44 protein-coding genes and 5 pseudogenes are annotated in these 57,671 nt (G+C 36.3%); 20 read left to right on the top strand and 29 right to left on the bottom strand.

From position 1 onward, the window contains the following. Positions 1-165: 165 nt before the first annotated feature. From F6K18_RS24625 to F6K18_RS24615, 3 genes are all read right to left on the bottom strand, one after another. On the bottom strand, positions 166-1,122 hold the full coding sequence (locus F6K18_RS24625) for an NAD(P)-dependent oxidoreductase (RefSeq protein ID WP_287524957.1): 957 nt from the start codon (positions 1,120-1,122) through the stop codon (positions 166-168). Positions 1,123-2,760: 1,638 nt separating this feature from the next. After that, positions 2,761-3,825, bottom strand: a complete 1,065-nt coding sequence (gene hemE / locus F6K18_RS24620) for a uroporphyrinogen decarboxylase (RefSeq protein WP_287524956.1) — start codon at positions 3,823-3,825, stop codon at positions 2,761-2,763. Between the two features lie 1,759 nt (positions 3,826-5,584). Continuing rightward, positions 5,585-6,058: a hypothetical protein gene (locus F6K18_RS24615; RefSeq protein ID WP_287524955.1), complete on the bottom strand. Its 474-nt coding sequence runs from the start codon at positions 6,056-6,058 to the stop codon at positions 5,585-5,587. A gap of 297 nt (positions 6,059-6,355) precedes the next feature. Between F6K18_RS24615 and F6K18_RS24610 the strand changes: the two genes are divergently transcribed. Both F6K18_RS24610 and F6K18_RS24605 read left to right on the top strand, forming a co-directional pair. After that, the gene (locus F6K18_RS24610) at positions 6,356-6,925 is read left to right on the top strand and encodes a DUF6232 family protein (protein WP_287524954.1); all 570 of its coding nucleotides are present in this window, start codon (positions 6,356-6,358) and stop codon (positions 6,923-6,925) included. 81 nt (positions 6,926-7,006) lie between these two features. Then, positions 7,007-7,405, top strand: coding sequence for a hypothetical protein (locus F6K18_RS24605; RefSeq protein ID WP_287276239.1), 399 nt, complete (start codon positions 7,007-7,009; stop codon positions 7,403-7,405). 552 nt (positions 7,406-7,957) lie between these two features. Here F6K18_RS24605 and F6K18_RS24600 read toward each other — a convergent pair. From F6K18_RS24600 to F6K18_RS24580, 5 genes are all read right to left on the bottom strand, one after another. After that, entirely contained in the window at positions 7,958-8,503 is a 546-nt protein-coding gene (locus F6K18_RS24600; protein WP_287524953.1) for a hypothetical protein, read from the bottom strand. Between the two features lie 15 nt (positions 8,504-8,518). Next, entirely contained in the window at positions 8,519-9,250 is a 732-nt protein-coding gene (locus F6K18_RS24595) for a DUF429 domain-containing protein (RefSeq protein WP_287524952.1), read from the bottom strand. 723 nt (positions 9,251-9,973) lie between these two features. Next, positions 9,974-11,356 carry a guanitoxin biosynthesis MATE family efflux transporter GntT gene (gene gntT, locus F6K18_RS24590; RefSeq protein ID WP_287524951.1) on the bottom strand — a complete coding sequence of 461 codons (1,383 nt, stop codon included), beginning with the start codon at positions 11,354-11,356 and terminating at the stop codon, positions 9,974-9,976. Between the two features lie 542 nt (positions 11,357-11,898). Beyond that, positions 11,899-12,903 carry a serine/threonine-protein kinase gene (locus tag F6K18_RS24585; RefSeq protein WP_287524950.1) on the bottom strand — a complete coding sequence of 335 codons (1,005 nt, stop codon included), beginning with the start codon at positions 12,901-12,903 and terminating at the stop codon, positions 11,899-11,901. Between the two features lie 199 nt (positions 12,904-13,102). Beyond that, positions 13,103-14,944, bottom strand: a complete 1,842-nt coding sequence (locus F6K18_RS24580; RefSeq protein WP_287524949.1) for a serine/threonine-protein kinase — start codon at positions 14,942-14,944, stop codon at positions 13,103-13,105. Positions 14,945-15,322: 378 nt separating this feature from the next. Here F6K18_RS24580 and leuS point away from each other — a divergent pair, with 378 nt between their 5' ends. Beyond that, complete coding sequence (gene leuS, locus F6K18_RS24575) at positions 15,323-18,115, top strand: leucine--tRNA ligase (protein ID WP_287524948.1); 2,793 nt, start codon at positions 15,323-15,325, stop codon at positions 18,113-18,115. Positions 18,116-19,061: 946 nt separating this feature from the next. Here the strand turns inward: leuS and F6K18_RS24570 are convergent. The 3 genes and pseudogenes from F6K18_RS24570 to F6K18_RS24560 all read right to left on the bottom strand — a co-directional run. Next, positions 19,062-19,313 (bottom strand): annotated as a pseudogene (locus F6K18_RS24570) (element excision factor XisI family protein); the annotation flags it as partial. Positions 19,314-19,586: 273 nt separating this feature from the next. Then, positions 19,587-19,883, bottom strand: a complete 297-nt coding sequence (locus F6K18_RS24565; RefSeq protein ID WP_287524947.1) for a hypothetical protein — start codon at positions 19,881-19,883, stop codon at positions 19,587-19,589. Between the two features lie 686 nt (positions 19,884-20,569). Further along, positions 20,570-20,902, bottom strand: a complete 333-nt coding sequence (locus F6K18_RS24560; RefSeq protein ID WP_287325395.1) for a putative quinol monooxygenase — start codon at positions 20,900-20,902, stop codon at positions 20,570-20,572. Positions 20,903-21,716: 814 nt separating this feature from the next. Here F6K18_RS24560 and F6K18_RS24555 point away from each other — a divergent pair. The 3 genes from F6K18_RS24555 to F6K18_RS24545 all read left to right on the top strand — a co-directional run bounded on the left by F6K18_RS24555 (position 21,717) and on the right by F6K18_RS24545 (position 24,027). Further along, complete coding sequence (locus F6K18_RS24555; protein WP_287524946.1) at positions 21,717-22,064, top strand: carboxymuconolactone decarboxylase family protein; 348 nt, start codon at positions 21,717-21,719, stop codon at positions 22,062-22,064. A 271-nt stretch (positions 22,065-22,335) separates the two neighbouring features. Next, complete coding sequence (locus F6K18_RS24550) at positions 22,336-22,902, top strand: hypothetical protein (RefSeq protein ID WP_287524945.1); 567 nt, start codon at positions 22,336-22,338, stop codon at positions 22,900-22,902. A gap of 519 nt (positions 22,903-23,421) precedes the next feature. Next, complete coding sequence (locus tag F6K18_RS24545) at positions 23,422-24,027, top strand: DJ-1/PfpI family protein (RefSeq protein ID WP_124144746.1); 606 nt, start codon at positions 23,422-23,424, stop codon at positions 24,025-24,027. Between the two features lie 230 nt (positions 24,028-24,257). Here F6K18_RS24545 and F6K18_RS24540 read toward each other — a convergent pair whose 3' ends face one another. Next, entirely contained in the window at positions 24,258-24,422 is a 165-nt protein-coding gene (locus F6K18_RS24540; protein WP_287524944.1) for a hypothetical protein, read from the bottom strand. Between the two features lie 408 nt (positions 24,423-24,830). On the opposite strand from F6K18_RS24540, the gene F6K18_RS24535 reads away from it, so the two are divergent. The 4 genes from F6K18_RS24535 (at position 24,831) to F6K18_RS24520 (ending at position 28,074) form a co-directional block, all read left to right on the top strand. Further along, positions 24,831-26,651 carry an AGE family epimerase/isomerase gene (locus F6K18_RS24535; protein ID WP_287524943.1) on the top strand — a complete coding sequence of 607 codons (1,821 nt, stop codon included), beginning with the start codon at positions 24,831-24,833 and terminating at the stop codon, positions 26,649-26,651. A 51-nt stretch (positions 26,652-26,702) separates the two neighbouring features. Then, complete coding sequence (locus tag F6K18_RS24530; RefSeq protein WP_287524942.1) at positions 26,703-26,864, top strand: hypothetical protein; 162 nt, start codon at positions 26,703-26,705, stop codon at positions 26,862-26,864. Positions 26,865-27,466: 602 nt separating this feature from the next. Continuing rightward, on the top strand, positions 27,467-27,667 hold the full coding sequence (locus F6K18_RS24525; RefSeq protein ID WP_124144744.1) for a hypothetical protein: 201 nt from the start codon (positions 27,467-27,469) through the stop codon (positions 27,665-27,667). A 68-nt stretch (positions 27,668-27,735) separates the two neighbouring features. After that, positions 27,736-28,074, top strand: coding sequence for an anti-sigma factor antagonist (locus F6K18_RS24520; protein WP_287524941.1), 339 nt, complete (start codon positions 27,736-27,738; stop codon positions 28,072-28,074). Between the two features lie 562 nt (positions 28,075-28,636). Here F6K18_RS24520 and F6K18_RS24515 read toward each other — a convergent pair. Next, a pseudogene (locus F6K18_RS24515) lies at positions 28,637-28,786 on the bottom strand (4-Cys prefix domain-containing protein); the annotation flags it as partial. A gap of 122 nt (positions 28,787-28,908) precedes the next feature. Continuing rightward, positions 28,909-30,435 carry a GUN4 domain-containing protein gene (locus F6K18_RS24510; protein ID WP_287524940.1) on the bottom strand — a complete coding sequence of 509 codons (1,527 nt, stop codon included), beginning with the start codon at positions 30,433-30,435 and terminating at the stop codon, positions 28,909-28,911. A 746-nt stretch (positions 30,436-31,181) separates the two neighbouring features. On the opposite strand from F6K18_RS24510, the gene F6K18_RS24505 reads away from it, so the two are divergent. Both F6K18_RS24505 and F6K18_RS24500 read left to right on the top strand, forming a co-directional pair. Beyond that, complete coding sequence (locus tag F6K18_RS24505; protein ID WP_287524939.1) at positions 31,182-31,319, top strand: hypothetical protein; 138 nt, start codon at positions 31,182-31,184, stop codon at positions 31,317-31,319. Between the two features lie 253 nt (positions 31,320-31,572). Then, complete coding sequence (locus F6K18_RS24500) at positions 31,573-33,177, top strand: B12-binding domain-containing radical SAM protein (protein ID WP_287524938.1); 1,605 nt, start codon at positions 31,573-31,575, stop codon at positions 33,175-33,177. 580 nt (positions 33,178-33,757) lie between these two features. Here F6K18_RS24500 and F6K18_RS24495 read toward each other — a convergent pair. Next, entirely contained in the window at positions 33,758-33,922 is a 165-nt protein-coding gene (locus F6K18_RS24495) for a hypothetical protein (protein WP_287524937.1), read from the bottom strand. A gap of 115 nt (positions 33,923-34,037) precedes the next feature. Then, entirely contained in the window at positions 34,038-34,373 is a 336-nt protein-coding gene (locus F6K18_RS24490; protein WP_287524936.1) for a hypothetical protein, read from the bottom strand. Positions 34,374-35,060: 687 nt separating this feature from the next. On the opposite strand from F6K18_RS24490, the gene F6K18_RS24485 reads away from it, so the two are divergent. From F6K18_RS24485 to F6K18_RS24465, 5 genes are all read left to right on the top strand, one after another. Then, positions 35,061-35,846 carry an HMA2 domain-containing protein gene (locus F6K18_RS24485; protein WP_287524935.1) on the top strand — a complete coding sequence of 262 codons (786 nt, stop codon included), beginning with the start codon at positions 35,061-35,063 and terminating at the stop codon, positions 35,844-35,846. Positions 35,847-35,919: 73 nt separating this feature from the next. Continuing rightward, positions 35,920-36,189 carry a DUF5132 domain-containing protein gene (locus F6K18_RS24480; RefSeq protein ID WP_287524934.1) on the top strand — a complete coding sequence of 90 codons (270 nt, stop codon included), beginning with the start codon at positions 35,920-35,922 and terminating at the stop codon, positions 36,187-36,189. Between the two features lie 470 nt (positions 36,190-36,659). Continuing rightward, complete coding sequence (locus F6K18_RS24475) at positions 36,660-36,818, top strand: hypothetical protein (RefSeq protein WP_287524933.1); 159 nt, start codon at positions 36,660-36,662, stop codon at positions 36,816-36,818. Positions 36,819-37,412: 594 nt separating this feature from the next. Beyond that, positions 37,413-38,453: a J domain-containing protein gene (locus tag F6K18_RS24470; RefSeq protein ID WP_287524932.1), complete on the top strand. Its 1,041-nt coding sequence runs from the start codon at positions 37,413-37,415 to the stop codon at positions 38,451-38,453. 814 nt (positions 38,454-39,267) lie between these two features. Next, entirely contained in the window at positions 39,268-41,124 is a 1,857-nt protein-coding gene (locus F6K18_RS24465) for a tetratricopeptide repeat protein (protein ID WP_287524931.1), read from the top strand. Positions 41,125-41,132: 8 nt separating this feature from the next. Here the strand turns inward: F6K18_RS24465 and F6K18_RS24460 are convergent, their stop codons facing one another. Both F6K18_RS24460 and F6K18_RS24455 read right to left on the bottom strand, forming a co-directional pair. Next, positions 41,133-41,432, bottom strand: a complete 300-nt coding sequence (locus tag F6K18_RS24460; protein ID WP_287524930.1) for an energy-coupling factor ABC transporter permease — start codon at positions 41,430-41,432, stop codon at positions 41,133-41,135. A gap of 181 nt (positions 41,433-41,613) precedes the next feature. After that, positions 41,614-41,920, bottom strand: a pseudogene (locus F6K18_RS24455) (energy-coupling factor ABC transporter permease); the annotation flags it as partial. A 16-nt stretch (positions 41,921-41,936) separates the two neighbouring features. Here F6K18_RS24455 and F6K18_RS24450 point away from each other — a divergent pair. The 3 genes from F6K18_RS24450 (at position 41,937) to F6K18_RS24440 (ending at position 44,570) form a co-directional block, all read left to right on the top strand. Further along, positions 41,937-42,632, top strand: coding sequence for a metal ABC transporter ATP-binding protein (locus F6K18_RS24450; protein WP_353735155.1), 696 nt, complete (start codon positions 41,937-41,939; stop codon positions 42,630-42,632). A gap of 41 nt (positions 42,633-42,673) precedes the next feature. Next, complete coding sequence (locus F6K18_RS24445) at positions 42,674-43,528, top strand: metal ABC transporter permease (RefSeq protein ID WP_287524928.1); 855 nt, start codon at positions 42,674-42,676, stop codon at positions 43,526-43,528. 862 nt (positions 43,529-44,390) lie between these two features. After that, positions 44,391-44,570 carry a hypothetical protein gene (locus F6K18_RS24440; protein WP_287524927.1) on the top strand — a complete coding sequence of 60 codons (180 nt, stop codon included), beginning with the start codon at positions 44,391-44,393 and terminating at the stop codon, positions 44,568-44,570. Positions 44,571-45,186: 616 nt separating this feature from the next. Here F6K18_RS24440 and F6K18_RS24435 read toward each other — a convergent pair. The 11 genes and pseudogenes from F6K18_RS24435 to F6K18_RS24385 form a co-directional block, all read right to left on the bottom strand. Beyond that, the gene (locus F6K18_RS24435) at positions 45,187-46,050 is read right to left on the bottom strand and encodes an iron uptake porin (RefSeq protein ID WP_287524926.1); all 864 of its coding nucleotides are present in this window, start codon (positions 46,048-46,050) and stop codon (positions 45,187-45,189) included. 19 nt (positions 46,051-46,069) lie between these two features. Continuing rightward, a complete protein-coding gene (locus F6K18_RS24430; protein ID WP_287524925.1) occupies positions 46,070-47,179 on the bottom strand; it encodes an RNA-guided endonuclease TnpB family protein in 1,110 nt (369 codons plus the stop codon). A gap of 77 nt (positions 47,180-47,256) precedes the next feature. Beyond that, positions 47,257-48,123, bottom strand: a pseudogene (locus tag F6K18_RS24425) (iron uptake porin); the annotation flags it as partial. A 185-nt stretch (positions 48,124-48,308) separates the two neighbouring features. Then, positions 48,309-48,917, bottom strand: coding sequence for a hypothetical protein (locus F6K18_RS24420; protein WP_287524924.1), 609 nt, complete (start codon positions 48,915-48,917; stop codon positions 48,309-48,311). Positions 48,918-49,366: 449 nt separating this feature from the next. Beyond that, on the bottom strand, positions 49,367-50,251 hold the full coding sequence (locus F6K18_RS24415) for a (2Fe-2S) ferredoxin domain-containing protein (RefSeq protein ID WP_287524923.1): 885 nt from the start codon (positions 50,249-50,251) through the stop codon (positions 49,367-49,369). Positions 50,252-50,771: 520 nt separating this feature from the next. Then, entirely contained in the window at positions 50,772-51,476 is a 705-nt protein-coding gene (locus F6K18_RS24410) for a CADD family putative folate metabolism protein (protein ID WP_287524922.1), read from the bottom strand. Positions 51,477-51,861: 385 nt separating this feature from the next. Continuing rightward, positions 51,862-52,320: a hypothetical protein gene (locus tag F6K18_RS24405; protein WP_287524921.1), complete on the bottom strand. Its 459-nt coding sequence runs from the start codon at positions 52,318-52,320 to the stop codon at positions 51,862-51,864. A gap of 593 nt (positions 52,321-52,913) precedes the next feature. After that, positions 52,914-53,948 (bottom strand): annotated as a pseudogene (metE, locus tag F6K18_RS24400) (5-methyltetrahydropteroyltriglutamate--homocysteine S-methyltransferase); the annotation flags it as partial. Between the two features lie 15 nt (positions 53,949-53,963). After that, entirely contained in the window at positions 53,964-55,148 is a 1,185-nt protein-coding gene (locus tag F6K18_RS24395; protein WP_287524920.1) for a hypothetical protein, read from the bottom strand. A 494-nt stretch (positions 55,149-55,642) separates the two neighbouring features. Next, entirely contained in the window at positions 55,643-56,986 is a 1,344-nt protein-coding gene (locus F6K18_RS24390; RefSeq protein ID WP_287524919.1) for a hypothetical protein, read from the bottom strand. Between the two features lie 486 nt (positions 56,987-57,472). Continuing rightward, positions 57,473-57,671, bottom strand: a 199-nt coding sequence (locus F6K18_RS24385) for a hypothetical protein (protein WP_287523630.1), incomplete at its 5' end; no start/stop codon positions are given.

The following is a 57,671-nucleotide window of genomic DNA, read 5'->3' as shown; positions in this document are numbered from 1 at the left end:
CGTTGAATAAAAAGTCATGCATATAGGCGAGCTTACCCTTATAGTTTTATACTACCACAGTTTTTTGTTTATTGTCTGGGGAATTTCCTCTATATTTTTTTTGAGCTTCAGAAAATGAAACGAACAAATTTTTCTGACTTTAGCAGTTGAGAACTTTCTAGTTTTTCAGTTATGGAAAATATTTCTAGTTCTCAAAACATCAGCAAGAGTAGGACAAGAAGTTGGTAGTTCAAAAGTAGCTGGATTAACTGGATTTTGATATGTAAAATGACGATATTCTAAACAAAATCTATCCCAAGCAGCTATTTGAATTTGAAATACTACAATTATTAGTTCTATCAACCAAGGAGACAAATTAAACTGGAAATATATTCGCTTCTTCAGATATGCACAAATTTCCGTAATTGCCTGATTAACTGTAACTGGTGTATTTCCCAAAACTAATTTCTGGAGTTCCTGAGACTGGGGTGGGTTTTCTACTAGATAAGTAACGACTCTAGCAATATCCTCAGCATGAATAAAATGGAAACTACCATCAGCTTTTAACCACCGAATTAAACCAATATATCTAATTATTTCTGGCAAACCAGAGGAAAGATGAGAATAAGGTTTTTTGTCATCTCCACCTAAAACTAAAGTAGGAAAAAGACAAGTTAGAGGAGGTACATTTTTGAGTCGAGATAACTGATACATACAGTCATATTTAGAGCGTATATAATCAGTGCCAATTTCACCAGCTTTTTTAAGTAATTTATTTTGACTATCAAGAATACTAGCTGTAGAAAAATAGATAATATTTTCACATACTTCTGGATTAAGTAATTTGACTAATTTAATTGTTTTGACAACATTTATATCAAATACTTCCTGTAAGTTTCCCCAAGCAGTAGCAACGAGAATAGCTACATTAATTTCTGAAAGTAAGTCTGAAAATCCTTCAATTTCTCGGAGATTTGCTGTTAAAAGGTTGACACCAGAACGAGCTTTATAATCAATTTTTAGCTTTTCCGGGTTTCGCACTAATAAGAAAAGTTCGTGCTGAGTATTTTGAATTAATGACTCAACAATATAGTGACCGATACACCCACTAGCACCCGTTACAAAAATCCGTTTATGGCTCATAAAAAAATATTTTAAGTTTTAGATGATAGGTAAAATTCCGGTTATAAGTAATTTTTGACTCTTGATACTATCTTCTAAGACTATAGCAAATAAATTTTATGTATCCACAGAGGTGTACCCTCTTTTTTAGCTATTTTAGGTCAAAAATTTGGATTTTAGCTAAGGGGAAAAATCGGAATGTGTAATACCATTTATCAAAAACTTTTCTACTTTTTTTGAGTAGGGGGGTAGGGGAGTAGGATAGCAGTAAAAATAAGAATGATTAACATTGAATTGGCTCAAATTACCAAAAAAGTGATAAAGCCAGTATTAAGTAGTTAATAACTGAAGTGTTACATAAGTATAGAATTAATCCATGGGAATTGGCATAATACTAATTTCATCGAATAATATTATAAATAATAGGAGTAATTGCCGGAATTTCTTTTTGATGTCCGTCAGAGTGCAAGGCAAAATACCCTGCCTAAATCAAGTTTCACATTTGTTACCAAGAAACTAAATGATGAGATAAATAAGGCAATAGCAAAAAATCAATTATCCAATTCTTAGACTATCTTTACTCCCTACTCCCTGCCCCTCTAAGTTCAGTGCAATGAGATTTTTTTTACTTGGAAGTCCCTAATAAGTTGAATAATATAGCAGTTGTCATTATTGTATTTGACAGATCAAAAGCTTACCGAATAATTAAGTTTTAAAGTCTCTCCTTTAAAGGAGAAAAAAAGCGGTCGATCTTCGGAACTTCCCGAAGGGTTGGATGGCGATCTTCGGAGCGGGTCTGCAAGAACGGGTCTCCTCCGCATATCCAATCGACCAAGAGAAAAAAATTTTCCCTATCGCGTCAATCCTCTTCTTTTCAAGGAGAGGTAATTATTAATTGTTGAAAGTGCTTTTCATTTAAGTAGACCACAAAATTAATTATTTTTGGGTAGGGAGTAGGTAGTAGAAAAATGCAGCGTTGCTGAATAAATGTATGATTTCAGAGAAGGACTGAGTCAGGAGTCAGTAGGTAGAAAGGAGTTTTTCGGTGACTAAATAGAAAGAAATAGGTATAGTTTGTACTATTGTTTTGGCTGAAAACTTACTCAAAGTTGACTTTAATTCCTTACTTCAGTAACGCCAAAAATGCTTTTGGGTTGCCCGTACTAAATGTAGTCTATCTATCTGAAAAGCGCTATAAAACTCAGACAACACAATATTTTTCTTTCTTCCTTCTTCCTTCTTCCTTCTTCCTTCTTCCTTCTTCCTTCTTACTTCTTACTTCTTACTTCTTACTTCTTACTTCTTACTTCTTACTTCTTACTTCTTACTTCTTACTTCTTACTTCTTACTTCTTACTTCTTACTTCTTACTTCTTACTTCTTACCGAAAAATTAATAATTAATAATTATTAATGAAATAATTCAGATTGATTAGCTTTCCCCTTGAAAGGGGAAAAAAGTGCTAGGATATTTCCTTACATTCAATCAAGAACGGTTTTAACCAGAGGTAATTATCCATTATCCATTATCCATTATCCATTATCCATTATCCATTAATGAATTCTTCCTTCTTCCTTCTGCTATTAATATAGGGGCGAGTATAAACCCACCCCTAGACAAAACAAAAATTAATGGAAATCTTACATAAGGTTGAATTTAATTAAGCAGTTACTGCTAGTAAATTGCTGACCTCTTTGGCAGTTTTAAAGAAGAACTCTACATTTTCTTCAGGAGTCTTTTGCAAAACACCATGTCCTAAATTCAGAATATGACCTTGGTTGCCTGCTTTGCGGATAGTTTCCAAAATGCGAGACTTGATAAACTCTTTAGAACCAAAAAGTACGCCGGGGTCTATATTTCCCTGTATGCCAATATTTTTACCTAGTCGCTGTCTTGCTTCGCCGATGTCTACTGTCCAATCTAAACTAACTATATCAACACCAGTTTGGGGCATTCTCTCTAACAATCCAGCACTGCCATTAATATAAAGAATAAAAGGTGTGTTTGGATGAGTTGCTTTAACCTGTTGTACTACTCGTTTTTGATAAGGCAAGGCAAAAGTTTCATAGTCTTGAGGGCTAAGTTGGCCTGCCCAAGAATCAAACATTTGGATAACTTGTGCTCCACTATTTATCTGGTAACGAGCATAAACGGCGATCGCGTCTGCTAGTTTGCCAAGAAATTGATGCAACATTTCTGGTTCGCAAAAGGCCATTCTCTTGATAAAAGTATAATCTTTAGAACTTTTACCTTCTATGGCATAAGCTGCTAATGTCCAAGGTGCCCCAATAAAACCTAAAATTGCTGCTTCGTTCTTAACTTCTCTTTTGAGAATTTGTAAAATTTCTCTAATAAAGGGTAGAGACTCTTCTGGTTCGATGGGATGAAGTTGGTCAATTTGAGATTGAGTGCGAATAGGAGGGTCAATTATTGGTCCTTTACTTTCGACAATATCAAAGTCAATGCCTATTGCTGGAAGTGGGGTTAAGATATCTGAGAATAAAATTACTCCATCTGGTTTAAATGCGTGGAAAGGTTGCAGAGATATTTCCACAGCAATATCTACGTTTTCGGAACGCTCGCGAAATGAGGGGTATTTCTCTCGTAAATCTCGATAAGATTTCATGTAACGTCCTGCTTGTCTCATCATCCATACAGGTGGACGGTCTAAGACTTCACCCTTGGTTGCTCGTAATAAATATGGTAGTTGGCTTGATTCGGCCATCTTTATTTTACCTTCTACTTCTCAAATTTTTTATCTAAATAGCAAGCAAAGCATAAGGTTGGGATATAACAAAAGTCTCAAACTCAAATTTTCAAGATAGCCTTTCCCTTTTGCCTTCTGCTATATAAGTATCAGTAGGTCAATATGATTGTCCTGATTAGTTAAGTTTACAAGGACGTGACATCTGTGGAAATAGTAGACTTTGGATTGTAACGAAAGTTTACTATTAAGAAAGGGAATAGGGAGTAGGGAATAGGGGACAGGCAAAAAATATTTATTCGGAGTTGTGTCACATTAATCACTGAACTTGCTGTAAGTTATAAGAATTCGTCACTAAAATGATTAAAAAAAATGGTAGTTCGTCATAGTAATGGTATCTGAGTTAATCTTGATATTTACCTAAATTTTGATTCCTCTAAATATCCAAGAGTATTTTGATAATGAGTTGCGAAAAAATTATTTTCCCTTAGCTTCTACCATTACTTTTCACCAGTACCAAAAAAATTACTTAATCTGGCTTTTTACCAAATATCTGAAGTTTCGAGAAAGTTTAGTATTTTTGTTGGGAATTGGTATCAGACTAATTTTTATATAAATATGGATTGGTATATTTTGTGTATCTACAAATTATCAGGAACCTCTAGTTTAAATTGCCAAATTTTTAATCAATTCTGGTCTTAAAGAACAAAGTTTAATTACTATAGCAATTCCCAAGAAGCGTGAGGTACAGAATTCGTTGATTTTAGGGAGTAGGGAGTAGATCCTAGTAATTGGGGAAACTGGGAACAGACAAGAAGAAAAACAACTGTTATTGCTCGGGAGTAGGGAGTAGTTGCATGCAACGTCCGTACAGAGTAGTAATTGGGGAAACTGGGAATAGAAAAGAAGAAAAATAATTGTACTTCAGTAACTTGATAAACGCTATATATTTGGTATATCTAAAAATTATCAGGAAGCTCAAATTAAAATTGCCGTCTTCAAGAAGAAAGTTTAATTACTATTGCTATTTAATTGTCTGTATTGTTTGTGTAAAGTACTTATAGTTTAGTTTTGCATCTGTTATTGCTCGGGAGTAGGGAGTAGTTGCATACAACGTCCGTACAGAGTAGTAATTGGGGAAACTGGGAATAGAAAAGAAGAAAAATAATTGTACTTCAGTAACTTGATAAACGCTATATATTTGGGATATCTAAAAATTATCAGGAAGCTCAAATTAAAATTGCCGTCTTCAAGAAGAAAGTTTAATTACTATTGCTATTTAATTGTCTGTATTGTTTGTGTAAAGCACTTATAGTTTAGTTTTGCATCTGAAAGTTTTTAATATATTCTTTGAATAAGGAAGGTAGGCTAAATAAGCTATTGTTAGTTTTTATTTGATGTAATAAGTATCGTCTTTTCAGGGATTGTAATCCATTGATAATATCTATAGAGGACAATGAGCAGGATTTTTTTAAGTCTTCTATTGAAACATTTTCATCGCATTTACTTATTGTTAAAACTATTTGTTTTTCTACGTCTGACATTCTCTGATATGAGGTGTCGAAAAGTAGTTTCATTTCTTCTGTGATAATTAAGTTCCCTTCAGCTATCAATTGAGATACTAGGTCTTGAAAGATATCTTTGATTAAAGTACATATATATTGTAAGTATAAGGGATTGCCTATATACATATTGTTTAAATTCAACCAATTTTCTCGGTCTTGTAGTTTATATTCTTTGATTATTTCTATTCCTGCTGAATTATCTAAGCCTCCTAATTCTAGACATGGAAGATATAGTTGGAGAGAATTTCTAGTTCTTTAGTACGTCCGTAAAAGTAAGCAGGATTAATTGTAGGGGCAATACTTAAATCTTGAAAAGTTGTTTTAGTTGTATCTTTGATTTGAGAATCTTGAGAATATTTTTGATATTGATATAGAGTTTGTAACCCGAAGTTAAAATTACAATTAGTTCTACAAACAGACGATTTTTCCTGTATATGTAATCTTTCAATACTAGAGCGAAAATTAGATTTATTAATATCTTCTCCTAAACTCTCGGAAAAAGTTTTCCATAGTTGATAACCTACATCTCGAACTCGACTTTCACTACGGTTGCATTCTTGTGCAATATTTTCATAAGTTTTACCTTGCCAAACACCTTTAATAACTGTTTCTTGAATATCATCTAAATGTTTTCCTCTATGAGCAAAAACTAGGCGATCGGCAAATTGTAAAATTTCCGTAATAGTCATTTAGTTTAGTTCTAATAATAGTTTCAACCATTTTAACTCATCTCCATAGGACGTTTCACGATATTTTCCTATATTCACTTGATTTTTATTTACAAAGATCGCGATTTAATCAAACAATTTACTATAGTCAAAACTAGATTTAACTCTTACACTATGTCTTAAGGGTATGATTAGAAATCTTCTGACTCAATATTATGAGTAGTTAATATTTTTAGTCTATCTAAACTAAGTTGTAAAGCTTGAAAAAAGCTGACTGCTAAGTCCTAGTACAAGAATAATTTTGAAGTCAATTGAAGGGTGGATGATAATTTACCAAAATCTTATCCTGAACCAGAAGAAGTAGAACCATCAGTTCTAAAAGTTAGAGGAAAAACTCTAATCTACGAAAATACTATTTATCAAATTAACAACATTACCAGTATTAGTTTGATTGAAGTTAAAAACACTAAAAAAAGAACTAGAAATTATTCAATTATGCGACTTATAGGTGCTATATTACTTATTTCTATAGCTGTTATATTACTTCAATCTCCAAACAAAAATTTCCAAATATTTGGCTTACTATTGATAATTGTTGATATTTTGCTATTGTGTCATTACCGACCTAATAAAACTTCTCAACAGTATGGTCTAGTTATTGAAGGAAATTCTGGCTATAAAAACATTATAGTTAGCTCAAGTAAACGATGGATTCAAAGAATAATTATTGAATTATGGTTTGTTATGAATGCTGGAACAGACAAATTAAAACCCTCAACCTTTAACTTTAATGATTATTCCATAAATGGAAGCAATATTAATTCTCCTACCCTACTTGACAATACTATTCAGGGAAATTTAGATGTAAATGTAGTAGATATAGTGTGATAATTCCGTAAATTTTCTAGTTAAAAGGTATGGGATTGTTTTTAAAGTAATAAATTTTTCATAATTAAGTAAATTTCAAATATGGAAGACAAATCTACCAGAATTACAAATCAAAATTCTCCTACAGTTACAGGTAATAAAGTGCAGGGCAATCTTAGTGTTACTGTTACTACTTCTATCAATAAATTACCAGATTCTTCCGAACCAAACAAACCAGGAATTAAAGAATCTTTGACTCAACTTCAAGCAGCAATTGAAGCAGAATCAAATTTGAGTCAAAAGTATAAAGAAAAAGCTTTAAAGCAATTACAAAGTCTGGCAGAAGCAGGGAAAAATCCCCAGGGAAATCAAGAAATAGCAGAAAAAGCAATTATATTTTTAAAAGGATTATTTACAGGAATACCTAAGACAGCAAAATTAATCGAACAGTGGGAAAAATTATTACCAGCGATCGCTAGTTTCTTTGGATTTGAAAATTAGGATATATCAGCAAATCTTCAGATGACGAAAAGACAATTAAATTGGTGAGGAATTAAAACTTAATCCCAACTTTGACACATGAGAAAATTCCGACAAAAAACTTACCACTTGTAAGTTGGGTTGAGGAACGTTAACAGAGCTTATCCGTAGAATAAACCCAACAAAAATAGAGGTGTATTTCGACTTTTTTCATCTTTCTTTTGCTATATATGTTGGGTTGCACTGTCACTTAACCCAACCTACGGTATTCCCGATTTTTACAGGTCATAAAATTAGACAAAAAATTTACTATTTGTAGGTTGGGTTGATAAAAAAACTCAATAAAAATAGAGGCATATTTCGATTTTTTTCATCTTTCTTTTGCTATATATGTTGGGTTGCGCTGTCGCTTAACCCAACCTACGTTATTCCCGACTTTTACAGGTCATAAAATTAGACAGAAAATTTACTATTTGTAGGTTGGTTTGACAAAGGAAACTCAACAAAAATAGAGATGTATCTCAATCTTTTTTCCTCTTCCCTTTTACTGATAACTAATAACTGAAATTACCCTCACTCTATTTCTTTATTTCCAAGTTCAAACCCATTGTCTTTAACATAAACATAAGGAATAGTTGTGGCCTTAAAATCAACTATATTAGCTGCATTTTGTACCCACTCACAATAAAGTGGGTTTAATTGTTGATAAATTTGTTTGAGATTTTGTATTTCTGCTTCAAGTTGATTAGCTTTTTCGTTGACTTTTTTCACTTGCTCCTGTAATTGTTTTCCCCCTTGATAAACTTTTTCTTGTAGTTCATGCCATTCTAGTCGAGATTTTTTTGGTGCTAATGTAGTTTTTTTCTGATTAAGTTGTGCTTCTAATATTTTGAGAGATTGATTAATTTCTTGTAATTCTTCTTGCCACTTTGCAGCTTCTTCAGCATTTTTTTTGTGAAATTCTGCTAGTGTTTCAGGAGTATTATTTGGAGGAAAACTCACATCTATTCGGAAAGAAGAACGTTGATGACGAAGAGTATCTACTTCGGTCTGTAAAGTTTCTATTTCTGCTTGTAAAGTTTCTACTTCTGATTTGAGTTCTGCTATATTTTCTTTCATATATTTGAACAGGATTTAATCTAGTCGTTCAGGAACTACTATATATCCGGTGGTGCCATCGCCCAAAACTAAATTTTTTGCTTGGCCCCAATACCACCAGTATGCACCAATATAAGCACAGATTAAACTATCTAATTTATCTTCTGTAATTTTAAGGGTAGCTACACTATTGATATTTTCAGTATCTAGGAAATTTTCGGAAATTTCTAGAGTTGGTTCCAGGGTAGTTAAGATATTTATTATGTATTGGTGCAGTTTCAAAAGTTCTAATTTACGGTCTGCTAATTTTCCTTTTTTGTATTTCAAAATTTTTTCTAAACAAAATAAATTAACTATAGCTGGATGAGGATAAACTTCGATTTGAAAACGTCCTAGTTGTTGGGGTTCAATTATTGGTGCATGAATAAATCCTTTAGCTGTCAAACTCATGCCAAAATTCACAGTTTTCTGAGCAAAAGGACGGTTAAGATTTGCCGGATAACATCCTGCATGATAACGACCAAAATATTTATGAGTAAGTTTATCTGGTAGTCTAGTTCCTGTTTGATTGGGAATTATTGTTGGAGCATCTACGGCAATTAGAGCGGGAGTTGGTAAGGGAGTTAAATTATTGATCCAATGGAGAATCTCTTCAATTTCTAGTATGCAGTCTAAGTCTAATATTTTTAACTTTTGGTCTAAGTATTGTAGACAGCATAAACCACTTTTTCCCGAACGCCAACCGAGGTCTATTCCAATAAATTTCATAGTGTTGTTTTGGTAAATAGGGTTTGCTGAAAAAGTCTTTTGTAAGGATAGGAGTAATTTCAGTTATCAGTTATCAGTACTTATGCAACAAGGAGGCTTTCAAGTAAGCATTTCCTCCGGAATGCTGCGCAAACAGCCGTCAGCTCTCAGCTATCAGCTAATATCTACTATTTGTCAATGACTAGAATTACTTGGGTATTTGTACTTGTTCAAAATTTGTTTTTTTTGAGGCTATACCTCTCGGCTGAAAATTGGCATATTTGAGGTGTTATTAACGTAAATACTAGCTTGTAGCCTTGTATTGAAGAGTCTATTCTTAGGTGTAGGCACAACATTGGCACAATATCTTATGTACAAACTATGTACCAAATCGCTGAAACAACGCAAGTTCGTGAAATATTTTGTAATAATTTGGGGAAAATTAGACTACTTTGATTTAGATAAATAATATTAAAAGCTGATTTGATTAGTCAAAAAGGCCATCTGGGAGTAAATCCCGGAAGGCAGGTGCTATGTTAGCGCAGCTCCTCTGTCAAGAGGCAGCAGAAAGCCCCTAACAGTGATGTTAGGGAATCCCGCGCTGTCTCGTAGAGCAGCGTCGGGAGGATGTCAATCAGTGTTATACCAATGCAAAAAATAATGCAAGACCTTGCTCAAGGCTTAATTTATTAAGTAATAAGTAAGTAAGAGCAATGTTTTTAGTGTGTATTATTCTTCTGTTTACTACTCCCCTACTCTCCTACTCCCTAACACCAAATTTTTTTCATTATTGTCTTTGATAAGTTCTATTGAGGGAGAAAATTGTTCAACGATTATATTAGGAATAGCTTTACCTAAAGTAATCGCCCTAGCTGCCATAAACATTGCTAAAGCTAACCATAATATATGATTACTTTTTAACAACCAACCCAGTATAGCAAATGGTAAAAATCCTACTAAACTAGCAATTAATGTAGAATTTCGTAATAAATTTCCTTGAGTTAAACCAAGAAAATATCCATCTAATATATAAGCCATCCCTCCAAACCCCAAAACAGGTATTAGCCAAAAAACATAACTATTAATATTGTGAATAATTTCAGTATGATTAGTCAACAAACTAAATAAAGAAGTAGGGAATAAACAGAATACTAGAGCAAAAGTTAATCCTAGACTCACACTAATTATTCCTGATAATTTTACTAATACCTTTAATTGTTCTTGATTTCCTTCACCATAACTTTTACCTGCTAAACTTTCTGTGGCAAAAGCTAAACCGTCAATAAAATAAGCAGCTAATGTCACTACCTGTAATAACAGAGTATCAGTTGCTAAAATTAAAGTATTTATGTATGAACTTAAATTAGTAAATATCGCAAAAGTAGAAATTAGGGCAAAAGTGCGAATCAAAATATCTAGATTGAGAATCAAAGTTTCTCTAATTACTTGAGGTTGCCAAATATTTTTGATTAACTGAGGAATTTCTGTCAAAGATATTAAGTTAAAAACACAAATTATGCCTACGACTAAAGTCATATATTGACTTATTGCTGTAGCAGTACCCGCACCGCTACTTTCCCATCCCCAACGGACTATAAAAATATAATCTAAGATAATATTTGTGCCTTTATTAACTACTGATAATAGTAAAACTTTTCCTCCTTGTTCGAGTCCTAAAAACCAACCTATTAATACAAAGTTTAATAAGGTAGCAGGGGCACCCCAAATTAAACTTTGATAGTAACTAATACCACTAGCTTTTACTTCTGGAGTGGCGCTAAGTAAACTAAAGCCAATTTCTCGTAAAGGATATTGAAAAATTAGAATAATTGTGCCAATAGCTAGAGCAATTAAGCAATTGCGTAGGCAAATTTGTTTTACTTCCTGATGGTTTTCACTTCCTCTAGCTTGAGCAGTTGTACCAGTAGTACCCATGCGTAAAAAGCCGAAAGTCCAGTAAATATAGTTAAATAAAACTGTGGCTAGGGAAACTCCTGCTAAGTGACTAATTTCATCTAAATAACCTAGAAAAGCTAAATCTACTAGACTTGCTAAAGGCACCATTAAATTAGATAAAATGTTGACGAAAGCTAATCGGAGAAAGCCATTGTTAATAACAGATTTCATATTTTAAAAATAAGGGTTAGTTACCAGTTATCAGTTATAATAGCAATCTCCTTTTATTTGTGTCTAAAATCTTACGGCTTTTTGGGAATAGGGAATAAGCAATGAGCAATAGTTTCGGAGTTTATTTCTCGTTTTTGAATTGTTACAATATATTTAGGATTATTATAGTACCTCGGTTGATTTTTCTCTTCGTCTTCAAAGAGGAAGGTTGAGACCTGATTTTTTTGTCAGAAAATGATATTACTATTTTACTGTAATTCATTGAAAATTAGATACTGATTAAATCGGAAATTTTAGAGCTTTTCAAGATATTTTTTTTGACTACTGATAATAGGGTTGATAAACTTTTCAAAGTCACTACTGTCAGAAGTTTGTTGAGAAATAACTTATTTAACGTCGAGAAAATAAAAGTCTACTTATAGTATTTTGTTGAAATAGTAAAGTACAGTTTCTCTGAGAATATTTCCCTGGTGAAGTACACACCGAAGCGGGCAAGATACCCGCACTGGGAACATTCAATATCAGCTAAAAAACTGCTGTAATTATTTTCGATGATTGAGGCATTTCCTTTTGTTTTGAGCTTGAAATGAATCTTCTATTTTCGTGGATACAAGGGGTTCATTTAGTTGAATATTATAAGCTCTGAATATAGCAAAAGCAGCACTTAAAATTGCCATATATACAATAGTGGTAATTAATGCTATTTGAGTCAAATTTTTTCTTCGAGAGGGGGCTAATACTTCTAAGGGAATTAAAGCATCAAGAGCTGATTTTGCTGATGAATACCTATCTTTATAATTAGGTTGTACCATTTTTTCTAGCCAGATAATAAAGTCTTCACTTAGGTGCTTTACTTGCTGCTGAAAATCAATTTTTCCTGTCTCATCCATGAGACTGCCTACTTCTGTTGCGGGGGTGTTTGTTAATAAACAAATTAATGTTGCACCGAGACTATATAAGTCTGATGCTGTTGTTAATTCTCGATTAAACATTTGTTCTGGAGGCATAAATCCTAATGTACCTTTGACTACGCTACTAACAGCAACTTCTCCTCCTCCTATTCTGGCAAAACCAAAGTCTACTAGGCTAATGTTCATCTGGTTATCTATTAGAATATTTTCTGGTTTTAAGTCTCTATGAATTACTGCTGGAATTCTGTTTTGGAGGTATTTAAGAATTTCTAGAACTGAAATTGCTATTTGTTTAATTTGTTGGGGTTGCCATTTTTGAGAGGTTGCTAAGTTTGCTAAAGAAATGGCGTTTTTATATTCCTGTACCATGCAAAAACCTGATGGTGTTTGGAAGGAATCTGAATAGTGGGGAATGTTGGGATGGTCTAGTGTTTTTAATACTTGAACTTCTCTTTCATAAGCTTGATATTCTGACCAATGCGCTCCGGTTGTAGCAAATTGAAATTGTTTAACTACTACTGTTTTTTGAGTGTTAATTTCTGTGGCAAGATAGGTTACTCTTCCACCTGCGCGGTTGTGTCCGAGTTCTTTGATTATTTGATAGCCGTAATTGGAAAAGTTGGGGTAATTAGTCATGGTAATTAGTGGGTTTTTAGTGAACAGTTCAATAATGGATAATTGATAATTGATAATTATCTCTATCTAAAAGAAAGAGGATTGAATAAAAGGAAAAATTTTTCTTATTTCTCTTGAAATAGAAGGCTTTAAACCTTAATTATTCGGTAATAGGAAACAATTAAATTTTCACATTAGGTTCCGAGTCGCTATATCGTGGTTATGGTTTAATTAAATTTGGCTCTACTTTTCTGTATTGAGAAAATATTTTGATGGGTTTAAATAATAAGTAAATTAGGGAAATTAGAGTTGCAGAAAGAGAAGCGATCGCTACTATTGCCGAGAATAAAATTTCTCCTAAAGTAAGGCAGTGTAGTTGAGGAATGACTTCATAAAAAAACTTAAAAGTTATAACTAAGCTAAAGTCTAGTCCTATTGTTAAAAGATATATAAGTCTTTTTTCTATTTTGGAGAACAATTGGCTTATCTCGTTTTTAGGTATTATTAATTTAATTGTTTCTGCCAATGTAAACAAATACGGTCTAGCTAAAAAATATGTAATTCTTAATATTAATCTTATTACTAATATTAGTAGATCTAGACATAATAGCAAGAAGATAAGACTGGTTATAAAAAAACTTATAATCGTTCCAGCAAATATAGAAATTACAATAGGTATTGTAGCAGGGAAAAAATCTATGTCTTTCGCAAGTAGGGATTCAGTAAAAAGTAGGGGTTTAGGTAGGAGTTTAGTTGTGAAATGAACGAAAGAATATACTCCTATAGATATTACTGCCCACCAAACCAATAGAGGATTGAATTGCAATAAATTAAAAATGTAAAATATAACCACTGCTACAAGAAAGCGACTAAAAAAGAACATCAAAACGGAGCTAACTTCTAATTTAGGCACACTAGCAGTTTCCACATGAATATTTATAGTTTCAATTTCTGATGCTGAATTATTATGTAAAAATATCTCCCTTTTATGAGTTTCATTTTCTACTAACTTACTGGTATCTACTGTGATTTCACACTCTACATTATTGCCTTCAAACTTCTGAGATGAAAATGAAATCCAACTATGGTCATAAGGAGTATGAGGAGGGTCATTAACATGGGGAGCAACTTCCCATCTACCAGATAAAATTGTTTGTGGAATTGGATTACTAATTTCTATAATATCTGTTAATTTTTCTCCCCATTTAGAACTAGAAAATTCTATATTTTCCTGACTAATTCTGACTTTTGGTAAACGGTTAACATCTAAAGGTCTCAGAGCAGCTAAAGCTACCTCAGCATTTTTATATCTATCACTATATTTTGGTTCTGTTATCTTTTCTAACCAATTAATCCAACCCCTTTCTAATGGTGGAACTAAATGACGAAAAATTATCCGATAATCAGCATCAATTAAATTACCAATATCTGCCGATTTTATCCCTGTTAATAAACAAATTAATGTGGCACCAAGACTATATAAATCTGAAGCTGTTGTTAAAGAGCGATTAAACATTTGTTCGGGAGACATAAATCCCATCGTACCTTTTACAACACTACTTGCTGCTATTTCTCCTCCTCCCATTCTGGCAAAACCAAAGTCTACTAAATAAACTTTTAACTCCTCATCAATTAAAATATTTTCCGGTTTAATATCTCGATGAATAACAGGTTTTCGTTTATTTTGTAGATAGACTAAAATTTCTAAAATTGAAATAGCAATCTGTTTAATTTCTTGGGGTTGCCACTGACGAGAAATTACTGCAGATTCTGCATTAATATATTCTTGAATCATGCAGAAACCATCAGTAGTTTGAAAAGAATCTAAATATTTAGGAATCCCTGGATGATTGAGACTTTTTAATACAGCTATTTCTTGAGAGTAGGCATCATATTCTGCCCAAGTTGCTCCTAGTTTGGCAAATTGAAATTGTTTAATAACTACCTTTTTTTGAGTCTTGATATTTTGCGCTAGATAAGTGATTCGCCCACCAATATTATTGTGACCAAGTTCTCTAATTATTTGATAGTCATCGGCAGAAAAATTAGGGTAATTATTCATGGGTTTTAAGTAGGTTTTAGGGAACAGAGAATAGAAAGCAATTAAATTTTTACATCCGATTCTCGATCGCTCCGACTACTAATAGTCATATTTCTCCCAAGGTTATGCAGTTTAGAAGTTCACAATAATATTTCCACAACAAACAAAAATTATCACCTTTCCGAAATCCATATATTACACTAAGTAGTATAATGTAACCATAAATCCTCAAAGTCGGGGAATATAGCAGTCGTCATTACTGTTACGGCATATAAAAAGCTTAAAACTCAGACAAAGCAAGGTTTTTCCTTCTTCCTTCTTCCCTCTTCCTTCTGCCTTCTGCTATATGCAAAAATAATCAAGAAAACAAGACTATCGAAAATAATACGGAGAAAAACTGTGGACTCCAAATATAACCCTGTATCCATTGAACAAAAGTGGCAAAAAATCTGGACCGAACAAAACCAAAATCAAACCCCTACAGACAAGAACCAACAAAAATTCTACGCTCTATCCATGTTCCCTTACCCATCCGGTAACTTACACATGGGTCATGTTCGTAACTACACAATCACCGATGTCATTGCCCGACTCAAACGGATGCAAGGTTATCGTGTCCTGCACCCCATGGGTTGGGACGCATTTGGACTACCAGCAGAAAACGCAGCCATTGACCGTGGCATCCCCCCCAGCAAATGGACCTACCAAAATATCGCCCAAATGAAAGAACAACTAAGACGTTTGGGTTTCTCCATCGACTGGGAAAAAGAAGTCGCCACCTGTTCCCCCGAATACTACCGTTGGACCCAATGGATATTCCTTCAATTTTTCCAAGCAGGTCTCGCTTATCAAAAAGAATCCGCCGTTAACTGGGACCCCATCGACCAAACCGTACTTGCCAACGAACAAGTAGATGGCGAAGGTCGTTCCTGGCGTTCCGGGGCCAAAGTCGAACGTAAATTGTTGCGTCAGTGGTTCTTCAAAATTACCGACTACGCCGAACAACTCCTCAATGATTTGGACAAATTGCCTGGTTGGCCAGAACGAGTTAAAACTATGCAGGCCAACTGGATAGGTAAATCCGTCGGTGCTTACCTCGAATTTCCCATAGTCGGTATGGATAAAAAAATCGGTGTCTTTACCACCAGACCCGATACAGTCTACGGCGTTAGTTACGTTGTCTTAGCTCCCGAACATCCTTTAACAGCACAGGTAACAACCCCAGAACAACAAACTACCGTCGAAACTTTCATTCAAGAAGTAGCTGCCGAAAGTGAACTAGAACGCACCGCTGAAGACAAACCAAAACGTGGCGTTCCCACTGGTGGGAAAGCGATAAACCCATTTAATAACCAAGAAATTCCCATCTGGATCGCCGACTATGTACTCTATGAATATGGTACAGGTGCAGTTATGGGAGTACCCGCTCACGATGTACGCGACTTCCAATTTGCCAAACAATACGACCTACCCATTACAAATGTCATTGTGCCAGATGACTCCGATAATGATGACTGTGAACTTACAGATGCTTATACCGATGTTGGCATCATGGTCAACTCCGGTCCGTTTAATGGTGAAAAATCGACCTTTGCCAAAAAAGCAATTATTGAACTTGCAGAAGATGAAGGTTATGGAGAAGGTCGCATACAATATCGTTTGCGAGATTGGTTAATTTCGAGACAACGTTATTGGGGCGCACCAATACCTATTATTCACTGTCCGAAATGTGGTGCTGTACCTGTACCAGATGAAGATTTGCCTGTGAAATTGCCAGACAGTGTAGAATTTTCTGGTCGCGGTCCGTCACCGTTGGCAAAATTAGAAGATTGGGTGAATGTTCCTTGTCCGAGTTGTGGCACTCCTGCAAAACGGGAAACGGATACGATGGATACTTTTATTGATTCGTCTTGGTATTATTTGCGTTATCCAGATGCGACCAACGAACAACAGGTGTTTGACTCAGAAATAGTTAACGACTGGTTGCCTGTAGACCAATATGTAGGTGGTATCGAACACGCAATTTTGCATTTGTTGTATTCCAGATTTTTTACAAAAGTTTTGCGCGATAGAGGTTTGTGCAATTTTGACGAACCATTCCAACGTTTGTTAACTCAAGGGATGGTACAAGGTATCACCTACAAAAATCCAGTTACGGGTAAATATATTCCCTCTGCTGAAGTCAACCCAGAAGACGCCAAAGACCCGAAAACAGGAGACGAGTTGGAAGTCTTTTTTGAGAAGATGTCTAAGTCTAAATATAACGGTGTCGATCCTTTAGATGTGATGTCAAAATATGGAGCTGATACAGCGCGGATGTTTATCTTATTTAAAGCGCCACCGGAAAAAGATTTAGAGTGGGATGATGCTGATGTGCAAGGACAGTTTCGTTTCCTCAACCGGGTGTGGTTGTTGATAACTGAATTTGCTGCAAATCATAGTTTAAGTGAGTTGAAAGTCAAAAATAGCGGTATTACTCAAGCAGACTTAAAACAGTTGGGTTGGTCGCGATATTTGATTACTGAAATCACGAAAAATCTTGCTGCTTTTAAACTTAAAAATGTGGTGAAAGTTTATGCTGCTGCTGATGTGAAAGCAGCAATAGAAGCAAAGTTTAATCATCCAGAAACTCAACAAGAGACTAAGAATGATTTACAGAAAGGGTTGAGTTGGATAGAAAGTAAGTTTACTAGAGAGTTAACAAAAGCAGAGAAAGATGTACGAAGGGCGGTACATATTGCTATTAAGGAAGTTACAGAAGATTTAGATGGAGATTATCAGTTTAATACTGCTGTTTCTGAGATGATGAAATTGAGTAACGCTCTCGCTGATGCTAGTTGCAAAGATTCGCCTATTTATGCGGAAGGTTTGGAAACTTTGCTGTTGTTGTTAGCACCGTTTGCACCTCATATTATTGAGGAGTTGTGGCAAATTGCTGGTAATTTTGGTTCGGTGCATACCCATTCTTGGCCTAAGTTTGACCCGGATGCTTTGGTTGTAGATGAAATTACGTTAGTGATTCAGATTAAGGGTAAAACTAGGGGAACTATTCAGGTGTCAGCGCAAGCAGATAAGGCGACTTTGGAAAAGTTAGCGCGAGAGTCGGAAGTCGCGCAGCGTCATTTGGAAGGTAAGGAGATTAAAAAAGTAATTGTGGTGCCTGGAAAATTGGTTAATTTTGTGGTTAGTTAACAGGAGTATTAGACTGACACAGCTAAAATGGTGCAATAGTAGGGGTGGGTTTGAGCAGAAATTTTTATACTTACCCTAAGATTTATATAAACCCGTCCTCATGCACACTGATTAGATATGTCACGCTAGTAGTAGACCGACACACCTTAAAATGTAGGTTGGGTTGAACTGAGTGAAACCCAACAAAACCCTACTAATGTCTAATGTTGGGTTTCGGTAACTCATATAGAATCCGGTTAAATACCTATCATATCTACAAAAGAAAGGCAGAGGGCAGAAGGCAGAAGGCAGAAGAGAAAGAAAGGTCGAAAGGAAAAAAGTTTTTCGTCAACTAATTATCCGGATTCTATATCAACCCAACCTACGCCTATTGAACCATTTCAGATGTTTCAGTCCAGTAGGGTAGTTTTTCAATTATCAGTTATCAGTTATCAGCTTTTTCAGTTAGTTGCAAATAATATATCTTTATAGAAACTTTAGTGTTTACTATAAAAAAATATTATAATCGTAATATGCTTTATTTAAGCAGATAAATATCTTAAGATTTGCTTTATAAATTAGTTCTATACATACTTTAATTAAATAACTTTTAAAATCTATTACTTGTAGAACTTTGAATGTAAGCATTCAGCCGTCAGCTATCAGCTATTATTTTAGCAAAAGCAGATAAGGTGACATATAGAAGGTAAGGAGATTAAAAAGGTAATTGTAGTCCCTGGAAAATTGGTTAATTTTGTAGTAACTTGATTTATGATCGGGAAGTTGTGTACAACTTCCCTACTATCATAACCATCAGGATACCAATCAAGAAATTAATCTAAATTAATCAACTGAATATCCTGTTTTTTCGTAATATTAGTAGTCACTTTCTCTAGGCTAAACATATTAATAATTCTCTATAAAATCATAAATTTAATTAGTCACGAAAAAAATAAAAACTTTTTTATTATACTCCTGGTTTCTTGCTTTCTCCTAGTTTTAATAAGCAATACCATAGCCCGTGTATGGACACTTGTAAGGCGGATGCAACCCCAATACCCATTTCAATTAATTCTTGACCGACATCAATATCAGTAGCGTTATGCTGAAGCCAAATTTTGCCATCTTTGATATCGAAATGTAAAACAGTATAGTAAATTCGTTCCAACCCTTTCCAACTAACTCGCATAAGTTGATAATGATTCCGTATGGGGTCAAAAAATAGTTCGTTTTCTACATCCTCGTTGCGAAATGTTGATTGACCATACTTTTCTAATAGGGTTTAAATGCAGGTTCGATAAAGCTCTAACTTATCCATTGGACAATCTCCTCTGTTGCAGGTTCATATAGCAGGGAATAGGAAACAGGGAACAGTAGGAAAAACATTTCCCTCTCTAAGCTTTATCATGTGAATATCTACAGGAAATTTCAGGTTTTTCAAGCTTTTAAGCCTTCTTTCTTTTTCCTTCTTCCTTCTTCCTTCTTCAAATGACTATTTATTGAGAACATTACAAATTAATTTACCAGCACCATTAGGTTTAAATTTAACAATCTTACCATTTTTTTGTATTTTTTCTTCAGTGCGACAATTATAAATTTCTAATGGTTTTCTCCTACTATTAATACTAACTTCTGCTCGATATTCCCAATAGTTTTTAGCACTGCGCTTAATATTGAGAATACAAATTTTATTGCCGTTATAGTTACGACAAAAAGATGCTGCTGCGGGGGGTGTAACAGCAAAAAAGAATATTAATAAAAAAATTGACAAAATCATGTATTTCGACATTTTTAAAGATGTTATTTATTTTCTGAACTGTTATTTTCTGAATTGGCGATCGCACGGAAGTCAAAAGTTAAAAGTCAAAAGTTAAAAAGTCAGATTTTATCAGCTCAAAACTTTATATTATACAATAATTTCAGCAAATTATTTCACATTTAAAGTTGGAAACTATTTGTGACATCTTTAAAGTGAATTAGTAGACTTGTCGCTTTATAACTATAAAAAACTGCTAAACCCTTATCATGTAAGGATTTTAGCAATTTCCCGTGCAAAACGTCTGGAATTACTACTTTGTCTTAATTTGAGCGATTTTTTCCATCTATTTAGCGACAACTCTAGTATATATATACCAGCACGCACTGTTATATCTACAAAATAAAAAATCAGGACTTACCCATGAGGTACGAAAAACTAGGATTTGAGATTGCTTTCCATTTCAGACTGCTCCGCAAACCCTGTCATTTCAGTTATCAGTTGTCAGTCGCTTCAGACAAAAATACATTGTAGCTGCGTAATATCATGTTCGGACGGGTTAGTTATAAATAAAATTTAAGGACTCCGGGTATCGACAGTACCAAAGAAATACTGAAATTATCAATACTATTCCTCCAATATTTACTCCTGACTCCTGACTCCTAACAACAGTTATTTATAAGTATTCAACCGAATATGATATAAGTCCTAAAAATAAACTAAAGTCCGAAGCTCAATTTATCAATATCATAAACTCTCACTTCTGCATCTTCAGCTAAAAGTTCTGATATTTCTTCAATTAAAGGTGCAATGTAAGGTTGCTTAAGATGGGAATTAAGAGCTTCTCGGTCTATCCATTCTTCAAAATATAAAAAGGTATTAGAATTATCAAACTCTTCATATAAAGTATAACTAATATTTCCAGCTTCTTTATGAGTTTCTTCAAGTCCAGGTTTTGCAAGTTCTAAAAATCGTTCTCGTTTTTCTGGTTTGATTTTGTATTTTCCAGCTAAAACAAGTGTAAATTTTTTGTCTTCATTTGCTTGATTCATGTTTAAATCCTTGAATTTTGGGCGTTGGTGATTTGAGTTATGATATCATGTCCGGATAAGAGCACGAACAAAAAAATTTTCTCTTCTACTGCTCTTTACTTCTTATTTCTTCCCTTCTGACTCCTGACTCCTAAAGAATTGCTTTCCGTTCCGGACTGCTCCGCAAACCCTGTGGGTCGCAATGAGGAAAACTAGAAGGATTCTATTGCAGTACCGTTACCAAAATTATTATTAATATTAACAACCTGAGCATATACAAATTTTATCACATAGGTTATAATTATCGCCTTTATGTCAAACCTGATTACAGTTCATTCATTCTCATCAACTTAGAAAAGCTTAACAATACTTAAATGCTTGTAATTGAGTAATAAGAAAAAACTACAAAAATGATTTAGATCATTGTTAATTTAGATCGCTAAGTAACATTTTAGAATATTTATCGGAAAATCTCAGCTTATTCCAATAAAAAAATCATAAAATCAATTTAATTAATGAATTAATGTAAGTTAAGGTGATAATCTAGTTGATAGAAAAAATGTTTCGGATATATCTAATAGATTTGCCTCACATCTGAACAGCAAATCAGATTGGTCAGAAGTGTGGACAATGATATTATTTAATATCTCGAACAAGTGGCCGTCATCTGCTTATGCAAAGGCCGATAGCTTAACTAACAAATTTAGATGTTAAACTGTGCAAGAAAGCGATTATGCTCAGTAATGCTAACGGAATATTACTCTATAACGCTGACACAAACACAGTATTGAAACGAACATACCATAGCAAGTTGGAAAAATTAAACGGATAAACTATGGAATACAAAAATGCAGTCCTAGATGACAAAGCGTTGCAAGATGGCTTAAATGGGATCAACCCCAAATTCGGGGACTTTTGTACTCGTGTAGCAGGTGAAGCATGGGGTCTACCACTCATAGACCAAAAAACCAAAGCTCTGATTACAATAGCAATTGATGTAGTCAATCAAGATCATGTAGGTCCGGGAAACCCTTTTGGCGCTCATGTTAATATGGCAATGCAACAGGGAGCTACCCGTGAAGAAATAGAGGAGTTGCTATTATTCACCTGTGTTTATGCAGGATTTAATAAAGCAGCAGGTTGCTTCGGCGCTCTTAATGAAATCTTGGGTCTGTCCGCATAATCTTGAAAAAGGCAGAAGGCAGAAGGCAGAAGGCAGAAGGCAGAAGGTCTAGTTGCTTATGGATAGTCTTCGACACACCACTCTGTGTCTTATAACCCCAAACAATTTTCAGCACCGTGTAGACGGTAGACAAAAAAATTGACTAATTTCTTCAAGAGCAAAGAAAGCACAATTCTATAACTACGAGAAAGTGTGGTTTCTTTAACGATCGCTCACGTCGCCGAGCAATTTTGTTTCAACCAATGAAAAAACAACTACAAGTTTAGATATTATGAGCAAGCGCACAAGTTACTACAAAGACCTAACAGCAGATTATTCTAGAGCTATTCCAGTAGCTGCTGATGTTGCCGAAAAAATGATTGTCGATGCTGAAAAAATCATTGCCATGAAAGAAGCAACATTACCAGAGATAACTGCTGACTACACATTAGAACAAATAGAGAAAGAAAATAAAGAGTGGTGGCCTACTCATTGTGAAGCTTTGAGGCAAGGACGCGGTGATATTCTCACGGCAGAATATTATAAAGATTTGGTTTATTTGTGCCAAGACGGACAATATTTTGGTCTAGAGGAACAAAAAGAAAGGGAACAGCATTGGTGGGCATTAATTTCTCAACCAGGGGTTATGATGTGTTGGCCAATTGTTATGTTTTCTGGAGAACATACATTCTTCGAGTGGAAAAGTGTGGATCTCGAAACCAACGAAACCATTGCCAAGGGAAATGTGACTTGGGTACGTCGCGGTCACAGAGGTGGTTGTTACTTAAAGACTGAGCAATTAACATTCTATCGTGATGTATTTGCTCCTGATTCACTTTTGAAGTTGATTACTACATAAGAGAAAAAATTAGACATCTCCAGAAAAGAGGGAGTAGGGAGTAGGGAGTAGGGAGTAGGGAGTAGGGGGAAAGAATTGAGAATTTCTGTGGGATAATTAATTTTATTTTTTATTCTTGGAGATGTCTATTAGATAGTTAAACTGAAGGGAGTTGATAATAATTTCCAGCTCCCTATTAACTATAATTTTTGCCAGAAAAAGTATCGAATATTGAATCTATTATTTGAGCGCACCATTGAGTTGAAAATTATCACAAAGGTAGAGCGTCATATAATTAATAGTGGAAGCTAAAAGTACAAGCAAAAATTTAGATACCTTGAATATAGTTAGCATCTAATTATAATATCTAGATACTGAGTTTTTACATCTGAGTTTAAATATAAAAACAGCAACTAAATAGCTATTTTGTGATAATAATGATGTGTAAAATTATAGTTACTCAGAATCAATGATGATAATGTTATCCCTCGTAGATTCATTGTTTGATTATACTTTGTAAAGAGTAAGGAGTAAAAAAGAATGGCTACCGCGACAAAAGGTAAAATTGGAGTCTTAATAGAAGACCATTTTGATCCTACAGAATATCTAAAATTTAATGAATTTTTCCCTCAAAAAGGCTATGAAGTAGAATATATTACTCATTTATGGGGTAATAAAGAATTACATTTTGGCTCTAACCCAGAAAATAATATTGTCGAACAACAAGTTACTGTTTCGACAGAAGTTAATGATATTAATCCCTCAGACTATAAAGGGATAATTTGTATTGGCGCTTATGCTATGGATAGATTGAGGTATCAGGTAAATCCTAAAAAAGGTGAACCCAACCAAGCACCAGCAGTAGCATTTCTCCGTAAAGCTGTCAATACTGAAAATGTGAAATTAGGAGCAATTTGTCATAGTTTATGGCTATTTTGTGCCGACAATGAAATGATTAAAAATAAAAAAGTCACCTGCGCTCACAATATTATTTGTGATGTAGAAAACGCTGGAGCAGATGTAATATTTGATGGAGATCAAACAGCAGATTTAGTGATTGATGGAAACTTAATCACAGCCAAACATCCAGGTGTAACAGATGAATTTATGGAAAAATTTGTAGAAGCGATCGAAGTTAACAATTAATATTGAAGAAGGTGGTAGGTGGTAGGTGGTAGGTGTTACCTCAAGATTTAGGATTAAATTAGAGGATAAAAATTAAAACCTGTCACACTCAATATAGAACCCATTTGATATATCTATTTATTTACAGCGGGTTCCACCTTGGTGAGATACACCCCGAAGCGAGCAAGATGCTCGCACTGGGAACATTTAATTTTTCATATCTGTACTTCATATACTTGGAATTTGCTGTATCAAAGATAGGGAGTGGAGGAGATGGGAGAATTTTTTGGTAGTGGTGTATTTTCATTGGTCGTGTATTGTCTGGCAATGTTTGTGACAAAAACAGTGGGAGCATCTTGCTTCCGTGCCAGGTATCCGTTGTTCTTGTATACAATTATGCGACCAGGACTACTCATTTTTCTACCTTTTTCTCCTATTCAGGACTTACGCAAATTCTTAGATCAAACGCTATATGTAGAGGGAGAATGCCATTTGCCCCTACTAGATATGGCGCTTGGTGCGTAAGTCCTGCTATTCTCTAACTAATACCAATTCAGTTAAAATTTGACTTCTGACTTCCGTGAAACAGTATAAATTTCCTGACTTCTGACTCAGTCATCCAGGAGGACTGCTACCAAAAGCACATACCGCGTCCAAACATAGCAAATGGGTTTTATACATAAGACTTCTTGCAAAAGTGTTAATTAAATCAATTCAAGACAATACAATATATGTAAACAATTTAATCTCCCTATTCCCTATTCCCTGACTTCTACAAGAAGTCTATAAAAAAAACTCGTAAACAAAGTTAAAAATCATTCAAAATGAGTACCCAAATAGAATTTAGCTTTTCTGACCTAATAGCAGGATATGTTACCAAATACGACTCAGAAACAGATATTTTTGGTATCAAAACAACAGACGGCAGAGAATTTCAAGCCAGACTAAGTCCAATATCTTACGCCAAACTCGTACAAAATTTAGACGAAGCATACCCAGATGCTACAGGTTCCATGCGTTCAATGTTAGTACCTGGTCGGTATATATTTACATACGGAGTCTTCTTCCCAGATAGTCCCATATTTGAAGCCAAACAAATTATATTTGTCGGCCGCCAAGCAAACGACTATGTTTTTGAGAAACCTAACTGGTGGGTAGACCAAGTACGTTCCCTTGCTAACTTTTATGTCAAAGCTCAGTTTGGCGACGAAGAAATTGACTACCGTAACTATCGCACAACCCTAAGTCTATCCGGTGCAAAATCTCAGATCAACTTCTCTCAAGAAACTGATACTATTTCCCGGATGGTTTACGGAATGGCGACTGCTTACATGATGACTGGGGAAGAAACTTTTCTAGAAGCAGCAGAAAAAGGCACCGAATATCTGCGAGACCACATGAGATTTGTAGACCTAGACGAAGGAATTGTCTATTGGTATCACGGTATCGATGTACAAGGAGAGCGGGAACAAAAAATCTTCGCTTCAGAATTTGGCGATGACTACGATGCTATTCCTGCTTACGAACAAATTTACGCCCTTGCAGGTCCGTTACAAACATATCGACTCAATGGCGACCCTCGGATCATGGACGATACCGAGAAAACCATCAAACTATTCAACGACTTCTACCTGGATAAGAGCGATCGCGGCGGTTACTACTCTCACCTAGACCCCATCACCCTAGACCCCCTCAGCGAATCATTAGGACGGAATAAAGGTACCAAAAACTGGAACTCAGTGGGCGACCACGCACCAGCATATTTAATTAATCTCTGGTTAGCAACAGAAAAACCAGAATATGCTGATATGCTCGAATATACCTTTGACACTATTGAAAAACGGTTCCCAGACTACGAAAACTCTCCCTTTGTCAATGAAAAATTCTTTGAAGACTGGAGTCCAGACCATACTTGGGGATGGCAGCAAAACCGGGCAGTAGTTGGTCACAATATGAAAATTGCCTGGAATTTGATGCGGATGAATAGTCTCAAAGCCAAAGATTCTTATGTCGATCTGGCCAAGAAAATTGCCGATCTTATGCCAGCAGTAGGCAGCGACCAACAACGGGGTGGTTGGTATGATGTAGTGGAGAGGGTATTGGGTGAAGACGAAAAAATCCACCGTTTTGTTTGGCACGACCGTAAAGCTTGGTGGCAACAGGAACAGTCTATTCTAGCTTATTATATTCTCGCAGGAGTTTTGGGAGAGCCAGAATATCATCGGTTAGCGCGGGAAGCTGCTGCTTTTTACAATGCTTGGTTCCTGGATACAGAAGATGGTGGGGTTTATTTCAATGTTCTTGCTAATGGTATTCCTTTCTTGGCAAGTGGTAACGAACGAGGTAAGGGGTCTCACTCCATGAGTGGTTATCACTCTACAGAGTTATGTTTTCTTTCTGCTGTTTATACTAATCTCCTGGTTAACAAGCAGCCAATGGATTTTTACTTTAAACCTATTCCCGGTGGTTTCCCCGATAATATCCTGCGGGTGTCGCCAGATATTCTGCCTCCAGGTAGTATTAAAATTGGCTCTGTAGAAATTGATGGCAAACCCTACAGTGATTTTGATACTGAGAAACTGAGTGTCAAGTTGCCTGATATTAAAGAAAGGGTGAAAGTTAAGGTAAATATTGTACCTACCTGAGTGGATGGTGGTGCATAGTAATGGCAAAGGAAACACCGGGAATTTAGGGAGATGGGGAGTGTGGGGAGCACCGAGAGTGTGGGAGAAAAAAATATATATCCTCACCATTACCATCCAGGACTACCCCTGAGCGGGTTGAAAGCAAAAAGTTCAGATAATACCTTAGATGTATCTATGGGGGTGGTGGTGCATTGTCATGGTCGTGCATTGTAATTATTTTTGTTACGATATACGGTAGTGGGAGCATCTTGCTCCTTTATATCATGTCCGGATAATTAGTGATGAAAAAAATTATCCTTTCACTTGTAGGGCAAATCTATTTTTTCTTCTTCTGTTGGTCAGCATTCCCTTGCGACTGTCGTCGTCGCGAGGTCGCACCGCTACTCCCTTCCCTACTCATATCATGTCCGGTAGCATCGGAGCGTGTATAAAATTAAGGTGACAATAGGATAAAACCTTCTGCCTCCTGCCTCCAGCATAGCTGCCTTCCTTCCAGCAAAGTCTAATTATTCAACCGGACATAATATCACTTATTTATATATTCAACCGGACATAATATTACTCGCGGGCAGGATGCCCACACTAGACATTGCTTGTTCCTATTTACCATTACGCGAGCAGGACTACCTTTATGGGTTTAATATCATGTTCGGACGGGTCAGTTAGAAATAAAATTTAAGAACTGACAGTACCGACAGTACCTAAAGAAATACTGAAATTATCTTTACTTTCCTCCTTTCTTCCCTCCTGACTCCTGACTCCTGATTCCTCACAACAGTTATTTATAAGTATTCAACCAAACATGATATAAATTATTGTTTTGGTTAAATTTGTGGTATAAAATCTGTGGTAGTAGATTGAAGAAGGAGTCAGAATCAAGAGTGGGGGACAATTCAGACCCATCACTAATAATTGCAGACCACCAAAGCATCAGATTTGCTGCTGGTATTCAACCCATTTCTTCATCCGCCAGTTGTACAGAATTCTATCTAGCAATTCAGACAGTACGCTACTGACGGCTAATTTACCTCTACCTGAATTCTTTGTTGATAACTGAGACCAAACACTTAAATATTGTTATATCATGATACAAATTGATATTAATACAGTAGTAGAAAATATTACAGTAGTAGAATTAACAGGGGACATTGACGCTAGTACAGCACCTAAAGTTTCAGAAGAAATATTACCTCTAGCGACTCCTGGCTGCAAAATTCTGATAAATATGAGCAATGTGCCATATATGTCTAGTGCAGGGTTGCGCACATTACTATCACTGTACCGACAAACAACAGCAAAGGAAGGAAAAGTTGTATTAGTGGGACTTTCTGAAGAGCTTGAAGATACTATGTCTGTGACTGGGTTTCTAGACTTTTTTGCAACTGCTGAAAATGTTGAGTCAGGAATGGCAACACTAAATTGAAGCAGGTGGTAGTTCAACAATTAATAATTAATTATTAATTATTAATTATTACCTCTCCTTCAAAAGAAGAGAATTGACTTAACTGGCTATCAGCTATCAGCATTTGAGCTAGCCTCCTAGGTCGGAACTCGGAACTGCGTTAACAGCTTTTTGACCTTGGGTTTATACCCCGACAACTAATGCGCCGGATGGTTGAGTCGGGGTTGAAATCCCCGACGAGGGCGTAAAAAAAGTCCTAATGCTGACCGCTGACTGCTATTTAAAGAAAAATTTTGTCTTTTTTCCCCTTTAAAGGAGAGGCTTTAAACCTTGATTATTCGGTTAAATTTTGTTAAGCGGTTCAGCATTTCAAAGTATATATCCAATTTTTGTGAAAGGGAGTAGGAAATATAAATAGGACTTAGGCGCTGACAATAGATATAGGGCTTTGTGCGTTACGCTACTACTAACAAACCCTACTGGACTACTTTGCTACTTTTTTTTCTTGACGGCTGAAACAGCTATATGTTATAATATATTAATATATGCGTGAGATAATAGAACCTGAAATAATACCCACTCAAGCTAAAAAAGTTCGACCAAAACCACCTTGTCCGATAATACTTTTTGCCCAATAACGTTCTACAAGTAATAGTTTATCTCCACATTTTTGACAGACCTGAAAATTATCAGGATTAATAGTTAGACATTCCGGGTTCAGACATTGAGACATAATAAATTAATGGATAATTGATAGAGAAAAAATAGATGTTTTTAATGTTGATTTTAATGATTTACAAAGGGAGTTATACCGTGGTTGAATTACCCGCAATAAATACTTGTATATGTTAAATTCTACAAGTCTCTGTGTGATAGAAGGGTACTAGCTACATCAGGATGAGAACCCAAACCCACAAACCAAGCTAACCAAATCATAGTAAAATCCCATCTTGTTCCTTGCCATTGCAGCCTAACAAAACACAGTGGGAAATAACCTAAATTACAGGAATAAAAATTTGACAGTGAAAAAATCAAATCTTCGTATTCTAACCATTTCCCTTTTTTACGCCAACCTACTTTGTCTCCGAACGCTTCCCATACTTTGGAATTGTACTTCCGTGTACCACCTAAACTCTGATAAATTTTCTTCTGTACAGAAAAGCCAAATTTACCATTACTGTATCTTACCCAAAGTCGATCAATTGTGCAGAGGTCTGTATAAGGAAAATAATCTATATGTTCAACATTTAGAAAACCCAATTTCTCTTGTCTTGCAACTTCTAACATACAACGCTTAGTTTCCTTATCTGCTTCTTCCCATTTTCCTAATGCTAATAAATTTTGTAGTTTATTATAGTCTACTCTTAGTACAACTGGAGGTATATTAGTATGGGTAGAATCTTGAGGATATTGTGGAGGTAATGAAGGTAGTAAAAGTCTATTAGTAGCAGAAGAATATTTTGGAGATTGTTGATGATTTTGAGTATGATAAACAGAATAATTACCAAATCCTAAATTCGCCAAAACATCCTCAACATTCTGATAACGTTGCTTTGGTTTTTGCTCCACCAAACCATCTAAAATTTTCCCTAATTCATCACTCACAAAATTTCCATTTAAACAATCTCGCCATACCCATTCCATTTCCATTACATCATACAAATCAAAGGGACTCATCTGAGTCAATAAATGCAAACAAACAACCCCCAAACTATACAAGTCACTCCCAAATTTTGCCTTTCCCATCGACTGTTCCGGGGCGCAATATTCTGCGGAACCAATAACTGTTCCTGTCACCGTCCGACTTTGAGTTTTCGGCAGAACTTTAGCAGCTCCAAAGTCAACCAAAACTAACCTTTTATCCGCCTCTATCCTAATAATATTCTCCGGTTTAATATCCCGATGAATCACATTATGACTGTGAACAAACTGCAAAACAGATAATAAGTCAATTAACAATTCTCGAATCTGACCTTCATTAAAAACCCCATGATTATCTAACTCTTGTTGCAGAGTTTCTCCCTGAATAAATTCCTGTACTAAATATTGACGACTATCCACAGAAAAATAAGCAAAAAGTTCAGGAATTTGTGGATGCTTTCCTAACAACTCCAACCTTTCCGCTTCCTGTGCAAATAACTCCGCAGCTTTTTCCAAATTTTCAGTTCCCTGAGCTTGAGGAAGAAATTGTTTAATCACACAAAAAGGTTGAGAAGGTTTTAACTCATCTACGGCTAAAAAAGTACGACCAAAACCACCTTGTCCGAGAATACTTTTTACCCAATAACGTTCTACAAGTAATAGTTTATTTCCACATTTTTGACAGAACTGAAAATTATCAGGATTAATAGTTAGACATTCCGGGTTCAGACATTGAGACATAATAATAAATTTTTTTATAATCTACTAAACTCTATTATTAAATTATAAACAAGACTTAAGCAGCCAAACAAGAAACTGGGTTTATAGTATTTTTTTGCTTAATGAGGTACATTGACGATCCCCCTAAATCCCCCTTAAAAAGCTATGCTTTATCAACATCTTTCTTCACATAAAAATTGACAAAATAGACAAGTTATGTATAAGTCTTGGAGGGAATTTTTCAGGAGAAAAGTGTATTGAAAAATACATTTTTTTGAAAACTGTAGACAAGATTTTTGCCCCCACACTCCCCACACTCCCCACCCTCCCCACAAGGTTTTCAGGAGTTCCTGATCAGGTATAGCTTAAAAAGGGGGACTTTGAATACTCCCCTCTTAAAAAGCTATGCTTTATAAACATCTTTCTTAACATAAAACTTGACAAAGGCAGTCAGTTATAATTAAGTCTTGAATCAGCTTTTTTCTCAGAAATAGTGTATTGAATTAGACATTTTTTTGATAAATCCACCCCAAGATTCTGACTCCCCCCTCTTCCCCCTCTCCCCACTCTCCTATAAGGGTTTCAGGAGTTCCTGATCAGGGATAGCTTAAAAAGGGGGGCGGGGGGATCTAAAACTGTACCTGATAGATTATTGAATTTATTGTCAGTTATTGTTTTGGAAAAATTACCAGAAATGAGTCATCAGGAGTTAGAAGCTATATTTAGTATTAATGATTTGAAAAAAAAACTCTTTTGCTCAGGAATTAATGGCAGAAGCAGAAGAAAGAGGAAAGTTAAAGGTTATTCCTGAATTACTAAAGCAAGGCTTTTCTGTGGAAAAAATTGCTAATATACTTCACCTTGATGTTCGGCAAGTCCAACAATTTATTAATAATCTCAATTAATTAGAATTACTACCAGTAAAGAAAATCTAGGTTTGGTTAATTTATACATTAGTAGAGTGTCTATCAATAGAGAAAACCCAACAAATTTTTTCCTATTCTAGGAGGTAATGATAATTGATAAATGATAACTGAAATGACTACTTTAATAAATAATTAATATTTAATTTATTGCCGAAATTAACTTAATAACGTTAAAGTTAGGCAGAGTTTGTGTAAACAGACATTTAATCCTAATTTGAGGAGCGAATATTTAATGCGAGTTTTATTAATTTATCCCTTATTTCCCCAATCTTTCTGGTCTTTTGAAAAAATTCTGGAACTGGTAAATCGCAAAGTAATGCTACCTCCTTTAGGGTTAGTAACAGTAGCAGCTATCTTACCCCAGGAATGGGAATATAAATTAGTCGATAGAAATATTAGGGCAGTCACAGAAACAGAATGGGAATGGGCAGATTTAGTCATACTTTCGGCAATGATTGTCCAAAAAGAAGACTTACATGACCAAATCCGAGAAGCAAAACGACGTAATAAATTAGTAGCTTGTGGTGGCCCATATCCCACAGCATTACCCCAAGAACAATTGGACAGTGGTGTAGATTTTCTAATTCTGGATGAAGGGGAAATTACTTTGCCTATGTTTGTCGATGCTGTCAAACGTGGGGAAACTCACGGTATTTTCCGTGCAGATGGGAATAAACCTGATGTGACAACAACTCCTATTCCCAGATTCGATTTATTGGAAATGCAATATTATGAATCTATGTCGGTTCAGTTTTCCCGTGGTTGTCCGTTCCAATGTGAATTTTGTGATATTATTGTTCTGTATGGTCGTAAACCCCGTACTAAAACGCCAGCACAATTATTAGCAGAGTTAGATTACTTATACGATTTAGGATGGCGTGGTTCTCTATTTATGGTGGATGACAACTTTATTGGCAACAAGCGTAATGTTAAGTTGTTGCTGAAAGAATTAAAAGTTTGGCAAGCAGAACATCAATATCCATTTAAAATGACTACTGAAGCTTCCGTTAACTTAGCAGAAGACCCAGAATTAATGCAGTTAATGGTAGATTCTAATCTTAGAGCAGTATTTTTGGGAATAGAAACTCCTGATGAAGATAGTTTAGAGTTAACCCATAAATATCAAAATAATCGTAACCCTCTCAATGAAGCAGTAGAGAAAATTATTAAATCTGGTATCAGAGTAATGGCAGGGTTTATTATCGGTTTTGATGGAGAAAAACCAGGAGCAGGCGATCGCATCGTTAAATTTGTGGAAGAGACAACTATTCCCACTGCCATGTTTAGTATGTTGCAAGTTTTACCTAATACTGCACTTTGGCACCGTCTGAAAAAGGAAGGTCGCCTTTTAGATAAAGGTGCTAACATTAATCAAGTAACACTGACAAATTTTATCCCCACGAGACCAATAGAAGATATTGCCAGAGAATATGTAGAAGCATTCTGGCAGTTGTACGACCATGAAAAGTTTTTAGATCGAACTTATCGGCATTTTCTGATAATGGGAAGTCCCACTGCTAAAGGTGTTGCAAAAATGCCAAGTTTGATGGAGTTACGAGCATTGTTGATTATTTGTTGGCGACAGGGAATAAAGCGAAAAACTCGTTGGAAGTTTTGGCATCATTTGTTTAGCATTAGAAAACATAATCCTAGTATTTTGCCACGTTATATTAGTACCTGCGCTCATATAGAACATTTTTATGAATATCGTCATATTGTCAAAGAGAATATTGAAGCGCAGTTAGCTGAATATTTAGCTGAGAATAAACAGTTAAATTTCATAGAGAAGGAACAAGAAAGACCAAAATTAAAAAAGGTAAAAGAAGAAGCAGCTTAAAGTCTGCAAGTAGAGAGGTTTAATACAATTTCTCTACATTTCTATTTTTCCTTTGGTTAGCAAAACCACAATCTTGAAATCATTAACTAGCTGTCAGCTAAAAGCTTTCAGCTCGGGTTAAAATCTACTTTAAATTGCATTTCTCTAGGTTTCAGCGAGCGATCGCTGTTTGTGGAGTATGACCCTAGAAAATGCTGACTGCACCAATTGATGTTTACGGAGCATTCCGTCAGGAAATACTTTTTAAAATCAGATCATATCCGGTAGCATCGGTATTGTAAGCGCGAAGGTAAGGAAGAAGGCTATTGAGTAAGAAAAAAACCTAAATTTCCTGTAGATATTCACCCTTGGGTTTACACAAACGATTGCCTTCGGACATGATATGATTTATAAAGTAAATATTAAGAGGCTGAATTTTTTGGAATACAAGGGTTTTGGGAGTTATAGCCCAATAATACCTAAATCCCTGAAAGTTAGGTGAAATAAAGGTTTTAGCTAAATTTACAAATCAGCTTTAATAGCGCGATAAAAACTTTATACTTCTATTCCTTTTTCCTTCTTCCCTCCTAATACCATCCTCTTAATACCATTTCTGAATAGACATCTCCAGAAAAGGTTCTTCAACCCTGATAATACTGTTCCAAAATCGATATTTTTGGAGAAGTCTAATAGTAATGCTATGTTTGATTACCATTTCCCCATCTCCCCATCTCCCCATCTCCCCATTATTAAAGATATATAACAAACTTTTTGAGATTTGCTATGACTCCTAACTCCTGAGGACTGACTCCTGAGGACTGACTCCTGATTCCTCCGTCGTTATTTATCAGTATTCAACCGGACATGATATCACTCAGCTTTCAACGGAGTTTTTTTGCTAAAATTTGCCCTACCTTTTTAACTATTGGGTCAATTTCAATCGCAAAATATTCTCCAATTTCCTTTTCTACTAAATTAGTCAAATTAACTGTTTCTGGATAAATATCAAACACCAAAGAAAATTTGGCCATATCCCTAATTATTAACAGTACTCCATCCAAACAAATCAGGTCTTTAACATCAAGATATTGAAGAAAATCATTCTTCCAAAGTACCTCAATTTTTATCCCTCCCCCTGATAAATTCTCTTTAGAAATTAACTGACAATACCCCGAAGGTACACCATAAAATAAAGACCCAGAAATTTCTTCTCCCAAACGAATAGACCTTTCTAAATTCAGCTTTTTCTGTCCTTCATATTGTGCAGCAACTTTTGTCGAAGCTAGATAAAACTTTAATAGTTGAAGAAGGAGACAGGAGACAGGAGACAGGAGACAGGAGGAAAATTACATGGGGATAGTCAACGAAGGGCCGCTCCGCGTCTACGCTCCCCCAAGTAATTTTGAACACTCCAGTTGACGGTGGGGTATTAAACCCACAAAGAAAATGATAAAACTCTCCTAATATCTCTTTACCTAAAATTGTTAACGCCCTCCCATTGACAGAAATATTAGACTTGATTTCCACTTCAGTATATAAACTATCAGATGTGTAGGACAGTACGGGATCAATCCCGTGGCTCATGTTTCATCCAGGGGTTGAAACCCCCAGGCTCTCATCTTCAACTCAAACTTTTGTAGATTATTGTCTTTTAAGTTTAAGATTACTCTCTTACTCCTTTCAAAGTCTTTAAAATTAAGGTTTTCCAGGTTAACATTAAATTTTTCTAATAAAATAAAGTTATGAAGAACCGTAACAAGGGTTGCTTTTTTTGGATGAATAGTATTAAATATATAAATAGAGTAAAAAACAGTTAACCTGGTTTAAACATGGAATTTGCAACTGTGAATTAGTATTTATAAATCCAGATTAAATTAGCTCTTTAGACATCAGGGAGGTGGACAATGGCCAACGTAACTACAGAACAAACAACAAATATAGCGATGCAAGTAGTACATAACACTCCTGGGCGTATCCGTTTAAAGGCTTGTAGTAAAAATATTGATATTCCTACCCTCAAAGCAATAGCTCAACAACTACAGCAGCATGAAGGTATCTACGAGGTGAAACTAAATAATAGCACGGGTAGCTTAGTTGTGAGTTTTGATTTCAGCACTATGTCTTTGTCTCGGTTGTGGGAAATATTGAAGGATTTAAACATTGATGAACGCACCCCCGCATTAATATCGCCGACAACAGAAGCAGTAGAAAATAAATCATCACAACCTGTAAATCCTACGGTGACATTTACAGCAGATTTAATAGATTCTCTAATTCCCATGACTGCCTGTATGCTGGTTAACCAAAAGTTGGGGATTTCCGGTTGGCGAAGTTTACCAATTTCCCTAATAACATCGAAGTTGACTAGAGGGGTAATCGAACAGCTAAAACCAGAGTCGGACGAGTTAACAACAGAGAAAAATTTAACTCCCACTGTTGCACCCTCATTTCAAGTGCTTCATTCTACCCTAGGGCGAGTAAGGTTGCGAGTACCGCAAGTTGGTAATGATGTAGACTATGGCCAGAGACTAGAACAATTAATTTTAAGCACTGATGGAGTGACAAATGTCCGTATCAACTCTTCGGCAGCTTCAGTGGCGATCGCCCATGAACCTCATCTAGATATGCTTCCTTATCTGGCTAAGTTAGTAGAAGAAGCTAACTTAACTACTTCAGTATCTTCACAATAAACTTAAATAGCATAACTCAAAGAAGCATTACTGGAAATACTCATCACTTAATGTAGGTAAAAGGAGATTTATCATGTCAAGCATACTAAAAACAGTCAAACACACAAATCTATCTACAGTAGCGTTTGGTTTAGGCGCCGTAGTAATAGCACCGATATTAGTTCCTGTAGTTAAACCAGTTGCTAAGGCAACTCTTAAAGGTGGGATCAGACTTTATGAAAAAAGCAAAGCTGCTTTAACTGAAACTGGAGAAATGCTGGAAGACTTGGTAGCTGAAGTCAAAGCCGAAAAAATGACAGTCGCAGAATCTGTAAAAGTTAATGTAAAGACTACTGAAGAATAACAAGCATATTGTTGGTAAATCTGTTGGCTACAGGGGATTGGCATCCCCTGTTTTTTTTTGTGTTATTACTGTATAATACCAATTTGATAAGTGTTTGTTACAAATGTAGTAGTAAGAAAGAAGGAAGAAGCAATAAGGAAGAAGGGATAAATATTTAAAAAATGTAAAAACGATAGATATAAATATCTAAAATGAATCAGAGTAGCTATTTTTAAGCATATCTGAGCGGGAGCTAACTTTTTGTAGCATTCTTTTTTCAAATTAGAGATAATTCGGAAGATTCAACTGAGAAAGACTTTTTTGGAGAGGATTATTATGATGAGAAAAATCACTCTAAATTCCATGAACAACCAGATATTTCTCAACCACGTCCGAGTAGAGATTTAAGAAAAATTTTCCTAAAATTAGCTGATAAATTTCATCCTGATAAAGCGACGGAACATGAAACTCGTATTCTTTATACTGAAATAATGAAAGAAATTAATATTGCTTATCAAAGTGGTGATTTGGCTAGGTTGCTAGAGATTGAACGGGAGGAAAATCAAGAAACAGTGAATTTTTACCAAAATGATACTGAAAAAGAATGTGAACGTTTAGGGAAAGAAATTGAATTGTTATCTCAACAGTAGTTGAAGTCAAGACAGAAAAAATCACAGTAGCGCAAATGGTAAAAGTTTCTGTTAAAAACTAATAGAAATAAAAAGCATATTGTTGGTAAATTCTGTTGGCAACAGGGGATAACATCTCCTGTTTTTTTTGTGTTAATGATTTTGAGTAATTTGGTAAGAAACAATTTGTATCTTAGCTTTTTGAATCAATTAGAGATACTATAGCACTACGCAAATAGCTGAGGACATTTATAAATGTTCAAACTCAGTCAGATATTACTTTTATAGCGCTACGCATTAAGATTAGGACATAAATAGAACCTGAAACCCCTTTGTATTCCCCTGTTGCCTATTGCCTCTCTTGGTACGCATTCCCTTGCGTCTGTCGCCGACGCGGGGTCGCACCGCTGTTGCCTGTTGCCTTGCGCGTAGCGCTATAACTTTTAACTTTTGACTTTTGAGTTGCGCGTAGCGCTATATATTCTTACTCAGATGACACATTGAGTTGAGTTGCGCGTAGCGCTATATATTCTTACTCAGATGACACATTGAGTAAATTACGATAGACTGTAAAAGATTAAATTACCAAAGTTTTTATTATTATACTTACTATCTATGCCAAGAAAAACTAAAAAAACAGCAACTTCTAATTCTCTACCTCAAGAAAATGCTTTATCCTTCTCTTCCATTCACGCTAGGATTGATTTTCTCAAGGAAAAACATCAAAAACTTCTGACCAAAATCAAACGTAAAAAAACTGAATTGTCTAACCTGACTCAACAAATGCAAACACTTACTCAAGAAGTGCGTCAAAAAAGTAGACCATTTTATGAACAAATTAATAGTCTAGATCAAAAAATTCATGGGCTATTTGATAAAATTTTAAGTAATAAACGTTTAGGAAAACGTCAAAAGCAAGAAGTTATAGATATTTATCGAATCTTACAATTGACAGGTAAAATTTCTCCTCGCCCAGAATATTTTAATCGGTCATCATCTACAGATTTTCAAGATGAAGATAGAGATGATTATGAACAGACAACAGAGAAAGATTTTTTTGGAGAAAATCATCATTACGATGAAAATGAAGATATTTGTCAACCACGTCCTAGTAGAGACCTGAGAAAAATATTCTTAAAATTGGCCGATAAATTTCACCCAGATAAAGCTAGGGATAATGAAACTCGTGTTTTCTATACTGAAATCATGAAAGAAATTAATATTGCTTATCAAAGTGGCGATCTAGCTCGGTTACTAGAGATTGAAAGAGATAAAAATCAAGAAAAAGTTAAGTTTTCCCAAAATGATAGTGAAAAAGAATGCGAACAATTAGAGAAAGAAATTGAACTATTATCTCAACAATATGAACAAGTTAAATCAGAGTTACGAGAGGTGAAAAAGACTCCTCAAGGAAATATGGTAAAACAGTATCGCAAAGCAAAGCGACAAGGAGAAAATTTGATGGAAAAGTTGGTGGAAGAAGCAGAGATTGATCTATATTCTTTGCAACAATTACATAATTTTGTTAAAGATCTTAAAGACCGAAAAATTACATTAAAAGAGTTTGTTAGAGGTCCTAATTATGCAAAGATGGATGATATGGAAGATATGATTCATGAAATGTTTGAAAAAATGTTTGTAGTGATAAATGTATAAATTAATTTAATCAGTATTGTGATTGTATTTTTAAGAAGGAAGAAGACATCCCCCCTTGCACCCGGATGATGCGCTATCCCTGATAAGGAACTCCTGAAAACCTTGTGGGAAGCAGGGGAGTAGGGGAGCAGGGAGCAGGGGAGAAAGGAGAAAAAATCATAGTAGATAGGAAAAACTACTTAAGTTATCAAAAAAAATTTACTTTTTAATACACTTTTTATCTGACAAAAACCTTTGAAGGACTCCCACATAACTTGTCTATTTTGTCGAGTTTTATGTTAAGAAAGATGTTTATAAAGCATAGCTTTGAAAGGGGGGAGAAAGAAGGAAAAGTGTATGGAGATTAGCTCCAACAAGCTTGTATAAACTACGGGTGAAGTGAGTAGGAATTAAACCTATCCCAGGAGGGGAATGTGGGGAGATGAGGAGATTCGTATATTTGCACGATTAAATGTATTTCATAATAATATTATCTGAGTACAAAGAATTAGTATTCCTCTTTTTTTTAAGAGGATAAAAAGCGGTCAAGAGATGGCGAGGAATCCTGCGCCATATCTAATCGACCAAGAGAAAAGGGGTGCATCTCATAGCAAGCAAAAATACTTTTTTCCTATATATTCCCTGTTCCCTGTTCCCTGTTCCCTGTTCCCTGTTCCCTAAAAGCGATAAATTTTTGGCTTTATTCACGCATTGAGATGCACCCGAGAAAAGAAAATATTCCTGATTTCAAGCTTTTAGCTGTTTGCGCAGCATTCCGTAGGAAAGCAAAAGGTACTAATAACTGATAACTGATAACTGATAACTGATAATTCAAATGACAGAATCTATTTCTTGGCAGGAACGCTATCTTAATTTAATTGACCACATTGTGGAAATTACCCTCAAAGGTCAAATCCGTTCTAAAGAACAGGTATATCAAATGCTGGTAAAAGAAGTTAGCAGTGGTACGGGCGAAATTTTTGAACGTTGTTTTGATGAACGTCTACAAACTATCCAAAACCAAGTAGATACAGAAACTGATGAGTTAAAACAAGCAAAAGCTAATCGTCGTTTGCGGGCCCTGAAAACTATTCAGGGAGAATGGGAGCGGTGGGAAAAACTAAATCAAACTCAAGAAGCGATCGCTTCATCTGTACAAGAAATTATTAATGCTGAGTCTAGCGATCGCCTGACTACTTTATTCAATGCTATTGACCCTAACCAAAAACAACCCCTGACTCTCAATCAACTCCAAAAACTAGCCCAAAGTCTAGACGGACAAAAACTCCAAACTGCTGACTCTGAGTTAGAAAAAGACTTGCAACAGTTTGCGACTGGTATTACTAAAGGTCTAGAAGCTTGGCAACGACTGCAACCTTATTTGGTAAGTTGGATTTATGACCAAAGTAAGGGTCAATTAGGATTTGGTGGTACTCCTGAACAACGAGGACCGTGGGTATTATGGGCAAAACAGGTAAATAGTTCTTTTCCAGAGGGTTTATTTAATACTATTGCTTTGGAAAAGTCGATTGTAGAATTTGCGAGTAAAGCTAGTATTGAAGCTAATAATTTAGTTGAGTTAGCATTAATTTTACAATGTTTACAAAGAGGATTAGTAGAATGGTTTGATAAGTTGATTTATGATGCTAAGGTAGGGGCAAAATTATCTATTTCTACTTTTTTAACTTTTGCTACTATTTGGTGTCAATTAGCGAATGGTTTTCAAGCTAGACCTCGTTTAACTAATTCTTGTTTTCAGGTAGCATTGCAAATTTTTCGTGCCTTTTCTCAACAAGAATATTTTCCGCTCTATGGTGGAATTTTTGCTTCTTTTTCTGGAGAATATTTACAGAATGCTTTGAGTTATTTAGATGCTCCTTTGCAAATAGTTAAAGGTACTCAAGCAAAGGCAAGAATTTTAACTTTATTGGGTTATTCTCAGCGTACTTTGGGGGAATATTTAAGGGCGATGGAATTTCATAAACAAGCTTTAGAAATTTCCCAAGAAACAGAGGATAAATTCTGTGAAATTGCTAATCTTAATCATTTGAGTCGGACTTGTGTGGCGATGCAGGATTATAGTGAGGCAATTAATTACAGTCAAAGAGCGTTGATGTTTTCTCGACAAATAGGGGATAAAAAAGGGGAAGCTAATGCTTTAGCTAATTTAGGTTTTAGTGAGGTTTTCCAAGCTAGAAAACAAGAAATGATGGAAACAGAGATTTATGAAAATGCAATTAATTATTTACAACAGGGTTTAAAGTTATCAGAAACTTTGGGTGATGGTCAGAGTAAGTCTCTTTGTTTTAGTAGTTTAGGAATTGCATTTATGGTATTAGATAAACCTGAAGATGCTCTGTTATATTTAGCTGGGGGTTGGCAAGCTGCTCAATATTCTGGAGATTTATATTTGCAAGGTTTGAATTTGGCTTATCTTGCTCAAGCTTATTATAGTTTGCAAAATTTGGAGAAAGCTGTTTTTGCTGGTTGTTTGGGTATGTATCTTTTGGAGCAAATTGGTAGTAATGAATGGCGACAAACCGCTGGGTTTATGGTTGTATTGAAGGGTCAATTGGGAGAAGAGTTTAATGAAATTTTAGAGCGGCAAAGGTCAGAAATTTTGCCAGTTATTGGAGTGGATGGTTATGATTATATATCTGAACTTTTAGTTAAATATCAACAATCACTTTAGAGATCGATCTATCGCACTTTTTCTGGCAATAATTCAGGTTTAACTTTTTGCAGAAACCTAACTATCATCGCCGTAAATACTCCCTCAACTAACATGAGTGGGATGTGAGCAATTACCAATGTAGTCATGATGCTCGAACGTTCGGCACTAGCATCTAGATCCAAAGGAATATTGGCAATCAGAATCACAAATACTGCTAAAACGGTTATTGCCACCCCACTAGCACCAGCGACAAATCCGAAAATACTCGTCCATAAAGAATTTTCTAATCCCACTCGGTGACGAAACTGAAATAAATAGTATAGCAATGAGCGCTGGTATATTTACAAATTGCAGGAGGGGCCAAATAGCTAAAAGTCTTATATTCTCGGCAATTTATTCCCCCTGTTGCCTCTCTTGGTCAGCATTCCGCAAGCGAGCTGGCGTCGTCGCGGGGTCTGACCGCTGTTGCCAGATGAGCTGTTGCCTGCGCACAGCGCTATAGGCGAAAATTGCTGGCACACCTGCTGTCAACCCATTAATACCTAAAAGTTAAGCCACCGTGCTGAAACATCACTGCTTGGAGAAACAAACCTACTAAAATAGCTGGAAAAGCATAATAACCTAACACTACGCCCAAAAGACCGTTGAGCAAAGGGTGAACACTGCTTGGCGGAATGGGGAGTTTGATCGAAGAAGCCACAAAAAATGTGGCAGCTAGTAGGGAAGCTTTGGGAATACTTTCGGTAGGATTTTGTTCTCGTTTTATTTTGCGTAAAAAGTACCATGTTGTCAAACCTGTTAGTGCGTAACCACTTGTTCAAGATTTGTCCGTGAGGTATCGCAGTTTCACTGCGCTCAACAATGTGAGTTGTACCTTTGACCCTAGCGAGTTAGTCGCAATCATTGGCCCAAACGGGGCGGGTAAAAGCACGATGGTCAAAGCCATGCTGGGGCTGATTCAGTCCGCCACGGGTACAGCCCTGCTGAAAGGGAAACCTCTGACACAGCAGCTTTCGCAGGTTGCCTACGTGCCCCAACGATCGCAAATTGATTGGGACTATCCGGTCACTGTCTGGAATGTTGCCATGATGGGCCGTACCCTGCAAACCGGGCTGTTTCGTCAGCCCAGTCGCCAATCTCGCGAGCTGGTGAAGGCGGCGCTACAGCGGGTAGGGATGTATGAGTACCGCGATCGCAGCATCAGCGACCTATCCGGCGGCCAGCAGCAGCGGGTCTTTTTAGCCCGCGCCCTGGCCAAAGAAGCCGAACTCCTGATTCTGGATGAACCCTTCAATGCAGTGGATAAGAAAACGGAATCCATTATGTTCGACATTTTTAAGGAGCTGAAAGCCCAGGCCAAAATCTTGCTCGTCATCAGCCATGACCTCAGCGAAACCCTGGATAATTACGATCAGGTGTTATTGCTGAACAAGCACGTTGTCGCCAAAGGCCCGCGCCACGAAGTCATGACACAAGATAACCTGGTTACTGCCTACGAAGGACCCGTACTATTGGTCACCGCCTAACGTTTACACCATCGGAATTGATAAATCAAAAGGAGAATTTCTTGAACATACTACTTGAACCGCTCAACTTTGAATTCATGCGCAATGCTATGATTATGGGAATTTTGCTGGGCATTTTGTGCGCTGTCGTGGGCAGCTACATGATCGTGCAGCAGATGAGCATGATGGGGGACATGATTGCTCACTCTGTCATGGCCGGGTTGCCGGTGGCTGTGTTTCTGAGGTTTCCCCTGTCGGTGGGGGCGCTGGTGGCGGGGGTGGTGAGTGCCGTCGTGCTGTCGGGCATTGAGGCGAAATCCCGCCTCAAGCTGGATGCGGTAATGGCATTGATCTTTTCATTGTTTTTAGCGACTGGCACAACACTGGTAACGGTGCTGCCAGGAGCCAACCGTATCGATGTGATGCACATTTTGTTTGGCGACATCCTGGGGGTTACCCAGGGCAATCTGAAGGAGACCTTTGGCATCACGTTAATCATTGTGATTGGCGTCTGGCTGTTTTACAAAGAGCTGTTGTTTTACACCTTTGACCCTATTGGGGCGCAGGCCGATGGCATGGGGGTGCGCTGGTATTACCTCGGGATGGTCACCGCCATTAGCCTGACGGTGGTTGCCAGTATGCAAACCGTAGGAGTTTTACTGGTGATTGCCATGCTGGTCGCACCTGGAACCACAGCTTATCTGCTGGTAAAAGAGCTGCACCAGATGATGATTTTGGGCAGCTTTCTGGGGGCATTTGCCAGTATTGCCGGGATGTATTTGAGCTACTACCTGGATATTCCTTCGGGGTCTGCCATCGTTCTAGTAGCTTTTGGGTTTTTTCTGCTGGCGTTCCTGTTCAGTCCATCCCATGGGATTTTGACGCAATCCAAGTTCGTTAAAGACATGAACCAATAAATAGGGTTTGCGCTCAAAAGTCTTATGGGTGAGGGTAGGAGACAGCTATACTGGAGACAGGAGACAGGAGGAATGGATCGGGAGCGAGGAGGTAGGAGTAAGAATTTTCCCTTGATTTTTCTGCCATAATCATCCCAAAATACTAGCTTTATGCAGCTCTTTCCATTCCAAAGCTGGTACTTTTTTAGACCAAAAAATGCTAAAACCAATATCAGTCAATGCTTTGATATTTAATCAGCAAGCCCTAAATATTTCATGGCTTGTCTTGCGCTTCGAGAATAGATTCATGCTCTTGACAAATTGCTCGACCATAAGTAAGAACCTCTTCAAAAGCAGGTTCATTCTTAAATCACAGTCTCTGTTAATATAATATCATGTCCGGATAATTAGTTATAAAAAAACTTTCTCCTTCTTCTCCTGTTGTTCTTCTTCCTTCCCTCTTTTCTCCTGACTCCTGAGGACTGACTCCTGAGGACTCCGCAGTTATTTATTTATCACTGTTTAACCGGACATGATATAAATCACTAAAACATAGAAGTTTAACTCACTCCTTAACCTCCCCTTAAACACCAAAAAAAACGTCATAAATCACATCAATAACTGAAAAAAAAAGATTAATATTAAGAATATAGGGGGTGGAAATAAATAACAATTAATTCTCCCTCTATTAATTTAGAGCTGATTCGTCAACTTAGCTATTTGCACAGCATTCTGCATGCAGGAAAACTCTGATATATTGCATCAGGAATTTAGGCTCTAGTCAGCCATAACTGCCAAAAAGCAAATATAGCAAGTAATTCAGTTTCATAATATTTACTTGATAAATCAGCTCTTAGTCTCTATAGTAAAAGGATATAAAACCATGCTATTACACCAAAAGAGAACAACTACTGAAAATCATCCCATTAATTCCGAGTCAGTAGCAAAAAGATTAGAAAATCAAGTAAATTCATCTAAAAAAGAATCAAATAGTCGTTTATATATGATTTGGGTAAAAGATGAAAATGGGCATTTAACTGCACATTGGACGACTCAATATTAGTTGAGAGAATTAGCAAATAATTTTGATATTGGATTTTAATGAAAGGATGAAATATACCAATTCACTTTCAAGATATCACAAATAGTTTCCAACTTTAAATGTGAAATAATTTCCTGAAATTACTGCCTAGTAAAACTTTTGAGTCGATCAAATCTTACTTTTAAATGCATGACTTTTGAATGAGCGAATTCCGTGAAACGGTATTACTGAAAAATAAAGGTATAAAGCCTCTCTATTCATGGAGAAAAAAGAAAACAAAATCCTTTTAGTCAATCCTTCTATTACAGAAGAGGTAATTATTAATTATTAATTATTAATTGTTGAACTATCTGTTGGATTTTAAATATGTTAATTATATCAAATCCGTTTAATTGGACATAAAAAAAATCTTCAATCGTCATAACTACGCTCATCTTTGTAATTCTTTCTTCTCCTGACTCCTGAGGACTGAGTTCCCCTCCTGGGAGGGGGAGGGGCGAGGGGTGGGTTGACTCCTCCTAACTTAACCATTCTATGGTTGTTTAACCGGATTTGATATTAATCCTTTTTTTGAGATGGTCATAATGTCACAAGAATCGGCGATCGCAATAATTATCTGAGTGATCGCCGATTTTAGTTAAAACCTAAACTGAGTCCGGAATGTACTAACCCAAATAGTATCATTAACATCATCGTGATTAGGATTAGTAATCACAAATAAACCCGGAGTCAAAGAGATATTATCATTAACTTGAAAACGATAAATTGCCTCTATATGTATGGATGTATCATCATCCTTCAAGGCATCATCATCACCCCCATCAGTAACAATAGGAGGAACGCCAACCATCAGACCAGCTAAATTTCCTTCTCTCAATAAGTCTGGGAACGCAAAATACAACATTCCATTAATAATAGTAACATCGTCTTCATCACCATTGCTAGTTTCTGGTCGCGCCCAGGTGGAACCAAACCAACCGCCGATTTCCAACTTTTCATTCACTCTCCAATGAGCTTGCAACCCAACGTTATCAGCAGTGGTCGCCACACCATCAAAGGGGTCTTGAGCTTTAAAACTACCAGTACCATTAGTAATATCAACCCCATCGTCACCCCAATACTTACGCACATAACCCAGAGTAAATGCCAAGCGATCGTTAGGTTCAATTACCAGTTGACCTAATGCACTGTAAGCACCATTAAATGCACCCGCACCCTCAGCAGGATTTGCTGGATCGTCTGCTAAATAAGCTACATTGACTTGAAACTTATCATTAAATGCGTAGCTAAAACCAACACCTGCATTAGCAGGACCTCGGAAACTGGTAGGGTTGCGTCTTCCAAACCTAGAAATTGTCCCATTTCTTTCGTCTGCAAAGGGTGAGAGAACTAGGGAAACGTCATCTAGGTCAACTGCTCTATAAAACTGATACAAAGCGTCACATAAAGTGACAATCTGATGTTTACTTCCTGCTTTCCTACGGAATGCTACGCAAACCACTGAGGCCGTCGGCGGTTACTCATCCACAGGCATTCACGGTCGAGCCGACCGCATTTCTCAAATTAATACTGGCGTTTAAATCTCGATCTATTGACAAGCCACAGTCAGGGCAATCATAAGTTCTCAGGCTTAATGGCATATCTTGGACATGACCACAGTTAGAGCAAGTTTTTGATGATGGGAAAAACTTGTCAACTACTACTAACTCAGAACCGTACCACTGGCACTTATATTCAAGCTGTCTCCTAAACTCATAAAAACCTTGATCTGCTATAGACTTAGCTAGCTTATGGTTAGCTAACATTCCACTGACGTTCAAATCTTCAATTACTACACTGCCGTGGTTTTTGGCTAAGTATGTTGTTAATTTATGAAGTGCATCTTTACGGATATTAGCTACTCGTCTATGCTGTTTAGCTAACTTGATTACAGCCTTATACCAATTACGAGAATGTTTAACTTTTCTACTAACTTGGCGTTGCAATTTTGCTAGCTTGTTTTGAGCTTTACGGTAAGGTTTAACACTGTTGAAAACTTCGCCAGTGCTTAAGGTTGCTAAAGTTTTTACACCTAAGTCAACACCTACTACATCAGTAATTTTTTCTGTTGAAGTCGGGGTAAATTCAAAAGCTAAACTTAGGTACCAATCATCAGCTTGTCTACTAATAGTTATTTTCTGAGTAGTTGCTTCAATTGGTTCATAGGTTTTCACCATGCCAATAAAAGGTAATTTGTGACTCCAACCATTTAATTCTATTGGCTTTCCACAATTATCAATTGTAAAAGAATCGTGTTTACCTTTCTTCTTAAACCTTGGATATTTACCTAACCCTTGTTTGCGAAGCATTCCGAAGGAAAAAAATCTCTTAAACGCTTCACCCAAGTTGATCAAAGCATATTGATAAACTTTAGATGACAAGCTCTTCATCCAGGGATAAAGTGGTTTAGTGTGATTAGTGAAAACTTCTCTCAACTTACGAGCATTAGGCTGATAACTGTCTCTGTAAGCAGCATTCCACAAACTCAAACCCCAGTTATAAACCCATCTTGAATAGCCCGCGTGTTGAGCCATCAAAGTTTTTTGTTTATTATTTAATTTGAGTTTGGTTCTGATAGATTTCATGGACATTGAGCGCAGCCTATCTAATGGTATGCTTTTTAACGCATTATACCGTTATTCGTTGATTAAGTCAATTCTCCAATGGGGCCAATAAGAGCTTGGGCGCGTTCTCCAATGGGAAACTGATAGAACATCAGGTCAATACCAACATCATTACTACCATCACCCTCATCAATAGAGGCAAGAGTCATTAAGGTATTGGTGAGTTCTGGTTCGCTCAACTCATTAAGGTTATTAGCTTGTAGACGAGTGAATAACAAATCTTCTCCAGTAAAGCTACTCTCAAACTCTAGCCTGACACGATAAGAAAAGGTAGTCTCGGTTTTGTCGTTGCCAGAAGGTTCTCCACGCGCTGCTGCTCTTTCCCCGAAGGTATCATTTAACCAAAACAAAACTTCTCCGTTGAGTTTGGTAGTTGTGGAAAATTGGTTGTTTTCTAATTCTGCTGTGCGTGCTTCCAAAGAATCTACACGACCGCGCAATGCTGCTAGTTCGGCTGCAAATTCTTCTTGTAGTCGTTGCAATATAGCTAAGTCTTCCCTTGTAACTAGGTTACTGGTTGCTGCAGCAATTAATTCTGTAATTCTATCTAGGCAAGCATTTAATCCGGCAGCAAATTCAAAGCGAGTCATGGCGCGGTTGCCTTTGTAAGTGCCGTCGGGATAACCTGCTATACAACCATAACGTTCTACTAACGATTGTAATGCTTGGAATGCCCAATCTGTAGGCTGCACGTCTGATAATTGGGAGACAGATGTTACCTGATCTATTGGCTCTTCTGCTTCTAGCTCAGATACAGTGGGCATTTCTAATGAGGGGTCGTCCATGGGTAGGGGACGAAATGCCTGGGCAATTTGTATTGGGGGAGTGGCCTGAGCAGGATTAGCGATCAATAAGGTGGCACTAAGAATACTGGGGCTATATTTTCTAGCTTTCTTAAGAATTTTTTTCATTAATTTCTAATTAATACCTATTAATTGTTCGTAGTATCCTCTACTGATTTAAGGATAAAAGCAAATATTATCCAAGCTGACAAAACTATTGTTGAATAAGGATATAAACGAGGGTGAAAAATTGACTTATTTTTTAACTAACGAATCTCAAAACATTTATTTAAGAGGCTGTTTGTCAAGTTGTCTTAAGTAGGAGCGATAGAACTCCGTTCCGCTCTTTTAAAGAATTTAATCCCATTCCAAATCAACAAACTGTGGATAAAAGTTAGAGCGATCGCCCAGACTATATTCTTAACAAAAATCCTCCCCAAAATAGCTACTGTTAAACCATGTCCGTCTCCTACCATTAAGGTAGCAGTCAATAATATTATTCCTTCAAACAAGACATATCCTATAACTAAACTAGCAGTCAACCATAAATAATACTTCCAGATTTTCTGCTCAATAAATTTAGGTTTAATACTAGCTACAATTGTTACCAATAATGTTCCCAAACCCATTACAAATCCCCAAGTAAAAGACTCTAAAGTCTGGGGATATTGACGGAGAGTAAAACCATAGAATTGATTAACTAACCAAATTATTATTGAGGAAATTATCGCCTGTTTTCTATTAAGTGTCACCCCACTAATAGCAGCAAAACCTACTAAGGGAACGTGAGGATAAATAATACTACTAGCACTGCCAATAGTAATTAACAAAAATTGCCACAGACGAGAATGAGAGATTGCTCTTTCAGCATTACTCCAAACATTATAATTTTCCTGGGAATAAGCTGTAATTTTATTATTCATAAATCTTGATTCTTACCATTTTTCAACCATCAGTTTTCCGTATATGAGATATAAAAACAAGCTGTAATTAGGTTATCCTAAATCTAGTAGGGTTTGGAGACCAAACCCCTACAACATCTCAAAATAAAAGATTTATCATTCATATAACAGTCGAAGCAAAGGTTAGGACAATTCTAAATCCTGTTTGCGGAGCATTTCCGTAGGAAAAACCCTTTGATAGTCTGCTGTTCCCTATTCCATATTCCCTATTCCCTAGCGCGTGGCGCTATAGATATTTTTTCCTCCATACTTTATCTGGATATTCCATGCAAAGTCCCTACTTATACCAATTCACTTTAAGGATGTCACAAATAGTTTCAAAATTTAAATGTCAAATAATTGCCTGAAACTCTTGTTTTGTCAAAATTTTTAGCCTATCAAATCTGGCATTCTGAATTCTAAATTCTGAATTATGACTTCAGTGAAACGGTATTAGGATATAAATTTTTAGATAACTTCACCCCTCCTAATAAATGCTCTTTAACAATACTTTCAGCCACATCAGGAGTAACGCGAGTGTACCAAGTTCGGTCTCCAGAATAAAACACCACCGGACCCATTTTGCAAACTTCCAAACAGCCAGAAGTAATCACATCTATATCTAATTCTGATGTTTTTACCGCAGTTTGTAAAGCTTCAAAAATTGGCTGCCACTTCCGAGAGGGATAACAACGACTCGACCGACAAACAGACAAATAAGGTCGTTTTAAAGGATTACTATTAAAAGGAATTGGACGAGTTCCTAAAGCATAAATTTCTCGTAACTCCTCATAAAGTGCAAGTTTGGAAAACTCCGCTTTTTTCTCAGGCAAATAATCCTCATCTTCCCCTAAAAATGGATTCGGCAAAAATATCGTCATTAACTTTTCTGCCGCCCCATTCCAAAACTGAATTCCCCAACTTTTTGCCACTCCTTCAGGGTTTAAGTTACGATAAAATGCTGCCCGACTTAAAAGACGTTTTTCTCTTAATTCTATTGGTGTCGTACAGTGAGGTCCTCCTAAATTTTTTTCTAGGCATAAATGAAGGTGCCAAGTGGGAGTTGCTACGGTCAAATAACCATCATAAATTAAGCAAAGTTTTGGAGGTTCAGTGAATTCTAATTCTAGTACCCCACCTTCAACAACATGACCTATTTGAACTTGCTGCCAATTTTGTTGAATTAAAGTATATAATAGGGGACCAGTGACATCTATTGTAGTAGGAAAATCTTCATATTCTATCGTTCCACCTTTAGGATTTTTTTCCGATACCGTGCGTTTTAATGGTGTCACCCATTGATTAAATTCACTCATTTTAGTTCCCTGGATTTAAAGTTTGTTTATCAACAAAATACCTCAAAAGTAGGGGGTTTGGTCTCCAAACCCTTGCAAAAGACCAGCTATATTTTAGTCAATACTATTTAATTATACTTGTTGATTCTTCCCTACTCCCTACTCCCTAGTCCCTATTCCCTTCCACTGAATTAAATAACATTAATTATACCGATCGCTTCTAAATCAAAACCACCAGAAGTCGCAACTGAAGATGATGCCTTCGGTTGGTTCAACCACTGTGCTCTATTTAGGAATGAGATTAACAAAGTCAGAACTCACAAGTCAACCCACCCCTAACCCCTCCCCTCCTGGGAGGGGAAGTAGGGGATTTTATCCCCGCTCCAAAAATATTTCGCCTTAAAAGGCGGGGTTTTAGACCCATATTATTTTGATAAAATAAAACCGGATAAAATTAATTACCCTCAAGAGGTTTATGTGGCAGAAACCAAAATTTCCCGGTCTTATTTAATTTCCGTTCCTTACCTGAAAATTGCTGTAATTAATTCACAACTTGACAATATTCTTCATACACGCCATCAAGTAGTAAATTTAAGGCGTCTACTGCTGTTGCTGCTGCTGTTAATGCTTCCTGTTTTTGAGCATCAGTTTCACAGAGTTTTACTAATGCTTCTCGCGTAACTTGGCTGTGAATTTCATCGGCTTTTTCATGTACTTTAAAAAATGCCAAAGCTGCTTCAGAATTAATGCCGTAAAATTCTTTCAAACCAGCAATTTTAGTAGTAGCTACTTCGGGAATTTGGGATTCATAAGCATAGAGAGCAGCTAAACCTTTTGCTGGATTTTCACTGCGGGATAACTGCTGCAAAAGCTTCACAGATTCCTGAGTTTTTGCTAGGTGTTCCCGCTCTTTAACTGCTTCTCTTTTTACATCCAAACCTTCTGCAAAACGCAACCATAATTCTGGGTGATTTGCCGCTCCCATTTCTTCTTCCATGAGGTTTTCTAGGAGCATTTTTCGGATTTCTAAGTCGTCACAAGCTGCGTGAGTAGCACTAACATAAGTAGGGAAATAATGAACTTGTAGATAATATTCTTGAGCGTACTCTTGCAACATTTCTAAAGATAATTTTCCTTCATTCCACATTTGATAGAATTGGTGCTTAAGTAAATGTTGTTTTTCAATGATTTCGTCTAATTGAACAAGAAACTTTTGAGCGGTCATTTTTGTATTTTCAATTAACATGATTGTTCGGCAAATTAAGAATATCTACAAATACTATCATAATTTTTTTTATTGTCAATAGGTGAATAAATTTTATCGAAATCAACTGTTAATAAAGAATAATTTATTCAACAAAATATTTTTCTTAATGGTATAAATAGAAAAGTAAAGAACTTGTAAGTATTCAGCTATTAGCATTCATAATTCAGCTTTTGCCAGAATAAATTAACTACTAAGGTTAGCTGAAGACATTTTTTTTAGAAGTTTTAATTCTCCTTGAATACTAATTGCTATTTTGAGTTGATAATGAGCTAATAATTCATAGCTAGAGCATTGAATCGCTGACGGATGAACGCTTACAATAACTTTTTTTTATTAAAATAAAGGTATAATAAATCACCAAATTTTAAATCTGATGATTATTTTGATATTCAGAGGAATATTGAGATGGAAATTCATCCCAAATTTTGATTACTTGTTGGTAACAATTAGGCGGACTAATCGGTAAATTAGTAATATAAAATAAAGTAACATAACTGCCAGATTCTAACATAAAAGCTACATCTTTTTCAGGGTTATAATTATCTACTGCTTCTAAAATATGAGCATTCATAAAGTGTGTTTTAAGGAGGACAGTATCGGGTGCTTTTAACCAGGAATTGAGAAGAGGTGCAAGATTATTACGATGCACAAAATGTACTTTAAATGTTTCTCCAGTTGCACCAATAATAGGTGAATTTGTACTGCAAATAATTAGACCCCGTTGGCTACTTAAATAACCTTGCCAAGCATTATATCCTATAGAGATTAAATTAGTAGCAATAAACTCTTGCTGCCAATTATGTAAATAATTTTCTCGATCCATTTGATTCGATAACTTATATAATTAAACTACTTGGAAAAAATTTAGGCGTTGCTGAATAGAAGTATGAATGTGCGATTGTTTGGTTCTGTTCAAGCCCCCGCGCATCCCCCAAAATTGGGGGACTTTTAGAGTTTTATTCCCCCCAAAATTGGGGGGCTAGGGGGGCAAAATCATACCCAGAATCAGCAACGCCAAAATTTATAGATGGATTTGAAGCATAATTAATAATTGCTTCTTAGTTATCAGGTTTAATAGTTAATTCTATTTGTGTAAAGTGCGAATTTAATATTGTTACAGCAATTCCCGTTATTATGAGGTAAAATAACAGGACTTTTGACAGGGTAAATATTTTTTGCTTGTTCCCCTACTCCCCTAGTAAATAGCTTCGGAAACTGCTGTATTTTTAGGGGTATGAAAAACAATTTGTTTACCAAAAAATGAGGTCTAAAGCCTCCCCTTAAAAGGGGAGGAAAAAATATTTAACTCAGTATTTCAAGCCTCCGACTTTAGTCGGAGGTTCACTGATAACTGTTAGCGTAGCTCCTCCGTAGGAGGCTAACTGATAACTGTTAACTGATAACTGATAACTGATACTACTCCTGTCGCAAACTAATCGCAGCTTGTACCATATTCCGAGTTGCCGGAATCGCCTCTTCCCAACGACGAGTTTTCAAACCACAGTCGGGATTCACCCAAATCTGAGTTACAGGTAGATACTGAATACACTTACGCAAACTTTCCCTCAAATACTCAGTAGTAGGAATACTCGGAGAGTGAACGTCATAAACTCCTGGTCCAACCTGAGCAGGATAATCAGCATCAGTCAGTTGCATTAAAGTCTCATTATTACTACGACTATCCTCAATAGAAATTACGTCGGCATCCAATTGCTTGATAGATTCCATAATGTCGCCGAACTCAGAGTAACACATATGAGTATGTACCTGAGTTTCTGGTTGAGCGATCGCTGTCGATAAACGAAAAGCATCAACCGCCCAACTCAAATATTCATCCCAACGCTGTTGTTTTAGTGGTAAACCTTCCCGCATTGCTGGTTCATCTACTTGAATAAAAGCAGCACCTGCTTTCTCTAAATCTTTCAGTTCTTCGCGAATAGCTAATGCTAATTGGAATGCCTGTTCTTTGCGAGAAATATCGGTGCGTGGATAAGACCAATTCAACATAGTTACTGGTCCGGTTAACATTCCTTTTACTGGTTTTTCAGTTAAAGATTGAGCAACTTCAAATTCTCTAACTGTCATTGCATGAGGGCGATAAATATCACCAAAAATAATTGGCGGACGTACATAACGACTGCCATAACTTTGTACCCAACCATGAGTAGTAAAAGTATAACCATCTAACTGTTCGCCGAAGTATTCCACCATGTCAGAACGTTCAAATTCTCCATGGACTAAAACATCCATTCCCATCCCTTCTTGTAGCCCAATACAGTAGGCAATATGGGCATCAATTTGCGCTAAATATTCAGCTTGAGTCAGCTCGCCTTTTTTATAAAGCGCCCGTAATTTTCTAACTTGTTTAGTCTGGGGAAATGAGCCGATAGTTGTCGTGGGAAAAGCAGGTAATTTTATTTGATTATCTAATCTTTCTAAATAAGACACGCTCCGGCGAAAGTCTGTTTATTTCAGCGCTTCAATTTGACTTTTTAATTTTTCATTTGCAGGGCTAAATTTATAAAATTCTTGCCAGTATATTTCGATTTTTTCTATCTCTGACTTACTACTTTCTCCAGTCAACGCTTTGGATAATAAAACTGTCTCTTCTAGTTTTTGCTCGGCAAAACTTAATACGTTTTGCAGTGCTTCTGGCAGTTTTATCTCGCGTCTAACATCATAAGGCACAAATTGTAAAGAAGCAGAAGGCTGTACAGAAATATTAGGAACAATTCCTTTTAATTCCTCTAATAAAGATACTACTTCTTGAGTACGAATCCGCCAAATATTTCGAGCATCAACTACACCAGCACCGAGAGTTTTATCTGCTGGAAAACCATGACTTTTAATTAGTTCTAAATTTTTACCGCGAGTCAAGTCAAGACTAATAGATGTTACTGGCAATTTCATCACCCAAGGATAGGTTTCTCCCAGGTCATCAAAGTAGGTGACAAGATTAATATTTAATCCCACTTTTGCTAATTCAGCATAAGCGGTCTCTAACTGCTTTTTGAGATTAGGAGCATCGCCGAAAACTAAAGCAGGTTCGTGTAATTGTATTGCCGAAATTCCTAAATCTTTTAGTTGAGTTAATAGCTCGCTGTATAACGGCAAAAGTTGGCTGAGAACCTTGTCAAATTCTACAGATTCTAAACGACTTAAACGGAGAAAAGTAACAGGACTGATAATAATAGGAACTGCACTTTCGCCGATTATTTTTTGGGCGCGTTTTACAGTTTCTAAGAAATCAGAAAAATCTGCTTTTGGAGTAATATCTGGTGTGATTTCTGGCACTAAATAGTGATAGTTTGTATCAAACCATTTAGTCATGTCTAATGCTGGAATACCATCTTTTCCCCGTGCCATTGCAAAGTAGCGTTCTAAACTTGAGAATGGTTGAAAACGCTTGGGAATTATTCCGAAACGACAACTCCAATCTAATATTTGGTCGTAGAGAGTAGCGTCACCGACCCCGATACGTTCGATACCTGCTTTAGCTTGGGTTTGCCAACTTGTTTCTTCAATTTCTCGGACAGTTTTGAGCAATTCATCAGCACTAATTTTTTGCTGCCAAAATGATTCGAGTGCTTTTTTGACTTCGCGGTTTTTCCCGATGCGGGGATATCCCAAGGTTGATGTTGATATTGACATAGTTTTTATTGATTTCCAGTAAATTGGATTGATTTATCTGAGGTAAAGCGTCTGTCAAGACTCCCTCAGATTGGGGAAGTTAAAATTCAAAAGTCAAAAGTCAAAAGTCAAAAGTAAGATTTATAGACTCAAGACTGGGTTTTAGCAGTGTCACCCGTCAATTAAATTCACTCATTTTAGTTATCCATATTTAGTGATTTAATAACATTAATCCCACATTCCGCACTTCAATTTGTATCATTAAAAGTAGTATATAAATCCGTAGCTTGGTAAGTATTTATACTGTGCAAATCATCAGCTTGGTAAGTATTTATACTGTGCAAATCATCTCAATTACTTTTTTTGTTCATCAAATTCCCAGTAAAAAATTTACGCATAAATACTTGCTTGATTGATTACTCAATTGCGACAGCTATGATTTTCTTCTAAAATTCTGTCTCCTGTCTCCTGTCTCCTGTCTCCTACCCTCACCAATAAGACTTTTTCAGCAAACCCTAAATAACATTAATTACCCCGATCGCTTCCAAATCAAAACCACCAGAAGTAGCAGTTGGTGGGGCAGTTGGCCAAGGATCGAAAATGGGGTCTCCTGTAGCATCTAAAAAGCTACCATTACCAGGAATATCTACAATACGAACAAATCGAATAGCATTAATATCTACCGCACCGGATGTCACTAACGGGTCGTTAACTAAGTCATCTAAGTCAAAAGGAGTTCCCCAGGAACTGCCAAAAAATTCTCTCTCAAACTCAGAAGCATTATTAACGTGCTTACCAGCTAAATTATCAACTTGTGTGGGGTCAATGACATCAATACTACCTAGTGCTTGCTCTGTCAAAGAGTCGCTAGGAAAACGAGCAAAATTTACCCCATCACTGGAAACTTCAACGAATGCTAGTTCGGCAAAAATACCGCCAAGGTTATTAAAACCATTTTCAAATACTGCAAAATCTGCTCCTGCACCGTTACGAATACCAGAGTCAAAGGTTAAAGTAGTCTCTCCTGGTGGTACTCCTGCGTCTATTTGTTCTTGAGTTAGATCGCCAAGTGAAGCAATATCAATAAAATTATCTGTTCTAGCGGTAGGTCCTAATGTTAGTTCGGGAGTTTGGAATCTTTCATCGACTCCTGGTGCTGGCAAATAATTTTGAAATCCTGTTGCCCATGCTGCAAATCTTGGATTAACAATACTGTCTGGTCTGATTAACCCTTCACCCTCAGAACTAATAAAACCAGGGATGGCAGAATCTATTTTTCCTGGGTCTTGGGTGGAACTGGAATAAGGTCCGAGTTGTTGGACAAATATGCTAAATTGGTCTTCGGTAAGTTCGCTGCTGTTAACACCTGAGAGGACAGCTAAAAATTCTCCTGTGACTGCATCTTGGATAATGGTGCTGTCAGCTAGTTCATTACTACCTTGAAAAATATTGAGGTCTTCAAAAGTTATTCCTCCTAATAAACCAATAGCATCTTGTTCTAGATTAAAGTCAGTAATTAAGTCTGCTTGGTTAATATCTGGGTCTCCCGTTGATGGTTGATTTTGTCGCTGAAGAACAAAATTATCGAAACCCTCTCCCCCAGTCAAGGTGTCTGTACCTACATCGCCATAAATATTGTCGCTGCCAAGGTCTCCAGAGAGATTATCGTTCCCTTTACCACCCCGCAGCGTGTCGCTACCTGCATTTCCGTCGAGAATATCGTTGCCTTGGTTGCCACTAATTAAATCTCCATTTTCGAGACCATTGATTGTGTCATCTCCTGCTAAACCATATATTTCGTCTATCTCCAAACTACCTGTGAGGAGTTCACTATTTTCTGTTCCTATTATTGTTGTCATTTTATTTCTTTCTTTTTAAATTTATGCAAGACTTTCTATCACAACTTCTTTGCCAATACCAAAGTAGTTGCGATCGCTATTAATCCCACCGTTAACTATTGCTCTTATTACTTATTTTTATGTTTTTAACAGTAGATTCCGAAGCACTTTTTGCACTTTTTGTCAACTTTCTAGCTATTATTTTTTTCTTCTTATTGAATAGGGCAAAAGGGAAAATTGCATAGAGGAGATTCCCACCCCAAGCTATTTTAAGCGCCGTAATTATGGTGGGGTATTAAATCCACAAAAGAAAAGATAATTGCTAATTTACTTCTTTTTAATAGGACTTACGCATGAACGCTATTGGTAGTGGCGCGTCAAGCTTGAAATAGTGCTTTAGGAAAATTCTCCAAATCTTAGTCATAGCAAGAATTACACTAAAAAATTTAATACATCATTTTTAGCTTGACACGCACCCTACTGGACTGTTTCATCTAAAATGGTGCATTAGAATAGCCAGTCAAAAGTTACTCTTGCTAAGACAAGCGATATAGCTGCCGCACTTGCTCCGCCAACGCAAAAAACAGACAACCAAAAACAAGCGATCGTTAAAAACAGACAGCCAAAAATAGACGTTCTGGACGCTCCACAACTAAAATAGTGGAATAGAATAGCCAGCAATATGAGGACAATAATTATGGGAAGA

Origin of the sequence: Okeania sp. SIO2C2, assembly GCF_010692625.1 — a bacterium.
Classification (GTDB): domain Bacteria; phylum Cyanobacteriota; class Cyanobacteriia; order Cyanobacteriales; family Microcoleaceae; genus Okeania; species Okeania hirsuta.
This window is presented reverse-complemented; position numbering and strand designations above follow the sequence as displayed.

Coding starts and splice junctions, on each gene's coding strand:
- F6K18_RS24565 (WP_287524947.1), bottom strand. CDS start 19,883: ATGTCGAAATACATGATTTTGTCAATTTTTTTATTAATATTCTTTTTT.
- F6K18_RS24470 (WP_287524932.1), top strand. CDS start 37,413: ATGCCAAGAAAAACTAAAAAAACAGCAACTTCTAATTCTCTACCTCAA.
- F6K18_RS24510 (WP_287524940.1), bottom strand. CDS start 30,435: ATGTCTCAATGTCTGAACCCGGAATGTCTAACTATTAATCCTGATAAT.
- F6K18_RS24475 (WP_287524933.1), top strand. CDS start 36,660: ATGAAAGAAATTAATATTGCTTATCAAAGTGGTGATTTGGCTAGGTTG.
- F6K18_RS24465 (WP_287524931.1), top strand. CDS start 39,268: ATGACAGAATCTATTTCTTGGCAGGAACGCTATCTTAATTTAATTGAC.
- F6K18_RS24415 (WP_287524923.1), bottom strand. CDS start 50,251: ATGAGTGAATTTAATCAATGGGTGACACCATTAAAACGCACGGTATCG.
- F6K18_RS24560 (WP_287325395.1), bottom strand. CDS start 20,902: ATGAATCAAGCAAATGAAGACAAAAAATTTACACTTGTTTTAGCTGGA.
- F6K18_RS24405 (WP_287524921.1), bottom strand. CDS start 52,320: ATGGATCGAGAAAATTATTTACATAATTGGCAGCAAGAGTTTATTGCT.
- F6K18_RS24580 (WP_287524949.1), bottom strand. CDS start 14,944: ATGAATAATTACCCTAATTTTTCTGCCGATGACTATCAAATAATTAGA.
- F6K18_RS24540 (WP_287524944.1), bottom strand. CDS start 24,422: ATGAGTAGTCCTGGTCGCATAATTGTATACAAGAACAACGGATACCTG.
- F6K18_RS24390 (WP_287524919.1), bottom strand. CDS start 56,986: ATGACAACAATAATAGGAACAGAAAATAGTGAACTCCTCACAGGTAGT.
- F6K18_RS24605 (WP_287276239.1), top strand. CDS start 7,007: ATGGAAGACAAATCTACCAGAATTACAAATCAAAATTCTCCTACAGTT.
- F6K18_RS24530 (WP_287524942.1), top strand. CDS start 26,703: ATGGGGAGTGTGGGGAGCACCGAGAGTGTGGGAGAAAAAAATATATAT.
- F6K18_RS24480 (WP_287524934.1), top strand. CDS start 35,920: ATGTCAAGCATACTAAAAACAGTCAAACACACAAATCTATCTACAGTA.
- F6K18_RS24430 (WP_287524925.1), bottom strand. CDS start 47,179: ATGTCCATGAAATCTATCAGAACCAAACTCAAATTAAATAATAAACAA.
- F6K18_RS24410 (WP_287524922.1), bottom strand. CDS start 51,476: ATGTTAATTGAAAATACAAAAATGACCGCTCAAAAGTTTCTTGTTCAA.
- F6K18_RS24440 (WP_287524927.1), top strand. CDS start 44,391: ATGCTATTACACCAAAAGAGAACAACTACTGAAAATCATCCCATTAAT.
- F6K18_RS24555 (WP_287524946.1), top strand. CDS start 21,717: ATGGAATACAAAAATGCAGTCCTAGATGACAAAGCGTTGCAAGATGGC.
- F6K18_RS24500 (WP_287524938.1), top strand. CDS start 31,573: ATGCGAGTTTTATTAATTTATCCCTTATTTCCCCAATCTTTCTGGTCT.
- F6K18_RS24600 (WP_287524953.1), bottom strand. CDS start 8,503: ATGAAAGAAAATATAGCAGAACTCAAATCAGAAGTAGAAACTTTACAA.
- F6K18_RS24585 (WP_287524950.1), bottom strand. CDS start 12,903: ATGACTAATTACCCCAACTTTTCCAATTACGGCTATCAAATAATCAAA.
- F6K18_RS24485 (WP_287524935.1), top strand. CDS start 35,061: ATGGCCAACGTAACTACAGAACAAACAACAAATATAGCGATGCAAGTA.
- F6K18_RS24535 (WP_287524943.1), top strand. CDS start 24,831: ATGAGTACCCAAATAGAATTTAGCTTTTCTGACCTAATAGCAGGATAT.
- F6K18_RS24420 (WP_287524924.1), bottom strand. CDS start 48,917: ATGAATAATAAAATTACAGCTTATTCCCAGGAAAATTATAATGTTTGG.
- F6K18_RS24625 (WP_287524957.1), bottom strand. CDS start 1,122: ATGAGCCATAAACGGATTTTTGTAACGGGTGCTAGTGGGTGTATCGGT.
- F6K18_RS24395 (WP_287524920.1), bottom strand. CDS start 55,148: ATGTCAATATCAACATCAACCTTGGGATATCCCCGCATCGGGAAAAAC.
- F6K18_RS24595 (WP_287524952.1), bottom strand. CDS start 9,250: ATGAAATTTATTGGAATAGACCTCGGTTGGCGTTCGGGAAAAAGTGGT.
- gntT (WP_287524951.1), bottom strand. CDS start 11,356: ATGAAATCTGTTATTAACAATGGCTTTCTCCGATTAGCTTTCGTCAAC.
- F6K18_RS24520 (WP_287524941.1), top strand. CDS start 27,736: ATGATACAAATTGATATTAATACAGTAGTAGAAAATATTACAGTAGTA.
- F6K18_RS24615 (WP_287524955.1), bottom strand. CDS start 6,058: ATGACTATTACGGAAATTTTACAATTTGCCGATCGCCTAGTTTTTGCT.
- F6K18_RS24550 (WP_287524945.1), top strand. CDS start 22,336: ATGAGCAAGCGCACAAGTTACTACAAAGACCTAACAGCAGATTATTCT.
- hemE (WP_287524956.1), bottom strand. CDS start 3,825: ATGGCCGAATCAAGCCAACTACCATATTTATTACGAGCAACCAAGGGT.
- F6K18_RS24545 (WP_124144746.1), top strand. CDS start 23,422: ATGGCTACCGCGACAAAAGGTAAAATTGGAGTCTTAATAGAAGACCAT.
- F6K18_RS24505 (WP_287524939.1), top strand. CDS start 31,182: ATGGCAGAAGCAGAAGAAAGAGGAAAGTTAAAGGTTATTCCTGAATTA.